The 57,671-nt window shown below is 57.5% G+C and carries 50 protein-coding genes (2 of these 50 running past the window's edge); 14 read left to right on the top strand and 36 right to left on the bottom strand.

What is annotated here, in order from left to right:
* From eno to rlmD, 5 genes are all read right to left on the bottom strand, one after another.
* On the bottom strand, nucleotides 1-226 hold the 5' portion of the coding sequence (gene eno / locus JK621_RS02655) for a phosphopyruvate hydratase (RefSeq protein WP_006317669.1). It extends 1,070 nt beyond the left edge of the window; 226 of the gene's 1,296 nt are visible here — the first part of the coding sequence; the start codon lies at nucleotides 224-226; the stop codon falls past the left edge of the window.
* Nucleotides 227-307: 81 nt separating this feature from the next.
* Nucleotides 308-1,945 (bottom strand): glutamine hydrolyzing CTP synthase, encoded by a 1,638-nt coding sequence (gene pyrG / locus JK621_RS02650; protein WP_212558536.1) that lies wholly within the window; start codon nucleotides 1,943-1,945, stop codon nucleotides 308-310.
* Between the two features lie 378 nt (nucleotides 1,946-2,323).
* Nucleotides 2,324-3,118, bottom strand: a complete 795-nt coding sequence (gene mazG, locus JK621_RS02645; protein ID WP_212558535.1) for a nucleoside triphosphate pyrophosphohydrolase — start codon at nucleotides 3,116-3,118, stop codon at nucleotides 2,324-2,326.
* A gap of 127 nt (nucleotides 3,119-3,245) precedes the next feature.
* Nucleotides 3,246-5,477 (bottom strand): GTP diphosphokinase, encoded by a 2,232-nt coding sequence (gene relA / locus JK621_RS02640; protein ID WP_212558534.1) that lies wholly within the window; start codon nucleotides 5,475-5,477, stop codon nucleotides 3,246-3,248.
* A gap of 9 nt (nucleotides 5,478-5,486) precedes the next feature.
* Entirely contained in the window at nucleotides 5,487-6,836 is a 1,350-nt protein-coding gene (rlmD, locus tag JK621_RS02635; protein ID WP_212558533.1) for a 23S rRNA (uracil(1939)-C(5))-methyltransferase RlmD, read from the bottom strand.
* Between the two features lie 67 nt (nucleotides 6,837-6,903).
* Between rlmD and barA the strand changes: the two genes are divergently transcribed.
* Nucleotides 6,904-9,630, top strand: coding sequence for a two-component sensor histidine kinase BarA (barA, locus tag JK621_RS02630; protein WP_212558532.1), 2,727 nt, complete (start codon nucleotides 6,904-6,906; stop codon nucleotides 9,628-9,630).
* Between the two features lie 29 nt (nucleotides 9,631-9,659).
* Here barA and JK621_RS02625 read toward each other — a convergent pair whose 3' ends face one another.
* The 3 genes from JK621_RS02625 to dgt form a co-directional block, all read right to left on the bottom strand.
* Entirely contained in the window at nucleotides 9,660-10,799 is a 1,140-nt protein-coding gene (locus JK621_RS02625; protein ID WP_212558531.1) for a glycerate kinase, read from the bottom strand.
* A gap of 208 nt (nucleotides 10,800-11,007) precedes the next feature.
* Nucleotides 11,008-12,438 (bottom strand): serine endoprotease DegP, encoded by a 1,431-nt coding sequence (degP, locus tag JK621_RS02620; protein ID WP_212558530.1) that lies wholly within the window; start codon nucleotides 12,436-12,438, stop codon nucleotides 11,008-11,010.
* Nucleotides 12,439-12,753: 315 nt separating this feature from the next.
* Nucleotides 12,754-14,271 carry a dGTPase gene (gene dgt, locus JK621_RS02615; protein WP_212558529.1) on the bottom strand — a complete coding sequence of 506 codons (1,518 nt, stop codon included), beginning with the start codon at nucleotides 14,269-14,271 and terminating at the stop codon, nucleotides 12,754-12,756.
* Between the two features lie 129 nt (nucleotides 14,272-14,400).
* Here dgt and mtnN point away from each other — a divergent pair, with 129 nt between their 5' ends.
* The 3 genes from mtnN to JK621_RS02600 are packed head-to-tail and all read left to right on the top strand — an operon-like array spanning nucleotide 14,401 to nucleotide 16,524.
* A complete protein-coding gene (gene mtnN, locus JK621_RS02610) occupies nucleotides 14,401-15,102 on the top strand; it encodes a 5'-methylthioadenosine/S-adenosylhomocysteine nucleosidase (RefSeq protein ID WP_212558528.1) in 702 nt (233 codons plus the stop codon).
* A gap of 1 nt (nucleotide 15,103) precedes the next feature.
* The gene (gene btuF / locus JK621_RS02605; RefSeq protein WP_212558527.1) at nucleotides 15,104-15,910 is read left to right on the top strand and encodes a vitamin B12 ABC transporter substrate-binding protein BtuF; all 807 of its coding nucleotides are present in this window, start codon (nucleotides 15,104-15,106) and stop codon (nucleotides 15,908-15,910) included.
* Nucleotides 15,910-16,524 carry a TRIC cation channel family protein gene (locus tag JK621_RS02600; protein WP_212558526.1) on the top strand — a complete coding sequence of 205 codons (615 nt, stop codon included), beginning with the start codon at nucleotides 15,910-15,912 and terminating at the stop codon, nucleotides 16,522-16,524. Before btuF ends, JK621_RS02600 begins: the two co-directional genes overlap by 1 nt.
* Nucleotides 16,525-16,630: 106 nt before the next feature.
* Here JK621_RS02600 and erpA read toward each other — a convergent pair whose 3' ends face one another.
* Nucleotides 16,631-16,975 carry an iron-sulfur cluster insertion protein ErpA gene (gene erpA, locus JK621_RS02595; protein WP_004950184.1) on the bottom strand — a complete coding sequence of 115 codons (345 nt, stop codon included), beginning with the start codon at nucleotides 16,973-16,975 and terminating at the stop codon, nucleotides 16,631-16,633.
* A gap of 89 nt (nucleotides 16,976-17,064) precedes the next feature.
* Nucleotides 17,065-18,504: a H(+)/Cl(-) exchange transporter ClcA gene (gene clcA, locus JK621_RS02590; RefSeq protein WP_212558525.1), complete on the bottom strand. Its 1,440-nt coding sequence runs from the start codon at nucleotides 18,502-18,504 to the stop codon at nucleotides 17,065-17,067.
* Nucleotides 18,505-18,683: 179 nt separating this feature from the next.
* Here clcA and hemL point away from each other — a divergent pair, with 179 nt between their 5' ends.
* On the top strand, nucleotides 18,684-19,973 hold the full coding sequence (gene hemL / locus JK621_RS02585) for a glutamate-1-semialdehyde 2,1-aminomutase (protein ID WP_212558524.1): 1,290 nt from the start codon (nucleotides 18,684-18,686) through the stop codon (nucleotides 19,971-19,973).
* A 63-nt stretch (nucleotides 19,974-20,036) separates the two neighbouring features.
* Here hemL and ampE read toward each other — a convergent pair whose 3' ends face one another.
* Entirely contained in the window at nucleotides 20,037-20,891 is an 855-nt protein-coding gene (gene ampE / locus JK621_RS02580; protein ID WP_212558523.1) for a beta-lactamase regulator AmpE, read from the bottom strand.
* Nucleotides 20,891-21,487, bottom strand: a complete 597-nt coding sequence (ampD, locus tag JK621_RS02575) for a 1,6-anhydro-N-acetylmuramyl-L-alanine amidase AmpD (RefSeq protein WP_212558522.1) — start codon at nucleotides 21,485-21,487, stop codon at nucleotides 20,891-20,893. Before ampD ends, ampE begins: the two co-directional genes overlap by 1 nt.
* A gap of 85 nt (nucleotides 21,488-21,572) precedes the next feature.
* On the opposite strand from ampD, the gene nadC reads away from it, so the two are divergent.
* The 4 genes from nadC (at nucleotide 21,573) to hofC (ending at nucleotide 25,752) form a co-directional block, all read left to right on the top strand.
* Nucleotides 21,573-22,463 (top strand): carboxylating nicotinate-nucleotide diphosphorylase, encoded by an 891-nt coding sequence (gene nadC / locus JK621_RS02570; protein WP_212558521.1) that lies wholly within the window; start codon nucleotides 21,573-21,575, stop codon nucleotides 22,461-22,463.
* A 198-nt stretch (nucleotides 22,464-22,661) separates the two neighbouring features.
* Nucleotides 22,662-23,105, top strand: coding sequence for a prepilin peptidase-dependent pilin (ppdD, locus tag JK621_RS02565; RefSeq protein WP_212558520.1), 444 nt, complete (start codon nucleotides 22,662-22,664; stop codon nucleotides 23,103-23,105).
* A gap of 2 nt (nucleotides 23,106-23,107) precedes the next feature.
* Nucleotides 23,108-24,556: a type II secretion system protein GspE gene (gene gspE, locus JK621_RS02560; RefSeq protein ID WP_212558519.1), complete on the top strand. Its 1,449-nt coding sequence runs from the start codon at nucleotides 23,108-23,110 to the stop codon at nucleotides 24,554-24,556.
* The gene (hofC, locus tag JK621_RS02555; protein WP_212558518.1) at nucleotides 24,553-25,752 is read left to right on the top strand and encodes a protein transport protein HofC; all 1,200 of its coding nucleotides are present in this window, start codon (nucleotides 24,553-24,555) and stop codon (nucleotides 25,750-25,752) included. Before gspE ends, hofC begins: the two co-directional genes overlap by 4 nt.
* Before the next feature lie 62 nt (nucleotides 25,753-25,814).
* Here hofC and JK621_RS02550 read toward each other — a convergent pair whose 3' ends face one another.
* Nucleotides 25,815-26,858, bottom strand: coding sequence for a GMP reductase (locus JK621_RS02550; protein ID WP_126480257.1), 1,044 nt, complete (start codon nucleotides 26,856-26,858; stop codon nucleotides 25,815-25,817).
* Between the two features lie 564 nt (nucleotides 26,859-27,422).
* Here JK621_RS02550 and coaE point away from each other — a divergent pair.
* The 3 genes from coaE to yacG are packed head-to-tail and all read left to right on the top strand — an operon-like array spanning nucleotide 27,423 to nucleotide 29,040.
* Nucleotides 27,423-28,037 (top strand): dephospho-CoA kinase, encoded by a 615-nt coding sequence (coaE, locus tag JK621_RS02545; RefSeq protein ID WP_212558517.1) that lies wholly within the window; start codon nucleotides 27,423-27,425, stop codon nucleotides 28,035-28,037.
* A gap of 5 nt (nucleotides 28,038-28,042) precedes the next feature.
* Entirely contained in the window at nucleotides 28,043-28,795 is a 753-nt protein-coding gene (gene zapD, locus JK621_RS02540) for a cell division protein ZapD (protein ID WP_212558516.1), read from the top strand.
* Between the two features lie 50 nt (nucleotides 28,796-28,845).
* Nucleotides 28,846-29,040, top strand: a complete 195-nt coding sequence (gene yacG / locus JK621_RS02535) for a DNA gyrase inhibitor YacG (protein WP_212558515.1) — start codon at nucleotides 28,846-28,848, stop codon at nucleotides 29,038-29,040.
* 39 nt (nucleotides 29,041-29,079) lie between these two features.
* Here the strand turns inward: yacG and mutT are convergent, their stop codons facing one another.
* The 3 genes from mutT to secM form a co-directional block, all read right to left on the bottom strand.
* Complete coding sequence (mutT, locus tag JK621_RS02530; protein ID WP_212558514.1) at nucleotides 29,080-29,484, bottom strand: 8-oxo-dGTP diphosphatase MutT; 405 nt, start codon at nucleotides 29,482-29,484, stop codon at nucleotides 29,080-29,082.
* A 102-nt stretch (nucleotides 29,485-29,586) separates the two neighbouring features.
* Nucleotides 29,587-32,298, bottom strand: a complete 2,712-nt coding sequence (gene secA, locus JK621_RS02525) for a preprotein translocase subunit SecA (protein WP_212558513.1) — start codon at nucleotides 32,296-32,298, stop codon at nucleotides 29,587-29,589.
* Nucleotides 32,299-32,384: 86 nt separating this feature from the next.
* Nucleotides 32,385-32,918 (bottom strand): secA translation cis-regulator SecM, encoded by a 534-nt coding sequence (gene secM / locus JK621_RS02520; protein ID WP_212558512.1) that lies wholly within the window; start codon nucleotides 32,916-32,918, stop codon nucleotides 32,385-32,387.
* A 26-nt stretch (nucleotides 32,919-32,944) separates the two neighbouring features.
* Between secM and JK621_RS02515 the strand changes: the two genes are divergently transcribed.
* Nucleotides 32,945-33,469, top strand: a complete 525-nt coding sequence (locus JK621_RS02515; protein WP_212558511.1) for a DUF721 domain-containing protein — start codon at nucleotides 32,945-32,947, stop codon at nucleotides 33,467-33,469.
* A gap of 14 nt (nucleotides 33,470-33,483) precedes the next feature.
* On the opposite strand, the gene lpxC is transcribed toward JK621_RS02515, so the two are convergent.
* The 16 genes from lpxC to mraZ form a co-directional block, all read right to left on the bottom strand.
* Entirely contained in the window at nucleotides 33,484-34,401 is a 918-nt protein-coding gene (gene lpxC, locus JK621_RS02510) for a UDP-3-O-acyl-N-acetylglucosamine deacetylase (protein ID WP_006317618.1), read from the bottom strand.
* A 103-nt stretch (nucleotides 34,402-34,504) separates the two neighbouring features.
* Nucleotides 34,505-35,659: a cell division protein FtsZ gene (ftsZ, locus tag JK621_RS02505; protein ID WP_006317617.1), complete on the bottom strand. Its 1,155-nt coding sequence runs from the start codon at nucleotides 35,657-35,659 to the stop codon at nucleotides 34,505-34,507.
* A 74-nt stretch (nucleotides 35,660-35,733) separates the two neighbouring features.
* The gene (gene ftsA / locus JK621_RS02500) at nucleotides 35,734-36,990 is read right to left on the bottom strand and encodes a cell division protein FtsA (protein ID WP_004950148.1); all 1,257 of its coding nucleotides are present in this window, start codon (nucleotides 36,988-36,990) and stop codon (nucleotides 35,734-35,736) included.
* Nucleotides 36,987-37,838, bottom strand: a complete 852-nt coding sequence (gene ftsQ / locus JK621_RS02495) for a cell division protein FtsQ (protein ID WP_212558510.1) — start codon at nucleotides 37,836-37,838, stop codon at nucleotides 36,987-36,989. Before ftsQ ends, ftsA begins: the two co-directional genes overlap by 4 nt.
* A gap of 1 nt (nucleotide 37,839) precedes the next feature.
* Entirely contained in the window at nucleotides 37,840-38,760 is a 921-nt protein-coding gene (locus JK621_RS02490; RefSeq protein ID WP_212558509.1) for a D-alanine--D-alanine ligase, read from the bottom strand.
* The gene (murC, locus tag JK621_RS02485; protein ID WP_212558508.1) at nucleotides 38,753-40,228 is read right to left on the bottom strand and encodes a UDP-N-acetylmuramate--L-alanine ligase; all 1,476 of its coding nucleotides are present in this window, start codon (nucleotides 40,226-40,228) and stop codon (nucleotides 38,753-38,755) included. The genes JK621_RS02490 and murC overlap by 8 nt, the downstream gene beginning before the upstream one ends.
* Before the next feature lie 85 nt (nucleotides 40,229-40,313).
* Entirely contained in the window at nucleotides 40,314-41,378 is a 1,065-nt protein-coding gene (murG, locus tag JK621_RS02480) for an undecaprenyldiphospho-muramoylpentapeptide beta-N-acetylglucosaminyltransferase (protein WP_212558507.1), read from the bottom strand.
* Between the two features lie 3 nt (nucleotides 41,379-41,381).
* Nucleotides 41,382-42,584: a cell division protein FtsW gene (gene ftsW, locus JK621_RS02475; RefSeq protein ID WP_212558506.1), complete on the bottom strand. Its 1,203-nt coding sequence runs from the start codon at nucleotides 42,582-42,584 to the stop codon at nucleotides 41,382-41,384.
* Complete coding sequence (murD, locus tag JK621_RS02470; protein ID WP_212558505.1) at nucleotides 42,581-43,900, bottom strand: UDP-N-acetylmuramoyl-L-alanine--D-glutamate ligase; 1,320 nt, start codon at nucleotides 43,898-43,900, stop codon at nucleotides 42,581-42,583. The genes ftsW and murD overlap by 4 nt, the downstream gene beginning before the upstream one ends.
* Before the next feature lie 2 nt (nucleotides 43,901-43,902).
* Nucleotides 43,903-44,985 (bottom strand): phospho-N-acetylmuramoyl-pentapeptide-transferase, encoded by a 1,083-nt coding sequence (gene mraY, locus JK621_RS02465; RefSeq protein ID WP_212558504.1) that lies wholly within the window; start codon nucleotides 44,983-44,985, stop codon nucleotides 43,903-43,905.
* The gene (gene murF / locus JK621_RS02460; RefSeq protein ID WP_212558503.1) at nucleotides 44,979-46,340 is read right to left on the bottom strand and encodes a UDP-N-acetylmuramoyl-tripeptide--D-alanyl-D-alanine ligase; all 1,362 of its coding nucleotides are present in this window, start codon (nucleotides 46,338-46,340) and stop codon (nucleotides 44,979-44,981) included. The genes mraY and murF overlap by 7 nt, the downstream gene beginning before the upstream one ends.
* Nucleotides 46,337-47,824, bottom strand: coding sequence for a UDP-N-acetylmuramoyl-L-alanyl-D-glutamate--2,6-diaminopimelate ligase (gene murE / locus JK621_RS02455; RefSeq protein WP_212558502.1), 1,488 nt, complete (start codon nucleotides 47,822-47,824; stop codon nucleotides 46,337-46,339). Before murE ends, murF begins: the two co-directional genes overlap by 4 nt.
* Entirely contained in the window at nucleotides 47,811-49,574 is a 1,764-nt protein-coding gene (locus tag JK621_RS02450; RefSeq protein ID WP_004950134.1) for a peptidoglycan glycosyltransferase FtsI, read from the bottom strand. The genes murE and JK621_RS02450 overlap by 14 nt, the downstream gene beginning before the upstream one ends.
* 42 nt (nucleotides 49,575-49,616) lie before the next feature.
* Nucleotides 49,617-49,937: a cell division protein FtsL gene (gene ftsL, locus JK621_RS02445; protein ID WP_212558501.1), complete on the bottom strand. Its 321-nt coding sequence runs from the start codon at nucleotides 49,935-49,937 to the stop codon at nucleotides 49,617-49,619.
* Nucleotides 49,934-50,875: a 16S rRNA (cytosine(1402)-N(4))-methyltransferase RsmH gene (gene rsmH / locus JK621_RS02440; protein ID WP_212558500.1), complete on the bottom strand. Its 942-nt coding sequence runs from the start codon at nucleotides 50,873-50,875 to the stop codon at nucleotides 49,934-49,936. The genes ftsL and rsmH overlap by 4 nt, the downstream gene beginning before the upstream one ends.
* A 2-nt stretch (nucleotides 50,876-50,877) precedes the next feature.
* The gene (gene mraZ / locus JK621_RS02435) at nucleotides 50,878-51,336 is read right to left on the bottom strand and encodes a division/cell wall cluster transcriptional repressor MraZ (RefSeq protein WP_126480227.1); all 459 of its coding nucleotides are present in this window, start codon (nucleotides 51,334-51,336) and stop codon (nucleotides 50,878-50,880) included.
* 871 nt (nucleotides 51,337-52,207) lie between these two features.
* Here mraZ and JK621_RS02430 point away from each other — a divergent pair.
* Nucleotides 52,208-52,648 (top strand): L-alanine exporter AlaE, encoded by a 441-nt coding sequence (locus tag JK621_RS02430; RefSeq protein WP_212558499.1) that lies wholly within the window; start codon nucleotides 52,208-52,210, stop codon nucleotides 52,646-52,648.
* A gap of 47 nt (nucleotides 52,649-52,695) precedes the next feature.
* On the opposite strand, the gene cra is transcribed toward JK621_RS02430, so the two are convergent.
* The 4 genes from cra to JK621_RS02410 all read right to left on the bottom strand — a co-directional run.
* Nucleotides 52,696-53,700 carry a catabolite repressor/activator gene (gene cra / locus JK621_RS02425; RefSeq protein WP_004950124.1) on the bottom strand — a complete coding sequence of 335 codons (1,005 nt, stop codon included), beginning with the start codon at nucleotides 53,698-53,700 and terminating at the stop codon, nucleotides 52,696-52,698.
* Between the two features lie 342 nt (nucleotides 53,701-54,042).
* Nucleotides 54,043-54,534 carry an acetolactate synthase small subunit gene (ilvN, locus tag JK621_RS02420; RefSeq protein ID WP_004950121.1) on the bottom strand — a complete coding sequence of 164 codons (492 nt, stop codon included), beginning with the start codon at nucleotides 54,532-54,534 and terminating at the stop codon, nucleotides 54,043-54,045.
* Between the two features lie 2 nt (nucleotides 54,535-54,536).
* Nucleotides 54,537-56,255: an acetolactate synthase 3 large subunit gene (gene ilvI / locus JK621_RS02415; protein ID WP_212558498.1), complete on the bottom strand. Its 1,719-nt coding sequence runs from the start codon at nucleotides 56,253-56,255 to the stop codon at nucleotides 54,537-54,539.
* A 517-nt stretch (nucleotides 56,256-56,772) separates the two neighbouring features.
* Nucleotides 56,773-57,671, bottom strand: partial view of an AMP-dependent synthetase/ligase gene (locus JK621_RS02410; protein WP_212558497.1) — the final stretch only. The gene runs 910 nt beyond the window's last position; 899 of the gene's 1,809 nt are visible here — the last part of the coding sequence; the start codon falls outside the window, past its right edge — the gene reads right to left on this strand; its stop codon occupies nucleotides 56,773-56,775.

Below are 57,671 nucleotides of genomic sequence, written 5' to 3'. Positions count from 1 at the left end.
CAATCGGGCCGTTTACTGCAGCAACGGCTTTCAGTACGCCTTTACCCAGGAAACGAGACTTGTCACCGTCACGCAGTTCCAATGCTTCACGGGAACCGGTAGAAGCACCTGACGGCGCAGCAGCCAGACCTACGAAACCGCCTTCCAGATGCACTTCGGCTTCAACAGTCGGGTTACCGCGGGAGTCGATGATTTCACGACCGATGACTTTAACGATTTTGGACATTAGGTTTTCCTCAGTACAAGTTAAACTAAAACTCCAGACAAACAGCGCGCGGTTCTCACCGCGCGCCGCTTACCAAATATTTTATTTCACCTGGCGCTTCTGGTGCTCACCAGCGGCCTTCACAAAACCGGCGAACAACGGATGACCATCACGCGGCGTTGAAGTAAATTCCGGGTGGAACTGACAAGCTACAAACCACGGGTGATTCGGCAGTTCAATAATCTCAACCAGCTTGTTGTCTGCAGAACGGCCGGCAACACGCAGCCCGGCGGCTTCGATCTGCTTCAACAGCATGTTGTTGACTTCATAACGGTGACGATGACGTTCAACAATGGTCGGTTCGCCGTACATCTGGCGCACCAGGCTATTGTCGGTCAGGTGGCATTGCTGGCCACCGACACGCATCGTGCCGCCCAAATCGCTTTCTTCAGTGCGCACTTCGACGTTGCCGTCTTCGTCACGCCATTCGGTGATCAACGCCACCACCGGATACTTGCAGTCTGGCACAAACTCGGTTGAGTTGGCGTTCTCCATACCCGCTACGTTGCGGGCGAACTCCATCAGCGCCACCTGCATGCCCAGGCAGATGCCCAGATAAGGGATGTTGTTTTCACGCGCATAACGCGCGGTCATCACCTTGCCTTCTACGCCACGGTAGCCAAAGCCGCCTGGGATCAGAATCGCGTCCAGACCTTTCAGCACTTCCACACCGCGGGTTTCGACATCCTGCGAGTCGATCAGCTTGATGTTCACGGTCAGACGATTTTTCAGGCCGCCGTGTTTCAAGGCTTCAATCACCGACTTATACGCATCCGGCAGTTCGACATATTTGCCGACCATGCCGATGGTCACTTCGCCGCCCGGATTGGCTTCTTCGGAGATCACCTGTTCCCATTCGATCAGGTTCGCTTCCGGTGCGTTGAGGCTGAATCGTTTACAAATATAATCGTCCAGGCCCTGAGATTTCAAGAGGCCTGGGATTTTATAAATAGAATCAACGTCTTTCAGGGAGATAACCGCTTTTTCCGGCACGTTGCAGAAAAGTGCGATTTTCGCGCGTTCGTTAGCAGGAACGGTGCGATCGGAACGGCAAATCAGCACATCAGGCTGAATACCGATGGAAAGCAGCTCTTTAACGGAATGCTGAGTAGGTTTGGTTTTCACTTCACCGGCGGCGGCCAGGTACGGCACCAGCGTCAGGTGCATGTACAGGGTGTGCTCACGGCCCACTTCTACCGCCATCTGGCGGATGGCTTCCAGGAACGGCAGCGATTCGATATCGCCGACGGTACCGCCCACTTCCACCAACACCACGTCGTGGCCTTCGCCGCCTTCGAGGATGCGCTCTTTGATCGCGTTGGTGATGTGCGGGATAACCTGTACGGTGGCGCCCAGGTAGTCGCCACGGCGTTCTTTACGCAGAACGTCGGAGTAAATGCGACCCGTGGTGAAGTTGTTGCGGCGCGACATTTTGGTGCGGATGAAGCGCTCGTAGTGGCCCAAATCCAGATCGGTTTCTGCCCCGTCTTCGGTGACGAAAACTTCCCCATGCTGAATCGGGCTCATGGTGCCCGGATCCACGTTGATGTACGGGTCCAGTTTCATGATGGTAACGTTGAGGCCACGGGCTTCGAGAATAGCCGCCAGAGAGGCTGCGGCAATGCCTTTACCCAGAGAGGATACGACCCCGCCGGTCACAAAAATATAATTAGTTGTCATGCTGAACCTGAGAGTTTAGGTTTAAAGACGATGGAAGTACCAAGACGGGAAAGTAGTATACCCGAACCTCTCCAGACCTACAAACGATCGTTTTGCTGTCCATCATCTCTGTCACCACCGGGAGTTCATCAGGGTTTAATCCGTGGGCACCTTGCTTACTGTCTTTTTAAAACAATGAGTTAGCATGGAAAATTTTCTTTTACCGCCGTTTCATGGCACCAAAACGCCTTAAATTTCAGTTTGTTGGCATTTTCTTGCCGTTCTCTCGTCGTTCAGCAAACCAGGACTCCGAGCTTAACCGTTTCAGCTTGAGCGAATCTTGTCGCCGATCAACATTACGGCCCGCATCGAACAACTTTAGGACAACGCCGCCCGGGATTAGTTTTCCTGACGTTTAACCTGTTGCCACGCCTCTTCCATCTGCTCCAGCGTAGCCTCTTCCATCTGCATCCCGCGCTGTTTGACAATCTCTTCCACCTGCCGGAAACGGCGCTCGAACTTGCGGTTGGCCGCCTGCAGCGCGTTTTCCGCCTTGTGCCCGAGATGGCGCGATAAATTCACCGTCGCGAACAGCAGATCGCCGATTTCCTCTTCCAGCTTCTGCTCGTCGACCACCGCTTGCCTGGCTTCATGCATCACTTCGTCGATCTCTTCGTACACCTTGTCCAGTACCGGCCCCAGGGTATGCCAGTCGAAACCGACCGAGGCGCAACGCTTCTGGATTTTGTGCGCCTTCATCAGTGCCGGCAATGCCTGCGGGATATCGTCCAGCGCAGAATGCAGCGCCTTCTCGGCGCGTTCGCCGGCCTTCAACTGCTCCCAGCGGGCCGATACCGCTTCGCTATCCGCCGCATCGGCATCGCCGAAGATATGCGGGTGGCGGCGCTCCAGCTTGTCGCTGATGGCGTTGCACACCTCATCGAAGTCGAACAGCCCCTGCTCCTGGCCCATCTGGGCGTAAAACACCACCTGGAACAGCAGATCGCCCAACTCATCGCGCAGATCGGCGTAATCCTGACGCTCAATGGCGTCCAGCACTTCGTAGGTTTCTTCCAGCGTGTAAGGCGCGATGGTGGCGAAGGTTTGCTTGCGGTCCCATGGGCAACCGTTCTGCGGGTCGCGCAGCGTTTTCATGATGTTCAGCAGGCGCTGCAGCGGGGAGGATTGGGTCATAAAAAGATCTCTGAGAAAGAATGGGTACGCATTTGCGCGTCCGCCGGATGAGTCGCCAACGGATTTCAGGACCGCATCGGTGTTCGCTTGCAGCCAACGCCGATGCGGTTTGAAAGACGCCGGGTACTTAGCTGCCGTGCAGGCGCTTGGCGTCAATCACGTCCGGCAGTTGATTAAGTTTGGCCAACACCCGGCCCAGCACCTGCTGGTTGTAGATTTCAATGTCCATGTCGATGGTCGCCAGCTGCTTTTTGGTGTCGCTCCGGCTGGCCACGCCCAGCACGTTGACCTTTTCATTGGCCAGAATGGTGGTGATGTCGCGCAGCAGGCCGCTGCGATCGTTGGCCATTACCCGCACCACCAACGAATAACCGCTGGAATAGCTTTCGCCCCACACCGCGTCAACGATGCGTTCCGGCGCGTGCGACTGCAAATCCACCAACTGATCGCAGTCCGCACGGTGGATGGAGATACCGCGCCCCTGGGTGATAAAGCCGACAATATCGTCGCCCGGGATCGGCTGGCAGCAGCGGGCGATGTGATGCATCAGGTTGCCTACCCCTTCCACCACTACCCGGCCGTTGTCCTTGCTGCGGCTCACCGGCGGCGCTTTATGCTGCACCAGTTGGCGCAACGCTTCGCGATCCTGTTCCTCGGCGCTCGGCTTGTTGAACTTGCCTTGCAGGAAGTTCACCATCTGATTCAGACGGATATCGCCGCCGCCAATCGCCGCCAGTATTTCATCCAGCGAATTCATGTTGTAACGCGGGATCAGCAGCTTCTCGGCTTCTTTCAGGCTGATGCCAAGGTGCTCCAGCTCGCTGTCCAGCATCTGGCGGCCGGCGAGGATGTTCTTGTCGCGATCCTGCTTGCGGAACCAGTTATGGATCTTGGAGCGGCCACGGCTGGTGGTGACATAGCCCAGGTTCGGGTTCAGCCAGTCGCGGCTCGGGTTCGGTTGCTTCTGGGTGATGATTTCAATCTGATCGCCCATCCGCAGCTGATAGGTAAACGGCACGATACGCCCGCCAATCTTGGCGCCGATGCAGCGGTGGCCGACGTCGCTGTGGATATGATAGGCAAAGTCGAGCGGCGTGGAGCCGGCCGGCAGATCCACCACATCGCCTTTCGGGGTAAACACGTACACCCGATCGTCGAATACCTGGCTGCGTACCTCGTCGAGCATCTCGCCGGAGTCCGCCATCTCCTCCTGCCAGGCGATCAGCTTGCGCAGCCAGGCGATACGTTCTTCGTAGCCGGAGCGTACCGTCGCTACCGCACCTTCTTTGTATTTCCAGTGCGCGGCCACGCCCAGTTCCGCGTCTTCATGCATCTGGCGGGTACGGATCTGGATTTCGAGCGTTTTGCCGCGCGGGCCCAGCACCACGGTGTGGATCGACTGATAGCCGTTGGGTTTCGGGTTGGCGACGTAGTCGTCGAACTCATCAGGCAGATGGCGGAAGTGGGTGTGCACAATCCCCAGCGCCGCATAGCAATCTTGCAAGCGTTCGACCACCACACGCACCGCGCGCACGTCAAACAGCTCGTCAAAGGCCAACGCCTTCTTCTGCATTTTGCGCCAGATGCTGTAAATATGTTTCGGGCGGCCGTAGATATCCGCTTTGATGCCCTCGTCGCCCATCGCATTACGCAGCGAGGCGACGAAGTCGTCGATAAACTGTTCGCGATCGATGCGGCGTTCGTGCAGCAGCTTGGCGATACGCTTGTATTCATCCGGGTGCAGGTAACGGAAGCAGAAATCCTCCAGTTCCCATTTCAGTTGCCCGATGCCGAGGCGGTTGGCCAGCGGCGCATAGATATTCGAACACTCTTTTGCCGCCAGCACGCGCTCGTCTTCCGGCGCATCCTTCACTTCACGCAGGTGGGCGATACGCTCCGCCAGCTTGATCACCACGCAGCGGAAATCCTCCACCATCGCCAACAGCATGCGGCGCACGTTGTCGACCTGTTCGGAGGCCATGGAGTCGTTCTGGGTGGCTTTCAGTTGGCGGATGGCGTCCATATCGCGCACGCCGTGCACCAGATAGGTGATGCCCTTGCCAAACTCTTCGGTCAGGGTTTCCTCCGGCACGATGCCGGCGTCCACCAACGGGAACAGCAGCGCGGCGCGCATACTGTCGTTGTCCATGCTTAGCGTAGAGAGGATTTCCACCATTTCCAGCCCGCGCCACAACAGCAGCGGCGCGTCGGGGTGGTTCTGGGTCTGTTGCTCACAGTAGCGCCAGGTTGCGGCTAATCGCTCACATGACTGCGGGTTAGGTAGCCCCAAGCTGGCAATCCACTCGTCGAGAGCAAATTCGCCAGCCGTGTTCAGATGTGCACTTCTTACCGCAACCATACCCTCTCCCTACTTTGCAGCGACCCCAGGCGTGTTGTCGTTAATAAACAGCGCCATTGACTCAAGATGCCCCGTATGCGGAAACATATCCAACATTCGCACACGTGCAAGACGATAACCGGCGTCCAGCAATATTTTGCTGTCGCGTGCCAGCGTGGTGGGATTACAAGAAACGTAAACCACCCGCTCTGGCGCCAGTTTTACAATATGTGACATCACGCCGGCCGCACCCGCACGGGCAGGGTCCAGCATCACTTTATCAAATCCTTGTGCTGCCCAAGGTTGCCGCTCAACGTCGTCTTCCAGATTTTCATGGAAGAAGGCGGCATTATTCAGTTTATTCTTATGTGCATTATATTGCCCATTCGCTACCAGCGTGGCAACACCTTCTATCCCCACCACCGCAGCGGCGCGTCGCGCCAGCGGCAGGGTAAAATTGCCCATGCCGCAGAACAGATCCAATACCCGATCATTGGGCTGAATGTCGAGCCATTCAAGGGCCTGGGCCACCATTTGCTGATTTACTGTGTCATTGACCTGAATAAAGTCGCGCGGGCTGAAGTCTAAGCGTAGCCCGTCGACCTGATAATACGGCGTTTCGCCGCACAGTTTTTCGACCCTGTCGCTGTCCGGCGCCAAATAAATAGTTACGTTTTTTTGCTGCGCGAAGGCCTGCAATGCCTGGAGATCGTCATCTTTCAACGCGTCCAGATGCCGCAAAACCAACACCGGGCCATTGTCTGCCTGCACCAACTCCGCATGCCCCAGACGCCGGGCGGCGTGCAGCCCATTCAGGCAGGCGCGCAGCGGCGTCAGCAAATGTTCCAGCTCGGGATGAAGGACCGGGCACTGCGTCACCGGCACCAGATCGCTGGAAGCCGCCTGGCGAAACCCCATCACCAATTGTTGCTGTTTGGGTTGCCACATCAACCCCAAACGGGCGCGGCGACGGTACCCGTATTGCGGGCCGGCGATCACCGGCTCCTGCTGCGGCGTAACGCCGGTTTCGCGGGCGATCATGCGCACCAGTGCGGCAGATTTGCTCTGCTGTTGCAGGCTTTCGTCCGCGTGCTGCTGTTGGCAACCGCCGCACACGCCAAAGTGCGGGCAACGCGGTTCCACACGTTGCGGGCTGCGGCTCAACAGGCGTTTCAACCGGCCTTTGGCAAACTTGCTTTTTTCTTCCGTCAGCTGGATTTCCGCCTGCTCGCCCGGCAACACTCCCGGCACAAACACCGCTTTGCCGTTGTGGCGCGCCACGCCCTGGCCAAAGGGATCGAGGTCGCTCACCGTTACGGTTAATATTTGTAGGCTTTGCCGGGTCGTCACGCGGCGTTTGGGAGAGTAGAATTGCGCCATATTTGTCGATTGAGTGCTGGTTCATTAAAGTAGTGAGTGTCCGGCAATTCTCCCACATTGGAATCCCATGACCAAATACAGCTTGCGTGCGCGCATGATGATCCTGATTCTGGCCCCAACGCTGTTGATTGGTCTGCTGCTCAGCACCTTCTTCGTGGTACACCGTTACAATGAGCTGCAAGAACAGTTGGTTGACGCCGGCGCCAGTATTATCGAACCCCTGGCGGTGGCCAGCGAGTACGGCATGACATTCCGCAGCCGCGAGTCGGTCAGGCAGTTGGTCAGCCTGTTGCACCGCCGTCATTCAGATATTGTGCGTTCAATTACGGTGTTCGATGCGCAGAATAATCTGTTTGTCACCTCCAATTATCATCACAATTTTGCCCAATTGCAGCTGCCGAAAGGTGTGCCAATCCCCACAGACCTGATGCTGACGCGGCGCGGCAACTCATTGATCCTGCGTACGCCGATCCTGTCGGAAAGCCAATACCCGGATCAAAATGCCACCGACCCGGTCCCGCAGGACAATAATCTGGGTTATGTGGCGATCGAACTGGATCTGCAATCGGTGCGGTTGCAACAGTATAAGGAGGTGTTCATCTCCACCCTGCTGCTGTTGCTGTGCATGTGCATCGCCATTCTGTTCGCCTACCGTCTGATGCGCGACGTTACCGGCCCGATCCGCAATATGGTGAACACCGTTGACCGCATCCGCCGCGGCCAGCTCGACAGCCGCGTCGAAGGCTTTATGCTCGGCGAACTGCACATGTTGAAGAACGGCATCAACTCGATGGCGATGTCGTTGACCGCCTATCACGAAGAGATGCAACAGAATATCGATCAGGCCACCTCAGACCTGCGTGAAACGCTGGAGCAGATGGAGATCCAGAACGTCGAGCTGGATCTGGCGAAAAAACGCGCTCAGGAAGCGGCGCGCATCAAATCCGAGTTTCTGGCGAACATGTCGCATGAGCTGCGCACCCCGCTCAACGGCGTGATTGGCTTTACGCGGCAGATGCTGAAAACCGAGATGAGCGTCACCCAAACCGATTATCTGCAAACCATCGAACGCTCGGCCAACAACCTGTTGACCATCATCAACGACGTGCTGGACTTCTCCAAGCTGGAAGCCGGCAAGCTGGTGCTGGAACACATTCCGTTCTCGCTGCGTGAAACGCTGGACGAAGTGATTGTGTTGCTGGCGCCCAGCGCCCACGAGAAAGGGCTGGAACTGACGCTGGACGTGCATAACGACGTGCCGGAGCAAGTGATCGGCGACTCGTTGCGGCTGCAACAGATCATCACCAATCTGCTGGGCAACGCGATCAAATTTACCGAAACCGGCAACATCGATATCCGCGTCGAGTTGCGTGGCCTGCAAGATCACCAGGTCGAGCTTGAAGTGCAAATCCACGACACAGGCATCGGCATCTCCGAACGGCAGCAGTCGCAGCTGTTCCAGGCGTTCCGTCAGGCGGACGCCAGCATTTCACGCCGCCACGGCGGCACCGGCCTGGGGCTGGTGATCACCCAAAAACTGGTGAAAGAGATGGGCGGCGATATCTGCTTCCACAGCCAGTTGAACCGCGGTTCGACCTTCTGGTTCCATATCACGCTTGAGTTGCACGAAGGCATGCTGTCGCTGCCGCCAAGCCTGCCGGACCTGCGCGGCAAGACGCTGGGGTATATCGAAGCCAACCCGATGGCGGCGGAAGCCACGCTCAATATGCTGAGCGTGACCTCGCTGGTGATCACCCATTCGCCTACGCTGGCGCAGTTACCGAAAAAGGATTACGACTTCCTGCTGGTGGGAGTGCCGATCCCGTTCCGCGATAACCTGGCACAGCACGAAAGCAAGCTGAAAACGGCGCTGAATATCGCCGGTCGGGTGATTCTGGCGCTGCCCTGCCAGTCGCAGATCAACGCCGAACAGCTTAAACAACAGGGCGCTATCGGCTGCCTGATCAAACCGATCACCAGCAACCGCCTGTTCCCGTTGCTGCGCATGGAAACTCCACTGCGCCTGCTCGCCGCGCCGGAACGCAAACGCCTGCCGCTGACGGTGATGGCTGTCGACGACAACCCGGCCAACCTGAAGCTGATAGGCACCTTGTTGGCCGAGCAGGTGGAAAAAACCCTGCTGTGCGAAAGTGGGGAAGAAGCGCTGGCGCTGGCGCGCGATAACGTTCTGGATCTGATCCTGATGGATATCCAAATGCCGAATATCGACGGTATCCGCACCAGCGAACTGATCCGCCAACTGCCGCACCACAACTCTACGCCGATCGTCGCGGTTACCGCGCATGCGGTGAGCGGCGAGCGTGAGCATTTGTTGCAAGCGGGAATGGATGATTATCTGGCCAAGCCGATTGATGAAGCCATGCTGACCCGCGTGTTGGCCCGTTATTACAGCGGCGAACCGGCCGTCGAGCCCTTGCTGTCGTTAGACTGGCCGCTGGCGTTGCGCCAGGCAGCGAACAAACAGGATTTGGCGCACGACCTGCTGCATATGTTGCTCGACTTCCTGCCGCAAGTCAGCGAACGGGTGCAGGCGGTGCTGGACGGCACCCCAGACGACAGCATTCTCGATTTGATCCATAAATTGCACGGCAGTTGCAGCTACAGTGGCGTGCCGCGCCTGAAGCAGTTGTGCTTCTATCTTGAACAGCAGTTGCGCAAGGGCGTCGGCAACGAGGAGCTGGAACCGGAATGGCTGGAACTGCTCGATGAGATCGAACTGGTGAGCCAGGCAGCCCGCAGCCATCTGGAGAGCGATCGCCCGGCGACAAGCTGAGGGTTGCCCCTCAGCAGGCTTAGCGGAGCCTATATCTGCTGCGACAGCCTGATGGTCGCCGCAATATTGCGTGCGGTCATGCGCACGTTGTCGGCGGCATTTTCCAGCGCTTCCTCGAGCGTGCAGATGCTGTACAGCACGCTGAACACCGCATCCAGCCCGTGCTGATGCACCACGCCAACGTCGGCCGTCAGGCTGCCGGCGATGCCGATCACCGGCTTGTTGTAGCGCTTGGCGACGCGCGCCACGCCGATAGGCACCTTGCCGTTGATACTCTGGCTGTCGATGCGCCCTTCGCCGGTGATCACCAGCGTCGCGTCGCGCACCAATGCGTCCAGCCCCAACGCTTCGGTGACGATCTCAATCCCCTGACGCAGATCGGCATGGCAGAACGCCAACAGCGCCGCTCCCATGCCACCGGCCGCGCCCGCACCGGGCACCCCGCCCACCTCAATCGCCATATCCTGCGCAATCACCTGCGCATAGTGCAGCAGGCAGCGATCAAGCTGCGCCACCATCTGCGGCGTAGCCCCTTTCTGCGGGCCGAAAATCGCCGAAGCGCCCTCTTTGCCGGTTAACGGGTTAGTGACGTCGCAAGCGACCTCAAACTTGCACTGGGCAATGCGCGCATCCAGTCCGCTGAGATCGATGGCGGCAAGGTGTTCCAACTGCGCACCGCCAAAGCCAATGTCATCGCCGTTCTTATCCAGCAGCCTCGCCCCCAGCGCCTGCACCATGCCGGCGCCGCCGTCGTTGGTGGCGCTGCCGCCGATGCCGATGATGCAATGTTTTACGCCGTGATCCAGCGCCGAACGGATCAGTTCGCCGGTGCCATAAGAGGTGGTGTTCAGCGGGTTGCGTTGCCGCCCCGGCACCAGTTCCAACCCGCTGGCGGCGGCCATCTCGATAAAGGCGCTCTGCTCATCGCCGGACAGGCCGAAAAAGGCCCGCACCTTGGCGCCCAGCGGCCCGGTGACGTCGACATCCACTTTACGCCCGCCGGTGGCGGCAACCATCGCCTCCACCGTACCTTCCCCACCGTCGGCTACCGGCAGTTTGATGTACTCGGCATCAGGAAATATCTCGCGAAAACCCGCTTCAATCTGGGTCGCCACTTCCAGTGCCGACAGACTTTCTTTGTATGAGTCCGGCGCGATCACTATTTTCATATACGGTCCGTTTCCTCGACTGCACAGGCCTATTGTCGGCTTCACTTTCGCCGGGGCTGATATCTGATAATAGCAGGCCCGTACGCTGAGAACCGTCGCAACCAGCCCACTGCCCTGCACGGCGGTTGGCGTTGTCGCAAAACGCCCCCTTTACCTGCGTAAAAAAGGCACGCCGTGGCGTGCCTTGAGAGCGGAGAGCGGGTAGAAATTACTGCATCAACAGATACAACTGGGTATCGCCGCGCTGGATGTTCAACGCCAGCACCGACGGCTTGCTGTCGAGAATTTTGCGCAGTTCGCCCAGATTCTGGATAGGCTGCTGGTTAACGCCAAGGATAATATCGCCTTTTTTCAGGCCGATGCGCGCAGCGGCGCTGCCGGCCTTGACGTTATCCACCTTCACGCCTTTCTGGCTGCCGATCTGGGCATTGCTCAGCTCGGCCCCTTCAATGCCGGTGTAGATATTGCCGGACTCAACCTGAGTCTGGGCGCTTTGCTCCAGCGTGACGTCCACGGTCACCGGTTTGCCGTCGCGGATGATGCCCAGCGACATCTTGCTGCCGACCGGCAGCGTGCCGATTTCCGCACGGAACGAGGCAAAGCTGGAGATGGCTTTACCGTTCATGGTGACGATAACGTCACCGGCCTTGATGCCCGCCTTGGCGGCGGAGGATTTCGGCATCACCTGGCTGACAAAGGCGCCGCGCTGGGCGTCCACCTTCATCGCTTTCGCCAGTTCGGAGTTCAACTCGGTGCCCATAATGCCCAGCTCGCCGCGTTTCACCTGGCCGAACTCAACCATCTGCGCCGTCAGGTTTTTCACCATGTTGCTCGGGATGGCGAAACCAATGCCGATGTTGCCGCCGTCCGGTGCCAGGATCGCGGTGTTAATGCCGATCAATTCGCCGTTCAGGTTAACCAGCGCGCCACCGGAGTTACCGCGGTTAATCGCCGCATCGGTCTGGATAAAGTTCTCGTAGTTCTCGATATTCAACCCACTGCGGCCCAACGCGGAAACGATGCCGGAAGTCGCGGTTTCGCCTAATCCATACGGGTTGCCGATCGCCACGGTGTAATCGCCGACGCGCAATTGCTCGGAATCCGCCATCTTGATTGCCGTCAGGTTTTTAAAGTCTTTCAGTTGGATCAGCGCGATATCGGAACGCGGATCCTTGCCTATCACCTTGGCGTCAAACTTGCGGCCGTCGCTCAGCTGCACCTGAATTTTATTGGCGTTATCTACCACGTGGTTATTGGTCACCACATAGCCTTTGGCTGCGTCAATCACCACACCGGCGCCCAGAGCCTGGAATTTTTCCTGGGTGCCCTGGCCAGGCGCCCCCGGCCCACCGCCCTGACACATCGGCGAAGCCTGGAACGGCGAACCGTCCTGGCAGAAAGGCGAATCTTCGCCAAAGAACTGCTGGAACTGCGGCGGCATCTTCTGCGCGTTGACGGTGGTGCTGCCTTCAACGTTAATGCTCACCACGGAAGGCATCACTTTTTCCAGCATCGGCGCCAGGCTAGGCAGCTGTTGAGAGCTTGAAGAGGCGGTTTCTGCGGCACCGGCCGTCATCGGGCCCATTGCCATACCAATACTGAAAGCCAGGGCGCTAAGAACTAATGCGGTTTTTTTCATCTGTGTGTCTCTTATAAAGTCGTTCAGAAAGTATTGCGTTCTTTGTGCATAGTCAGAGCTTATTAATAACCCGAAGTTCCGACTCAGGTTATTGGTAATAGTAAACAAATATTGTCCGTCTTTACAAAACTCGAAATATTCACTGCATCGTCAAGTCAAATACTTAAATTAATAATTATTATACCCTAAATAATTGGAGCGGCCTCAAGGCGGCAGACCGTAAATCCCCAGGAGCTCAGTAAACTAAGTGACTGGGGTGCGCGGACGCAGCCAACGCGGAGGCAGATTCAAGTATGACGGCTATAGCTGAATGAATTATTCTGCTGCCATTAATTTTCTATATTCGTCGTAGGCATAAAGATCGGTCATACCGCTGATATAATCTTGCAGCAAACGTGCGCGGAAATAGTATTCCCGGATCGCCAGTTGCTCCGGCGACAGGTGCTGCAACCCTTCAACCGCTTCGACATACGCCAACCGATGTTTGGTGGAAAGTTTGTGGAACAGCCGCGTTTCGATCGGGTAAGCGCGATGGCTGTCTTCCCGCACCAGCCGGGTAAAATCCGCCAGCTGCATCGCCAGCAAGGGGCTGTAGATGTCCAGCAAGCCGCTGATCACCCGGTAGCCCTGCAGTTCAAGCTGCTCCACTTCCGGATGGTTGAACACGTGCTTGAAGGCCACATTCTTGAAGATCTTCAGCAGTTGGTACGCGGGGCTGGAGTCTTCCAGCAATGCCTGATTAAAGTTGCCCTGATAAACCGCATCCAGATTATCAATAAAACGCTGCGCCGCATGCGGCACCAGCCTCGCCACGGTGAACACCCGCAAATACATGAAGAACTGATCTTCGCTGCTGCGCCGCGCGCCGCCGCGGTCAATCTTGCGAAACGCGCTGGCCACGGTTTTATCAAACAAATCGCCCGGCGATACCTCGCCCCATTCCTGGGTTAAATGCTGATAAAGTTGTTCAACGGTGAAAATGTTTTTTTCCACCGCGTCTTCCAGATCGGCGACGCAGTAAGAAATATCGTCCGCCGCCTCCATGATATAAGTCAGCGGGAAGCGATCGAACTCGCCCATATTCAACTCGCGCCGCAAGCGATCGACAAACGCCTCTTCCGCCAGATAAAAGCCCGGTTTTTTCATCAGGTAGCTGTGGCTGGCGGGGATCTCGCTCGCCCAGTACGCCGGACGGGTATATTTCAGAATGCAGCCCACCTGCGCATAGGTCAGGTTGAGCTTCAGTAACGTATGCACCAGCCTAATCGCCTGGGCATTGCCCTCGAAATGGCTGAGATCGTGGCGGATGCGGCTGCGCAGGCGGTTGAGATCGCCTTCGCCTTCGTGCAGGCGCAGCACGCCGATCTGGCAACGATCGTTGCTGGCGGGCTCGCTCCCGCAACTGGCGGGATCGAGCCTCTGGGAAAACCAGTCGTTAATCGCCGACTCGCCGAAATGCCCGAACGGCGGGTTGCCGATGTCATGCATCAGGCAGGCCATTTCAACTATGCTTTCAAAAGGATCGAGCAGTTTGCTCAGGCCGAGCGCGTCGATCCGCCGTTCCTGTTTGAAACGGTTGAGGATCTCCTTGGCAATGTGCCGCCCGACCTGCTGCACCTCCATCGAGTGCGTCAGACGGCTGCGCACCGCGGCGTTGCGCTCCAGAGGGAATACCTGGGTTTTTTGCTGCAGGCGGCGAATGGCGGCCGAATTGACGATACGCCCGCGATCGCTCTCAAACTGCCGCACGATGTCATATTCTTCCTCGGCCTCAATAGGCTTACTGAAAGGCCGCTGGAAGCTGATTTTTTGCTTAAAGTCGATCCCGGACATCTGTTTCTCCTCCGTTGCGCCCAGCCCCCGTGATAACAATTCCCGCGGGCATATGCAACGGATTATCTCTCTATGAGAGCCATGATAGACTATGGCGCAATTCCCACACCCAATCAGCGAGTGTTATTTATGAAAGTAGGCATCATCGGCGCCATGGAGCAGGAAGTTACTCTGCTGCGCGAACAAATTGAAAACCGTCAGACCATTCAACGCGCGGGTTGTGAAATCTATACCGGCCAGATCGGCGGCGTTGACGTGGCGCTGCTGAAATCCGGTATCGGTAAAGTTTCTGCGGCAATGGGCACCACCCTGCTGCTGGAACACTGCAAGCCGGACCTGGTGATCAATACCGGTTCCGCCGGTGGCCTGGCCGCCACGCTGAAAGTGGGCGATATCGTGGTTTCCGAAGAAGTGCGCTATCACGACGCCGACGTCACCGCCTTTGGTTACGAGCCAGGCCAGATGGCAGGCTGCCCGGCGGCGTTTGTGGCGGACGAAGCGCTGATCGCGCTGGCGGAAAGCTGCATCAAGCAATTGGATCTGAACGCGGTGCGCGGCCTGATCTGCAGCGGCGACGCCTTCATTAACGGCGCAGAACCGCTGGAACGCATCCGCACCACCTTCCCAAGCGTTGCCGCGGTTGAAATGGAAGCCGCCGCCGTCGGCCACGTTTGCCACCTGTTCGGCACGCCCTTTGTGGTGGTTCGCGCCATCTCTGACGTTGCCGACAGTGAATCGCACATGAGCTTTGACGAGTTCCTGGTCGTGGCCGCCAAGCAATCAACGCTGATGGTCAACGCGATGCTGCAAACCCTGGCCAAGCGCGGTTGATGTGAAGCCCTGCTTTTCAGCCCTGCTGTGGCTGCTCGCGCTCTGGGTGGCGCTGCCTGCCGGTGCCGCTCAACGCGTGATCAGTCTGGCGCCCAATACCACCGAACTTGCCTATGCCGCCGGCATGGGCGATACCCTGCTGGCAGTCAGTGCCTTTTCCGATTACCCGCCGGCGGCCAAGAAGCTGGAACAGGTGGCTTCCTGGCAGGGGATCAACATCGAGCGGGTGCTGGCGCTGAAGCCGGATCTGATCCTCGCCTGGCGCGGCGGCAATCCGCAGCGGGTGCTGGACCAGCTCGCCGCCTTCGGCATCCCGATTTTTTATGCGGATGCCACCACGCTCGATGACATCGCCCAGTCGCTGGATGACCTGGCCAAATACAGCCCGCATCCGGAGCAGGCGCACCAGGCTGCGGGCACCCTACGCCGACAGATTGCCGCGCTGAAAGCAAAATACCCGCACAACCGGCCGCGCCGGGTATTGTTGCAGTTTGGCACCCAGCCGCTGTTCACCAGCTCCGGCGCCACCCTGCAAAGCCAGGTACTGTCGCTGTGTGGAGCGGAGAATATCTTTGCCGACAGCCGCATGCCATGGCCGCAAATCAGCCGTGAGCAGGTGCTGGCCCGCCAACCACAGGCCGTAGTGATTACCGGCGACGCAAAAGAGATTGCCAGCGTGAAGGCCTTTTGGGCACCGCAACTGCAAGTACCGGTGATTGCGCTGAACGGCGACTGGTTCAACCGCGCCGGCCCGCGCATCATGCTGGCCGCGCAGCAACTGTGCAGCCAACTGGCGGAGCTTCCCTGATGCTGGTGTTTTGGCTGGATATTCTCGGTACTGCGGTGTTTGCTATTTCCGGCGTATTGCTGGCCGGCAAACTGCGCATGGATCCGTTCGGCGTGTTGGTGCTCGGCGTGGTCACGGCGGTCGGCGGCGGTACCATTCGCGATATGGCGCTGGCCAATGGCCCGGTATTTTGGGTGAAAGATCCGACCGATCTGGTGGTGGCGATGATAACCTGCGTGCTGACGCTGTTGCTGGTACGCCAGCCGCGACGCCTGCCGAAGTGGATCCTGCCGGTGCTGGATGCCGTCGGGCTGGCGGTGTTCGTCGGCATCGGCGTCAATAAAGCCTTCGCCGCCGATACCGGCCCGCTGGTGGCGGTCTGCATGGGCGTCATTACCGGGGTTGGCGGCGGCATTATCCGTGACGTGCTGGCACGGGAAATTCCGATGATCCTGCGAACCGAGATCTATGCCACCGCCTGTATTGTCGGCGGCATCGTGCACGCGACCGCCTTCGCCACCTTCGGTATGCCGCTGCAGCAGGCGATGATGCTTGGCATGGGCATCACGCTGGCGATCCGGCTGGCGGCCATTCGCTGGCACCTGAAACTACCGGCGTTTATCCTCGAACAATAGCGGCTGCCGGCCGAAGCAAACCCGGCTCGGGCCAGAGCGAAATGGCAGCCATAAAAAAACCCGCAAACCGGTGAGGTTGGCGGGTTTTATGCTGCTGCCGGCGGGATCAGACGCTGAACGAAGAACCGCAGCCGCAGGTGGTTTTGGCGTTAGGGTTGGTTACCACGAAACGTGAACCTTCCAGCCCTTCGGTATAATCGACCGAACCGCCCACCAGATATTGCAGGCTCATTGGGTCAACCACCAGCGCAACGCCCTGCTTCTCGATGGTCATATCGCCGTCATTGACCTTGTCGTCAAAAGTGAAGCCGTACTGGAATCCGCTGCAGCCGCCACCGGTAATATAAACCCGCAACTTCAGATTCGGATTTTCTTCGTCAGCAATCAAGACTTTAACCTTGCTTGCTGCTGCCTCGGTAAATTGCAGGGGCAGTGCTGTTTCATCACTCATACTCTTTACTCCCAACATTGTTCTGCATCAGGCCGCTACAATGGCAGTCTGATTAATGTTTTTGATTATCCAATACCTGAGTGTTGCGTTCAAGTATTCACCGCATTTGTTGTATTTTCTTTACCTGTTTTATCTGCCGCCTCACGCGCCTGCAGCTCTTCCTGCCGCCGCAACGTACGGATCAAGATCGACGAATACAACGGCTTGCCCCCGAGGAACTGCGCCACCAGCGTAGCACCAAGGCAGGTAATGATCATTGGCAGTATGAGCTGGTAATTATCGGTCATCTCCAGCACCAGCACGATCCCGGTCAAGGGTGCGCGCACCGTGGCGGCAAACAACGCGCCCATTCCGGCAATGGCGAAAGTACCGGCCTCAATGCCGTACTGTGGAAACAGGTGTGCACCGGCCAGGCCAAAAGCGGTGCCAAACAGCGTGCCCAGCGCTAACATTGGCGCAAAGATCCCACCCGGCGCGCCGGAACCGAAGCACAGCAGCGTGGTGATCACCCGGGTGATGAAAATAAACAGCAGCATACCGACGCTGTAATTGCCGGCGGCAGCAATGGGGATCAAACCAAAACCGCCCCCCGCCGCTTGCGGCTGGATCAGCCCCAGAATGCCGCACGTACCGCCGAGCAGCCCGCCAATCATCAGGATATTACGCATCTTCCCGCCGTGGAGACGGGCGAAAAGATCTTGAGTGCGAAAAATCAGGGCGTTAAACATCACCCCCACGGCACCGAACACGGCACCCAGCACCAGATACAGCCAGAGTGTGTTGATCGGCGCAGAGGAAAGCTTGCCGACTTCAATCACCGAGTGTTCGCCATTGAACAGCTGAAACACGACGCTCGACATGATCACGCCGATAAACACCGCTTTAATCGAGAGCAGGTTGTAGCGGAACTGTGGGCGCATTTCCTCAATGATAAACAGAATGCCCGCCAGCGGCGCATTGAAGGCGGCGGAAAGGCCGGCAGCCGCGCCGGTGGCCAGCAACGAATGACGCGCTTCAGCGCCGCGCATGCGGAAGATATCCAATACCATACGCCCGACGTTGCCCCCCATCTGCACCGTAGGCCCTTCACGGCCGAGCACCATGCCCGCCCCCAGCGTGCCCATGCCGCCGATAAACTTCACCGGGATCACTCGCCACCAGCGCACCGGGCGCAGTTCTTCCAACGCCCCTTCGATCTCCGGTATGCCTGAACCGCCCGCCTCCGGCGCAAAGCGCCGCACCAGGTAATACCCCAGCACCGCCAGCGCAGCAGAAAGAATGAAGGCCAGCGGCCAAACCAGGATCCAGGAATCGGCGACCTGCGCCAGCGCGGAGAAACGCCGCTGCTGCACCCAGTCCACCGCCTTATCAAAGGCTACGCCGAGCAATCCCGCCAGGGTACCCACCACCGCAGCCATAAACAGGATCGCCACCGGCGTTTTATCTTGGCGGATAAACCGACGTACCGCATCGCTGCGTTTCAAGCGTGGAGCCCGCGCCACAGGCGGCTGTTGTTGCAATTCAGTCATAATGGGTTATTCATTAGCGGAATCAAATGTAATACAAATAGGGAAGCCGATTATTCTAACGCACCCGCTGACCAACTACTCCCCCAAATAGGTATCTGACTGTGATCGTTTCATATCGACGAACACTTCTCTAGAATAGCGCGATCAAATCATTCAAAAGAGAATCCAGGAGCCGATTTATGAGCTTACACAGCAAGTCCGAAAGTCTGTATGCCCAGGCACAACAAGTTATCCCAGGCGGGGTTAACTCTCCGGTGCGCGCATTCACCGGCGTTGGCGGAGTGCCGCTGTTTATCGAACGGGCGGACGGGGCTTACCTGTTCGACGTCGACGGCAAAGCCTATATCGACTACGTCGGTTCCTGGGGCCCGATGCTGCTGGGGCACAATCACCCGGCTATCCGCAACGCGGTCATCGAAGCGGCGCAGCGCGGCCTGAGTTTTGGCGCCCCCACCGAGATGGAAGTCAAAATGGCGGAGTTGGTGACCGAATTGGTGCCGACCATGGATATGGTGCGAATGGTCAACTCGGGTACCGAGGCCACCATGAGCGCTATCCGTTTGGCGCGTGGCTACACCAACCGCGATAAAATCATCAAATTCGAGGGCTGCTACCACGGCCACGCCGACTGCCTGCTGGTGAAAGCCGGTTCCGGTGCGCTGACCCTGGGCCAACCGAACTCGCCGGGCGTGCCGGCCGATTTCGCCAAGCACACGCTGACCTGCACCTACAACGATCTGGAGTCAGTCCGCACCGCTTTCGAGCAGTATCCTTCCGAGATCGCCTGCATCATCGTCGAGCCGGTCGCCGGCAACATGAACTGCGTGCCGCCGCTGCCGGAATTCCTGCCGGGTCTGCGTGCGTTGTGCGACAAATACGGCGCACTGTTGATTATCGATGAGGTGATGACCGGCTTTCGCGTCGCGCTGGCCGGGGCGCAGGCCTATTACGATGTGAGACCCGACCTCACCTGTCTGGGCAAAATCATCGGCGGCGGCATGCCTGTCGGCGCGTTCGGCGGCCGTCGCGACGTGATGGCGGCATTGGCGCCAACCGGCCCGGTCTATCAGGCGGGGACGCTGTCCGGTAACCCGATTGCGATGGCGGCCGGTTATGCCTGCCTGACCGAGGTTTCGCAGGTCGGTATCCACCAGACGCTGACCGAATTGACCGATATGCTGGCAGAAGGCCTGCTGGGTGCCGCCAAAGAAGAAAACGTCCCGTTGGTCGTCAACCACGTCGGCGGCATGTTCGGCCTGTTCTTTACCGATGCCCCGGCGGTGACCTGCTACCAGGACGTGATGCAGTGCGATGTGGAACGCTTCAAGCGCTTCTTCCACCTGATGCTGGATGAAGGGGTTTATCTGGCGCCTTCAGCCTTTGAAGCCGGATTTATGTCCGTTGCGCACAGCAAGGAAGACATTCAGCGCACCATAGATGCCGCACGCCGCTGCTTCGCCAAACTGTAATATCTCGCTGCCAAACAAAAACGGGCGCCAGTGTGAACTGAGCGCCCGTTTTTATTTTCATCATTAGAGCAAGGTGCCGTAAATCGTCAACAGCGCCACTACCACCACGATAATCATCGTCACCTTGCGCGCCAGAGTAACCGCCGCACGCGGAGTTTGCACCGGGTCCCTGTGAGGCTCACGCGCCAGAGAGAACTGCGCCAGGCGAGTCAGTACCTGATATTGCGAGGTATGGCGGTCGCCCAACGACGCAAACCATGCCGGCAAGGCTTTTTCACCGTGCCCCAGCAGCGCGTAGGCCACGCCGGCCAGGCGCACCGGGATCCAGTCCAGCCAGTGCAGCAGATGATCGATGCCGGATTGCGAACGCTCCAGAGGGGTATTGTGGCGCGCCAGCCAGGTTTGATAAGCACGCAGGAAAGCATAACCCGCCAGTGCGATTGGCCCGTATGGCCCACAGACCACAAACCAAAACAGCGGCGCCAGATAATAACGGAAGTTGGTCCACAGCAGCGCATTTTGCAGCTCGCGCAGGCGCAGCTCTTCGCTGCAATCTACCGGCAAACCGTGGATCAGCGCCAACTCCTCCGCCATCTGGTCGCTGGCATGAGCATCTCCCTGCCGCGCCGCCTTAAGATAGGCGCGATAGTGTTTGCGCTTGATGCCGGCGCCCACACACAGCAAATCAATAATAATCCACAGCAGCAGCGTCACCACGCCGAAAAACAGCCCGTGGGCCAACCACAGAATGCCCCACACCACCACCATCCAGGCGGCGGTCAGCAGCAGCGTCTGCGCCAGCGAAAACCTATGCAGCCGATGGAACACCACTTCCAGGCGATGATCCAGCTGCCAGTGCTCCCCCAGCTTGAACAAACGTTCCCACGCCAGAACCAGTAACAGCGTAAACAGCGTCATTAGCGACTCCTCTCCCTTTCCATTTTCCCAAGCATAGCGCCATCGGGCTCACCGGGTTGTTCCAGAGATGCCAGATAAAAACCCCAGTCAAACGCCGGGCCTGGATCGGTTTTGCGGCCAGGGGCAATGTCACTGTGCCCGGTAATGCTCGCCGCCGACATCGGATAATACCTGATTAGCAGCGCGGTCACCGCTTTCAGGCTCTGGTATTGCTGTGGCGTGAACGGCAGTTGGTCGGTACCTTCCAGTTCAATGCCAATCGAAAAATCGTTGCAGCGTTCGCGCCCCTGATACTCGGAAACGCCGGCGTGCCAGGCGCGCTTGTCGAACGGCACATACTGAATGATTTCACCCTCGCGACGGATCAGACAATGCGCCGAAACCCGAAGCTGATGGATACCGGAAAAATAAGGGTGTTCTGCGGGATCGAGCGTGCCGGTAAACAACCGATCGATATAGGGGCCGCCAAACTCGCCGGGCGGCAGGCTGATATTGTGGATCACCAACAGCGAAGGGGCTTCATCATTCGGGCGAAGATCGCAATGCGGCGAAACAATCCGTTTCACCCCCACAATCCAGCCATGCTCTAACTGCATCAGACACCTCTCTGCGGTGGTACTTATCACGGCAACAGAGTAGCATGTTCCCCCTACGATCTTACCGTCCATTTCGGAGTTTTCTATGCCGACACGCCGCTACGATGCCGACAGTCGCCGCACCGAGCTTCTTGAACGAATTGAAAGCGATATCCCCTATGCCGTTGCCCAGGCGCTGCGCGAAGACCTGGGAGGCGAAGTCGATGCCGACCGCGATATTACCGCGCAATTGTTACCGGCCGACAAGCAGGCGGAAGCCACCATTATCACCCGTGAACCCGGCGTATTTTGCGGCCGGCGCTGGCTGAACGAGGTCTTCATCCAACTGGGCAACCAGGTGAAGGTGGAATGGCTGGTGGCGGATGGCGATAGCCTGGTCCCTGACCAACCGCTGTGCAAGCTGAGCGGTCCGGCGCGGGTGCTGCTGACCGGCGAGCGTACCGCACTGAACTTTGTGCAGACGCTTTCTGGCGTAGCGACCGAGGTCAGCCATTATGTGGCGCTGCTGCAGGGGACGAAAACCCGCCTGCTGGATACGCGCAAGACGCTGCCAGGGCTGCGCACCGCGCTGAAATATGCAGTGTTGTGCGGCGGCGGCAGCAACCACCGTTTGGGATTGTCCGATGCCTTCCTGATCAAGGAAAACCACATCATCGCCTCCGGCTCGATCAAAAATGCGGTCGAAAAAGCGTTTTGGCTGCATGCCGAGGTGCCGGTCGAGGTGGAAGTCGAATCCCTCGACGAGTTGCAGCAGGCGTTGGACGCCGGCGCCGATATCGTCATGCTGGATAACTTCAGCGTCGAGATGATGCGTGCCGCCGTGGCGCAAAACCAAGGCCGCGCACAGTTGGAAGTCTCCGGCAACGTGACCAGCGAAACCCTGCGCACCTTCGCCGAAACCGGCGTGGACTACATCTCCGTCGGCGCGCTGACCAAACATGTGACGGCACTCGATCTGTCAATGCGCTTCAAATAATCTCCGCCATTCACACCGCCCTGGCAAACTGGGGCGGTGCTTTTGCATCAACATTGCGACCCCCGCCGCAACTATTTTCACGCCGCTGCAAACTGAACAACTTGCCGTGGAAACGCGCCGCAGAACACTCACTCCCCGCTAGAAGCCCGCAGCCTGAGCCGTTACCGTCACCTCCACATTCACAAGGAGGCAATAACAATGGAAACACAGCGCGGTTTTACTCTGATCGAACTGATGGTGGTGATCGCCATAATCGCGATATTGAGCGCCATCGGCATACCCGCCTACCAACGCTATATCCAGAAGGCGGCAATGACTGACATGCTGCAAGTCATGACGCCTTACAAGCTGGCCGTGGAGCTGTGTGTGCTTGATGGCGGCGCGCCGACGGGTTGCAATGCCGGCAGTAAAGGCATTCCTGCCGGCGGCACCTCACGTTACGTCAGCGCCGTGAAGGTCAGCCAGGGCGTGATCACGCTGACCGGAACACAGACGCTGCAAGGGCTGACAGTAGCGCTGACGCCCACCCAAAACGCCAGTGGCCTGACGCGCTGGACACGTCTGTGCACCAGCGACAACGCCAATCTGCAGGAAACCTGCCAGGAAGTCTTCCGCTTTGACGATGCAGCGAAGGGGGCCTAGCAATGAGTTTCGCGATCAGCGATGAAATTCACGCTCTGTGCCAGCGCTACCAGGCGCTGGCCCTCAGCGAAAACGACGACAGCCTGACCGTTGCCCTGAACGCTGACGTGCCGCAGGGGCTGCTGCCGGCCCTGCGTTTCGCCACCGGCAAACGCATTCATCTGGAACAGTGGCCTGCGGCCCGGCTGGAGCTGGAACTGAATCGCCGGCAGATGCAGGGCGACCGGCTTGGGCAAAACACGCAGGAGGCCAAACCGGACGCACCCTCGTTGAACGACGACAGCGACGCCCCTGTGGTGCAGTTTATCAATCAGACGCTGCGCATCGCCCTGCAACGACGCGCCTCGGACATTCATTTCGAACCTTATCAGCAGACACTGCGTATCCGGCTACGTATCGACGGCGTGTTGCAAGCCGTAGCTTCACCGCCTTTCCCGCTCGCCGCCCCCCTTATCGCCCGGCTGAAGATCATGGGGCAGTTGGATATCGCCGAGCGCCGCCTGCCGCAGGATGGGCAGCTCAGCGTGCAACTGGATAACGCCAGTTACTCGATGCGTATCGCCACCCTGCCGACGCTGCACGGTGAGAAAGTGGTGTTGAGGATCCTGCAAACCGAACGCCAGGAGCTGCCGTTGGATCAATTGGGCATGAGCCAAACGGCGCTGGCGCAGTATGCTGAGGCTCTGTCTTGCCCCCAGGGCATGATTCTGGTCACTGGCCCGACCGGCAGCGGTAAAACCGTCACGCTGTACAGCGGCCTGCGGCAATTGAATGACGCGCAAAGCAATTTATGCAGCGTCGAGGACCCGATTGAAATTCCGCTGTTCGGCGTTAACCAGACCCAGATAAACCCCAAAACCGAGCTGGATTTTTCTCGCGTATTGCGCGCCTTGCTGCGCCAGGATCCTGACGTCATCATGATCGGTGAGATCCGCGACCGGGAAACGGCGGAAATCGCAGTCAAAGCCGCTCAAACCGGCCATCTGGTCCTCTCGACGCTGCACACCAACTCCACCAGCGAAACCCTGACGCGCCTGACCCATATGGGCATTCCGGGTTATCTGATCGCCGCCTGCCTGAAGCTGGTCATCGCTCAGCGGCTGGTGCGCAAACTGTGCAGCCACTGCCGCTATCAACAGAACCTGCCCGCGCACTTTCCCGCCGCCATTTGGGCCAAGCCCCTGTTGCCCTGGCAGGCTGACGGATGCGAACACTGCTTTAGCGGTTACTATGGCCGTACAGGGGTTTATGAACTGCTGATGGTCACGCCGGAAGTGCAAGCCGGTCTGCTGCAGGGCGCAACTCCCGGTCAACTGGCCGATATAGCCCGACAACAAGGGCAGATAACGCTACTGCAAGCTGGATTAACGCTGGTTTCTCAAGGTCTCACTTCGCTGGAAGAGGTATATCGCATTGTCGGCCTCACCGCCGAAAGCGGAGCTACGCCGTGAAAGCACAACGCCTTTTCCTTTGGCAAGCCGTCGATCCTCACGGCCAGTTGCGCCTGGGTGAACGAATGAGCGACGAAAAACAGCAAGTCAGCCAGTGGCTTATTGAGCAGGGGTTGCAACCCTGCCATATCAATAGCGGGAAACGCATTGCCCCCGCCCAATGGCGCGGCGAACCCATGATCCAATTCACCCGCCAACTCGCCACCCTGCTGCAAGCCGGGTTACCGCTGGTCAACGGATTGCAACTGCTGGCGGAAGAACATCCGTCTGCCGCCTGGCGCTGCCTGCTGCGCGAGATAACCGAACAGGTACGGCAGGGACAGCCCTTCTCCGACGTTATCGCCGGGCAACGCGCCATCTTTCCGCTCATCTACCGCCAGTTGATCGCCATCGGGGAACTGACCGGCAATCTTGACGCTTGTTGTCTGCAGCTGGCCCAACAGCAGGAGGCGCAACAAAAACTGCAAAAAAAAGTGATTAAGGCGCTGCGTTACCCGCTGTTTATCTGTGCAGTAGCGCTGTTGGTGAGTATTCTGATGCTGGTGATGGTGCTCCCGGAGTTTGCCGGCGTTTACCAGTCGTTCGATGCGCCATTGCCCTGGTTTACCCAGGGGCTATTGAACCTGTCCGCGATGTTGATCCGCAGCGGACCATGGTTGGTGTTGATGTTGGCCGGCGCGGTATTTTCCTATTTCCGCTGGCTGCACCCACAGCCACAGTGGCGCAGGCGCGAACAGGCGACGCTGTTGCGCTTGCCGCTGATCGCGCAGTTGATCAAAGGCGGCTGCCTGAGCCAAACATTCCGTATTCTGGCCATGACGCAGCAGGCGGGGCTAACGCTGGTTGAGGGGCTAAACGCCGCAGCGCTGTCTGTAGACAGCCTGTTTTACCGCCAGGCGATTGAGAGGGTTCGGCAACAGATTGCGCAGGGCCATACCTTCTACAGCGCCCTGGGCCAACAGGCGCTCTTTCCCCCATTATGCCAACAGTTGGTGCGGGTGGGCGAAGAGTCCGGCTCGCTTGACACCTTGCTGGGCAAGCTGGCGCTGTGGCATGAGCAGCAAACCTTTGAACTGGCCGATACGCTGGCGCAAACGCTGGAGCCGATATTGATGCTGGTGGTGGGAGCAATAGTCGGGACGCTGGTGATCGCCATGTATCTGCCGATATTTCAGCTGGGGAATGTTTTGGGGTAAGCAAAACGATCCGGGGCACGGCAAAATGTGAGCCGTTCCCCGGAGAGTGGCTTTATTACCGGTTACTTAGCACCGAATACGCGGTTTTCCTGCTCCGCAACGCGGATAAAGGTGGTGCGCTTGGTCAGCTCTTTCAGACGTTCTGCTCCGACATAGGTGCAGGCGGAGCGCAAACCACCGAGGATATCACGCACGGTAAACTCGACCTCACCGCGCAGAGGCAGCTTAACGGTTTTTCCCTCAGCGGCTCGGTATTCGGCAACGCCGCCCACGTGGCGCTTCATCGCCGACTCGGAGCTCATGCCGTAGAACAGCATGAATTTTTCGCCGTTCTCTTCCACTACGGTGCCTTCGCACTCGTCATGTCCGGCCAACATACCGCCCAGCATGACAAAATCAGCGCCGCCGCCAAAGGCTTTGGCTACGTCGCCCGGCACAGAACAGCCGCCGTCGCTGACGATTTGACCGCCGAGGCCGTGTGCCGCATCGGCGCACTCAATCACAGCGGACAACTGCGGATAACCTACGCCGGTTTTTACCCGAGTGGTGCAAACCGATCCCGGGCCAATGCCGACTTTTACGATATCGGCGCCGGACAGGATCAGCTCTTCCACCATTTCGCCAGTAACCACGTTACCGGCGCAGATCACATGGTTCGGGCAAGCTTCGCGCGCTTTCTGCAAGAAGGCGACAAAATGCTCCGAGTAACCGTTGGCCACGTCGATGCAGATAAACTTCAGAGCCGGTGACAGTGCCAGAATCTGCTTCATCTTCACAAAATCGGCCTCTGAGGTGCCGGTTGAAACCATAACGTGGCGCAGTAACGATGTCGGTACGCGCTGCACGAATGCGGCCCATTGTTCAACGGTGTAGTGTTTGTGTACGGCGGTGAGAACATCGAAGGAAGCCAGGGCCTCTGCCATGCTGAAGGTGCCGACCGTGTCCATGTTGGCGGCAATAATCGGCACACCGGACCAGTTCCAGCCAGAATGTTTGAAGGTAAACTGACGCTCCAGTTCAACCTCAGAACGGCTTTTCAACGTGGAACGCTTTGGGCGAATCAGCACATCTTTAAAGCCTAACTTCAAATCTTCTTCAATACGCATGACTTATGATTTCCTGGTTTTTGGCGACGGATCGCAGGGGGATATTCGAACCTATACCCTATGAATTTCGAGTTGCAGCCAGGCGACCAGATCGCTCATCCCCAGGAGCTTACATCAGGGGTGGGCGAACGCAGTCAACAACGCTGCGGCTTGAAAGGCGACGGGGTATACCCTAAATAATTCGAGTTGCAGGAAGGCGACAAGCAAGAACGAGAGTCCCGACGAGCTTACTCACGCAAGTGATTCGAGTGAGCGCTCGCAGTCAACACACCTGCAGCTTGAAGAATGGCGGGTATAGAGTAATGCCAGTTCCAGTGACGTTATCATACGCGCTAATAATCACCGGACAAGACTGCGAATTCACCTTTATTTACGTTACAATCCGACAAATTTACCTAAGAACCTGCGGTGTGATTCATCGCTCATTTTCCTGTCCCTGTCGCGTTTTTTATCACCGTACAGCGCAACCTGCCAGGCTGGCTCTCCCTACCGACTTGCACTTCTGCACGATCGCTTTATGATTCGTCTATTATTTTTTTATGAATATCGGATGCATTTTATACCATGGCCTACATTGTAGCGTTGACAGGGGGTATCGGCAGCGGCAAGTCCACCGTAGCAGACGCCTTTGCCCGCCACGGCGTGGAGATTGTCGACGCAGACGTCATTGCACGGCAGGTTGTCGAACCCGGCACCCCGGCTTTAGCCGCTATCGCCGAACGTTTTGGTAATGAAATGTTGCTGGCCGACGGCACGCTTAACCGTTCCGCACTGCGCCAACGTATATTCAGCAACCCGGATGAGAAACGCTGGCTGAATCAATTGCTGCACCCGCTGATTCATCAGGAAACCCAACGCCGGTTGGCGCAGGTCGCCAGCCCCTACGCACTGTGGGTAGTGCCACTGCTGGTGGAAAATAACCTGCAAGCGCGCGCAGATCGCGTGCTGGTGGTCGACGTCGACAGCGAAACGCAATTGGCAAGAACAGTCACCCGCGACGGAATCAATCGCCAACAGGCGCAAAACATCATGTCTGCACAGGCCACGCGCGAGCAGCGCCTGGCCGTTGCAGACGACATAATCGATAATAGCGGTGCCGCTCAGGGGATAGAGCCATTTGTTGCCGCACTGCATCGCCGCTACCTTGAACTGGCGGCATCAGCGACCCGACAGGATTAAACTGAATGAATGATGTGTCCCCAAGCGTTCTTTTTGAACATCCGTTGAATGAAAAAATGCGCACCTGGCTGCGTATCGAGTTTTTACTGCAACAATTGCATGGCCAGCGGGCATTGAGCGAAACCGCCATTGCGCTGACCTTCTTCCGCACCATTTCGGACCTGCTGGACGTATTGGAGCGCGGCGAAGTGCGCACCGAACTGCTGAAAGAGCTGGAGCGTCAGCAGCAGAAGCTGTTGGCATGGGCCGATGTGCCAGGCGTCGATATGTCTGTGATGGATCAGTTGCGCGGCCAGCTGAAGGAACGTGCTGCGGCGCTGATGTCCGCTCCACGTCTCGGGCAGGCGCTGCGTGAAGATCGGCTGATTAGCCTGGTGCGCCAACGTCTGAGCATCCCCGGCGGTTGCTGCAGCTTTGACTTGCCCACGTTGCACATGTGGATGCATGCGCCGCAACAAGAGCGAGATGCTGACGTCACTGATTGGCTGCTGACCCTGGAGCCGTTGAATCTGGCGTTGACGATGGTGCTGGATCTTATCCGTCAGGCCGGGCCATTCCGCAACCAAATCAGTTTGAACGGCTTCTTCCAGGATAACGCGGAAGGCGCCGATCTGTTGCGTTTGCGCATTAACCTGGCGCACCAGCTTTATCCGCAGATTTCCGGCCATAAAACACGTTACGCGATCCGCTTCCTGCCTTTGGACAGTGAGCTTGGCGTGGTGCCGGAACGGTTAACCTTTGAGTTGGCCTGTTGCTGACCCAATGACATAGAAACCTTTCACGTGTGGAAAGGAGTAAGGAACAGAAGATGACTACCGTAGTGAAATGCCCAACCTGTGGCAAAGGCGTGGTGTGGGGTGAAGTGAGCCCGTTCCGCCCCTTTTGCAGCAAACGCTGCCAGCTGATCGATCTCGGCGAGTGGGCTGATGAAGAGAAGCGCATTCCGAGCAACAACGAACTGTCGGAAAGCGAAGACTGGAGCGAAGCGGACGACGACCGCTAATCGCCGAATGACGGCCCGGCGCCCGCCGGGCCTTTGGTTTTATTGCGCAGCGTTGGCCTGCTGCACCAGCAGTTTGATAATGCTGATATTGGCTTCGGGGAACTCTTCCTCACGCAAGTCCGCCTGCTTCACCCAGCGCATTGGCTGGCCTTCGCGGCCAAACGGCTCGCCCTGCCAACCTTCCACCAGATAGAAGTTCAGCGTGACGATGCGATCGCTAAAGCGGTGCTCCAGCACCTCCAGCAGCGTTGCGCGTTCGGTTTCAATGCCGGTCTCTTCGCGTAATTCGCGGTTCAGCGCCTGCTCCGGGGTTTCCCCTTGCTCAATTTTGCCGCCGGGAAACTCCCAGAAACCGGCCATATGTGAATCTGCGGCGCGACGAGTGATAAAAATTTCCTGCCGGGCATTGCGAATGATACCGACGGCGATGTTCAGATGCTTCATCGCATCCTCCTGATTAATTCATGAGAGCGCGGACTTTGGCCCTAAAAAACTGGGGTTCAGCATGCTGAACCCCAGGGTTTGACTCGTTAAACGCTGCCGGGCTTACTTCTGCAGGCGGCCGTGGCACTGTTTGTATTTTTTACCTGAACCGCACGGGCAAAGATCGTTACGACCTACCTTGCGCTCAGCGCTTGCAGGAGCATTAGAATCCTCGGTGACCAACGAATTTTCTTCGTAGTGGCTCAACTGTTGCTGTGCCGCCAGGCGCTCCGCTTCTTCACGACGCTGCAACTCCATCGCTTCAACCTCTTCCGGCATCCGCACCTGCACTTTGCTCAGTACGCTGATCACTTCGTATTTCAGCGATTCCAGCATGGTCGCAAACATGTTGAAGGATTCACGCTTGTACTCTTGCTTAGGATCTTTCTGCGCGTAACCACGCAGGTGGATGCCCTGACGCAGATAGTCCATTGCCGCCAGATGTTCCTTCCACAGAGAATCCAGCGTCTGCAGCATCACACCCTTCTCGAAGTTGCGCATCATATCCGCGCCAACCACTTCTTCTTTGCGCAGATAGTCTTCCCTGGCCTTCTCCAGAATACGCTCACGCAGCGTTTCTTCGTGCAGATCCGGCTCTTTATCCAACCACTCGGCGATAGGCATATCCAAATCGAAATCGCTTTTCAGGCGCTCTTCCAGACCCTGAATATCCCACTCTTCTTCCAGCGACTGCGGCGTAATGTAGCTGTCGATAGTAGTCTTGAAGACGTCTTCGCGGATGCTGGCAATGGTTTCGCTCACGTCGGACACGTCCAGCAGCTCATTACGCTGGCTGTAGATAGCGCGACGCTGATCGCTGGCCACGTCATCGTATTCCAGCAGTTGCTTACGAATATCGAAGTTACGGCTTTCCACTTTACGCTGCGCGTTGGCAATCGCCTTGGTGACCCATGGGTGCTCAATGGCCTCACCCTCTTTCATACCCAGTTTACGCATCATGCCGGAAACGCGATCCGAGGCGAAAATACGCATCAGAGCATCTTCCATCGACAGGTAGAAGCGAGATGAACCGGCATCACCCTGACGACCGGAACGGCCGCGCAGCTGGTTATCGATACGGCGCGATTCATGGCGCTCGGTACCAATGATGTGCAAACCACCCGCCTTCAATACCGCTTCATGGCGGATTTTCCAGGCCTCTTTAATCGCCGCGATCTGCTCTTCGGTTGGGTCTTCCAACTGGGCAATCTCTGCCTGCCAGCTGCCGCCCAACACGATATCGGTACCTCGGCCCGCCATGTTGGTGGCGATAGTCACCGCACCGGTCTGGCCAGCCTGCGCCACGATATCCGCTTCCATGGCATGGAATTTGGCGTTCAGCACCTTGTGGTCGATGCCGGCCTTCGCCAGTTCACGGGAAACGACTTCGGATTTTTCGATCGAGATAGTCCCCACCAGCACCGGCTGGCCGTTGGCGGTACGCTCGCGAATATCTTCAATGATGGCGCCAATCTTCTCCAGCTCGGTCATATAGACCAGATCCGGCATGTCTTTACGCAGCATTGGGCGGTTGGTCGGCACCACGATGGTATCCAGCTTGTAGATGGAGCTGAATTCGAACGCTTCGGTGTCGGCAGTACCGGTCATGCCGGCCAGCTTCTCGTACAGGCGGAAGTAGTTCTGGAAGGTGATGGACGCCAGCGTCTGGTTCTCGTTCTGGATTTCCACGCCTTCTTTGGCTTCCACCGCCTGATGCAGACCATCGGACCAACGACGGCCCTGCATGGTACGGCCGGTATGTTCGTCAACGATGATCACTTCACCGTCTTTCACGATGTAGTCAACGTCACGGGTGAACAGCACGTGTGCGCGCAAAGCGGCGGTCACATGGTGCATCAACATGATGTTGGTCGGTGAATACAGCGACTCCCCTTCTTCCATAATGCCGGCTTCCACCAGCATTTCTTCGATCAGGATCAGGCCGCGTTCGGTCAGGTGCACCTGGCGCGCTTTCTCGTCTACCGAGAAGTGGCCTTCGCCCTGGAAGGAGTCTGAATCCTCTTTTTCCTGACGGATAAGCTTTGGAATCAGCTTGTTAACCTTAATGTACATTTCTGAGCTGTCTTCGGCCGGGCCGGAGATGATCAGCGGAGTACGGGCTTCATCGATCAGGATGGAGTCAACCTCATCCACCAGCGCATAGTGCAGCTTGCGCTGGACGCGCTCTTCCGGGCTGAACGCCATGTTGTCGCGCAGATAGTCGAAACCGTATTCGTTGTTGGTGCCGTAGGTAATATCGGCGGCATAGGCTTCACGCTTGGCCGGCGCAGGCATACCCGGCAGGTTGATGCCGATGCTCAGGCCAAGGAACTCGAACAGCGGGCGGTTGTTTTCGGCGTCGCGCTGCGCCAAATAGTCATTGACGGTCACTACGTGCACACCGCGCCCGCTTAAGGCGTTCAGGTAGGCGGGCAGGGTTGCGGTCAGCGTTTTACCTTCACCGGTACGCATTTCTGCGATGCAGCGATCGTTCAGTACCATGCCGCCCAGCAGCTGCACGTCGAAATGGCGCATACCGAATACGCGCTTGCTCGCCTCGCGTACCACGGCGAAAGCTTCCGGCAGCAGGTTTTCCAGCACTTCGCCCTTTTCCAGGCGCGCGCGGAACTCGTTGGTCTTGGCTTTCAGCTCGTCATCGGACAGCTTTTCCATGTCCGGTTCCATGCGGTTGATCAGTTCAACCGACTTACGCATGCGGCGCAGTGTACGATCGTTACGGCTACCAAAAACTTTGGTCAATAATTTCACTAACATGATGTTTAATATCTCTGTCATGACAGCCAACACAGGCAGTCAACTTGCTGTTATTTTTAGGTTTTTGTCGCCCAAAGGGCAATGAATCAGCTTAACGCTACTGGCCCGGCGCGAATGCCCTGCACCTGCGCGAGCCACAAGCCGGTCTGGTGCTGCGCAAAGGCAGGCAGCACGGCATGATGGGTATGACGAATGATGGTCGGCGGCTTTGGCTCATGCGTCAGCAGCGCGTTGAGTGTGGAAAGCAGCGCAAGTTGCGCCACCTGCAACGGGGGTTCGGCGACTTCCGCCTCGCTTTCCTGCACCCGCGCGTAGACTGCCTGCGGTGCAAGCGCAAAAGAGAGGTGACGAATGACGGTACGAAGCGCATGCTGGTGCCAGTAGTCGACGCTGAAGGTCGGGCGGCGGTGCGCTTCCTGCAGCAACGCCAGGCTATTAAAGGCGCCGCTGGCGGAATTTTGCCGGTTCAGGCTGGACGAGGTGCTCGGCAGAGCGGCTTGATCGGAGCTGCCTGACAGATTTGAAGGTACGCCAAGCGTGGCCGCGACCATCCCTAACAGGAGATGGGGCCAGAAATAACGTCTGCCAAATTGTCGCCAACGATTTAGAATACCGATCACGAGTTTATAATCCGCCGGAGCCCATTATGCGCGATAGCCGTCCACAATTATTAGATGTCCTGTTCGACGACGCGTCTGCAGAAGACAAAGGGCCGCTGCATAACGTCCAGCAACGCGCTGTGGCGCTGCTTAAGCTTAACCGTGCAGTGAAAGGCGTATTGCCCGTTCAACTGCATCCCTGGTGCCGCGTCGCGAATTTCCGACAGGGTATTTTAGTGCTAGAAACGGCCAATGCCAGCTGGCTGATGCGCCTGCGCTACGAACAACCGGCTCTATTATCTGCACTACGAGCGCAAATTCTACCATCATTGTCGTCGATCGACATCAGGATTAATCCGGCCTTGATGGCAAAAGGGAGCAACATTGTGCAGGACGCCGCAAAAACCTTGGGAAATACGCAGACAAACGTGCCCATGCGGCATCTGAGTCAGGAAAGTGCTGAAGAATTAAGGGGATTGGCGAGCCGGAGCCCGGAAAAACTGCGCAAGGTATTGGAACGACTGGCGTCGCTGGCCGGAGAGAGTGCCAACGCTACCAGTCGTAAGAAGTAATCAGCGGTATCGGCTTATGCCAATACGGTGGACGGGGCTTTGAATGCCAACGGCATTTCGGCTTCGTCCTGGAAGGTGACGTATTCCCACGCTTCCTGTTTCGCCAGAACGGCTTGCAGCAGTTTGTTGTTCAGCGCATGGCCTGACTTGTACGCGGTAAACGCGCCAATGATGTTGTGGCCGCACATGAACAGGTCGCCGATGGCGTCCAGCATCTTGTGGCGTACGAATTCGTCTTCAAAGCGCAGGCCGTCTTCGTTCAGAACGCGGTAGTCATCTACCACGATGGCGCAGTCAAAGCTGCCGCCCAGAGCCAAACCACGTGACTGTAAATACTCGATGTCACGCATAAAACCGAAGGTACGCGCACGGCTGATTTGACGCACGAACGAGTCGGCGGAAAAATCCAGGCGGTAGCGTTGCGTGCTGGCGTCGATCGCCGGGTGGTTGAAGTCGATGGTAAAGTCCAGACGGAACCCGTTATGCGGGGACAGCTCTGCCCATTTGTCGCCATCTTCAACACGCACGGTGTCTTTCAGACGCAGGAATTTCTTCGCTGAGTTCAACTCTTCGATGCCGGCGTCCAGCAACAGATAGACGAACGGACTGGCGCTACCGTCCATGATTGGGATTTCGGCGGCGTCAACTTCAATAATGATGTTGTCGATACCCAGCCCAGCCAGCGCAGCATTCAAATGCTCAACGGTAGAAATACGCACGTCATGCTCATTGACCAGGCAAGTACAGAGCATGGTATCACGCACGGATTTTGCATCAGCCGGAAAATCAACCGGTGGATTCAAGTCAGTGCGACGATAGATGACCCCGGTATTAGCCGACGCTGGGCGCATTGTCAGCGTGACCTTTTTGCCGGTATGCAAACCGACACCAGTCGCCTGAACAATACGTTTTAATGTCCTTTGTTTGATCATCGTTTTATCTCGCAATGTTATCCATCCTACCGACCAAGCATACAGCATGGCCGGCGGGACAGTTTAGCACAAAGAGCGGAGATTCCAAATTCTCAGGATATTCTTAGTCTGCCTGCTTGCGCAGGAAAGCAGGAATATCAAGATAGTCGGGCTCTTTATTAGGCTGCGCAGTCGGATCGTTGACCACCTTGGCGGCTGGTTTCACTTCCTGCGGCAGCGGCGACATGCCGTGCTGCTGGTAGCGATGATCCATCACTGGCTGGCTAACCTGTTTATTGGTCACCAGAGTGATTTCAGGACGCTTGTCCATGCCGATACCGGTCGCAACCACGGTCACGCGCAGTTCGTCGTTCATTTCCGGATCCAGAGAAGTACCGATAACCACGGTAGCGTTGTCGGAAGCGAAAGCGCGAATGGTGTTACCCACGGTTTCGAACTCATCCAGACGCAGGTCGAAGCCGGCGGTGATGTTGACCAGAACGCCGCGAGCGCCGGACAGGTCGATGTCTTCCAGCAGTGGGCTGGAGATCGCCATTTCCGCCGCTTCTTCAGCGCGGTCTTCACCACAGGCAACGCCGGAACCCATCATCGCGTAGCCCATTTCGGACATCACGGTGCGCACGTCGGCGAAGTCGACGTTCATCAGGCCCGGACGGGTGATCAGCTCGGCGATCCCCTGCACCGCGCCTTTCAGCACGTCGTTGGCCGCGCCGAACGCGTCCAGCAGAGAAATGCCACGACCCAGAACTTTCAACAGCTTGTCATTCGGGATAGTGATCAGTGAGTCCACATGTTTGGACAGCTCTGCAATACCTTGCTCAGCGAACGCCATGCGTTTCTTGCCTTCAAAATTGAAAGGCTTGGTAACCACGGCCACTGTCAAAATACCCAGATCTTTAGCAACTTCAGCCACGACAGGTGCTGCACCGGTACCGGTACCGCCGCCCATGCCGGCTGCAATGAAGACCATGTCTGCGCCATCGAGTGCGGCGCGCAGAGCTTCACGATCTTCTTCCGCTGAATTGCGACCCACTTCAGGGTTCGCGCCAGCACCCAGACCTTTGGTAATACCGCTACCGATCTGGATGGTTTGGCCAACTGCCGTTTTACGAAGCGCCTGAGCGTCTGTATTAACGGCGAAGAATTCAACACCTTCGATGCGCTCGCGCACCATGTGTTCAACGGCGTTGCCACCGCCACCGCCGACGCCGATGACTTTAATCACCGCGTCATTGGTTAGTTCCATTGGTTCAAACATAGTTTCTCTCCGTTTTGTGCCTGTCGCTGCGAGATCATAAAAAGATTACTCAGCATGATCTCTTTGTTGAAACATTAAAACTCTTTTCTCAGCCAGCTATTGATACGTTTAAACCAATTGCCCACCGAGGCGCGTTTTTCTACTTCTGCCTCACCGCTCAGGTGAGACTCTTTTCCATAGTGCAGCAGACCTACCGCCGTAGAGTAGTAAGGCTCCTGCGCATAATCCGTCAGACCCGTGATGTTCAAGGGTTGGCCAATGCGTACCTGAGTGTGGAACACCCGTTGCGCACAAGCTGCCAGGCCATCAATTTGGGCGGCGCCACCGGTCAGCACAATACCCGCTGCCAGATGATGCTTCACCCCTTGCTGACGCAGTTGCTCCTGCAATTGCAAAATTTCATCGTTAACCAGATTCAACAGTTCGGTGTAGCGTGGCTCAATCACTTCAGCCAGTGTCTGTCTTTGCAGACTACGAGGAGGACGTCCCCCAACGCTTGGCACCTCTACACTTTCATCCTTGCTAACAATCGACCCAAGCGCACAGCCGTGTCGAACTTTTATCGCTTCCGCGTCTGTCGGCGGCGTGCCGAAGGCGTAGGCGATATCGCTGGTGACCACGTTCCCGGCGTAAGGGATCACTTTGGTGTGGCGCAGAGCACCGCCGGTGTACACCGCCATATCCATGGTGCCGCCGCCGATATCCACCACACAAACGCCAAGTTCGCGCTCATCCTCGGTCAGTACCGCATAACTGGCGGCCAGACCGGCGAAAATAAGTTGGTCAACTTTCAGACCACAACGTTCTACCGCTTTGACAATGTTCTTTGCCATATCGTTATGGCAGGTAATCAGGTGCACCTTGGCCTGCATGCGCACGCCGGACAACCCAACCGGGTTCTTGATGCCTTCCTGATAGTCGATGGCGTATTCCTGAGGGATAACGTGCAGGATGCGGTGTTCGTCACGTACGCGTACCGATTTAGCGGTATGCACCACGTTCTCTACATCTTCCTGCGTCACTTCCTCTTCGGAAATAGGAACCATCCCTATCTCGTTCTGACAGCTGATGTGTTTGCCCGATAATGCCAGGTAAACCGAAGAAATCTGGCAATCCGCCATCAGCTCGGCCTGATCGATAGCACGCTGTACGCATTTGACTACCGACTCCAGGTCGTTAACGCCACCCTTATCCATACCGCGAGACGGGCAACTGCCCACCCCGATAATGTTGACCATGCCATCGGGCAGAACTTCCCCTACCAATGCGGAGACTTTTGCAGTACCGATCTCCAGTCCAACTACCAGTTTTCTGTCCGTCGACTTGATCATTGTTGTTTTGCCTGTGCCTGATTCTGTTGCTGATTACTGTTCTGCTGACCGCCTGCCGCCTGCGGGTCGGTCAATACCGGGGTCCAACCTACCGAGGCGCCGGACTCGTAGCGCAAATCGACATAGTTGACGCGTTTGCTTTCCGCCTGCCCCTGCTGCAGCAATACCGGATAAAGCTCGATAAACCGCTGCAGGCGTCCGGTACGATCGTCGCGTCCCAGCTCCAGCCGAACATCATTATCCAAAGCCAGCTGCCAGGAATGGCGGGCGCTCATGGCCGCCATTTTCAGCGTAAATTTGCTAGCCGCTAACATGTTGCTCATGGCCTGATAGCCTTCCAGAACATCCTGTTCGCTCCCTTCCGGGCCATAGAGCAACGGCAATTTTTGTTTGCCGATTCGTTCTGCCGGCACGCTGAAGGATTTGCCTTCGGCGTCCACCATATGTAAATCATTCCAGCGCGCCACCGGGACATACTCGACCAGGTGGATCTTCAGCTCATCCGGCCACTGCTTGCGCACGCTGGCCTGCTTGATCCACGGCAGGCGTTCAATCTGCTGCTGGATGACATCAACATCCTGCGTCATGAAGGTGCCCGGCGCTCCCAGCGCCAGAATCGCCTGGCGAATATCATCGTTAGTGGTGTAATGGCGCTCGCCGGTGACCACCAACCGTGAGAGCGGCAACCGGCTGGCGTCTTTCATCCAACCGATGACCATCCAGCCACTCCACAGGACCGTTCCCAGCACCATCAGCAGGAAAACCATTCCCGCCAATTGGGTTCCATTGCTGCGGCGCGGGTTGTTATCCACCTCGCGTTCACGCGCATTCAGGGCAGCTTGCGACATATCAGTCGGCCAATTCCAAAATTCTCGCTACCAGCTGCGAGAAGCTTAAACCAGACTGGCGCGCTGCCATCGGCACCAGGCTATGACTGGTCATGCCCGGCGAGGTATTCACCTCAAGCAGATAGAAGCGGCCATCGCTATCCTGCATCACATCCACGCGGCCCCAGCCGCTGCAGTCCAGCCCACGGTAGGCGCGTAACGCCAACTCGGCCATTTCGGCCTCTTGTTCAGCGCCCAGGCCACTTGGACAGAAATACTGGGTATCGTCCGAAATGTACTTGGCCTGGTAGTCGTAAAATACGCCGGCCGGCTGAATGCGGATCGAAGGCAACACCTGATCGCCCAGCATGGCGACGGTGTATTCAGGGCCGCTCAGCCACTTCTCCACCAGCACGTCGTCGTCATGGCGAAAGCCTTCTTCCAGCGCGGCCTCAAGGGCATCGCGTTCGGTTACCTTGCTCATGCCGACGCTGGAACCTTCGCGGCTCGGCTTGACGATCAGCGGCAGGCCCAAGGCCTCCACGCGAGCAATCAGGTTCTGTTTCTCCGTACCGGCATACTGCTGGCGGTTCAGCGCCACATAAGGCGCGACCGGCAGCCCCATCGACTGCCACACCATCTTGGTGCGCCACTTGTCCATGGTCAGCGCCGACGCCATCACGCCGCTGCCGGTATAAGGCAGCTCAAGGAATTCCAGCATCCCCTGCAGGGTGCCATCCTCGCCGCCGCGCCCGTGCAGCGCGATAAACACTTTGGTAAACCCATGCTCTTTAAGCTGGGTTACCGGGAAATCGCGGATATCGACGCCATGGGCGTCGATGCCGGCTTCCCGCAGCCCCGCCAACACGGCAGCACCGGATTGCAATGACACTTCACGTTCAGCGGAGGTGCCACCCAGCAGTACGGCAACTTTATCAGCCATGATGTTCCTCCTCTTTTTTCTGTGGTTGCAGCTTCAGCTCAGCCAGTTTGCGGGCGATTTTACCCACGTTGCCGGCGCCTTGCACCAGCACCAGATCGTCGGCCTGCAGCAATTGCGCCAGGGTTTCCGGTACGATGTCCACATCGGATACCAGGATCGGATCCAGCTTGCCGCGGCTGCGGATGGTGCGACACAGCGAGCGGCTGTCCGCCCCCGGGATCGCCGTCTCACCCGCGGCGTACACATCGAGCATCAGCAACACATCAACCTGTGACAGCACGTTGGCGAAGTCGTCGTAGAGATCGCGGGTACGTGTGTAACGGTGCGGCTGGAAAATCATCACCAGGCGCTTATCCGGCCAGCCGGCGCGTGCCGCTTTCAGCGTGACGTCGACTTCGGTCGGGTGGTGGCCATAGTCATCGACCAGCATCGCGGTGCCGCTTTTGCCGTTCACCGGCTGCAGCGGGAACTCGCCCAGGAAATCAAAGCGGCGGCCTGTGCCCTGGAAGCCCGCCAGCGCGCGCAGGATATCCTCGTCGTCAATGCCTTCTTCCGTCGCCACCGCCACTGCCGCCGCCGCGTTCAACGCGTTGTGGCGGCCCGGGGCGTTCAGGGTCACCGTCATCAAGGGTTTATCCTGGCGGCTCAGGGTAAAGTGGCCCTGCGGCCCAACCTGGCGATAACTCTCAATGCGCACATCGGCATCTTCGCTAAAACCGTAGGTAGTGATATGGCGGCCCACGCGTGGCAGCAGTTCGCGCACCACCGGGTCATCAACACACATCACCGCACGGCCGTAGAACGGCAGGTTGTGCAAAAAGTTGATAAACGTCTGCTTCAGGTTCTCGAAGTCGCCCTGGTAGGTATCCATGTGGTCGGCTTCAATATTGGTGACAATCGCCACCATCGGTTGCAAATGCAGGAACGACGCATCGCTCTCATCCGCTTCCGCGATCAGGTAACGGCTGGACCCCAGACGCGCATGAGTACCCGCCGCTTTCACCAACCCGCCATTGACAAAGGTCGGGTCCAGACCGGCTTCGGCGTAAATGCTCGACACCATCGCCGTGGTCGTGGTCTTGCCGTGCGTACCGGCGACGGCAATGCCGTGACGGAAACGCATCAGCTCGGCCAGCATCTCCGCGCGGCGAATAACCGGGATACGCGCTTCACGTGCGGCGACAATCTCCGGGTTGTCGGCGGAGATGGCGGTAGACACCACCACGACGCTCGCATCCTGCACGTTTTCCGGGCGGTGATGGAAATAAATCGTCGCCCCGAGCGCGCTCAACTGTTGGGTTACCGGGTTAGGCGCCAGGTCGGAGCCGCTGATCTGATAACCTTCGTTAGCCAACACTTCGGCGATACCACCCATGCCGGCGCCACCGATGCCGACAAAGTGAATGTGCCGGACGCGTCGCATCTCGGGCACGATAGTACGTAGTTTCGCCAGTTGTTGTGTATTCATCACTCTCTCTAATCCGGGTCCGGCATGCCGGGCCCCTGTATGACATTCTTTGATTCAGGTTCGGCGTACCGAACCCCTGCATTATTTATTTGGCAACCCGCACCAGCTCAGCCGCCACACGCTCGGTGGCGTCCGGAATAGCCACTGCACGCGCTTTTTCGGCCATCGCCAGCAACTGTGGGCGATCCCAACCCGCCAGTAACTCAGCCACCGCATCGGCATTGAACTGCGGCTGTTCGATGATCTTCGCCGCGCCGGCTTCTTCCAGCGGACGAGCATTCCAGTACTGCTGCCGGTCTTTATGCTGGAACGGCACAAATATCGCCGGCAGGCCCGCGGCGGCGATCTCGCTGACGGTCAGCGCACCGGAGCGGCAAACCACTACGTCCGCCCAGGCGTAAGCCGCAGCCATGTCATCGATAAACTCGGTCACCTTGTGTTCCGTCTGCCCTACCCTCTCGTAGTCGCGCAGCACGTTTTCCAGCGCACCTTTGCCTACCTGATGCCAGAGCGTAATTCTATCGCCCAATCTCGCCGCGACTTCAGGAACTGTCTGATTCAGCACCCGGGCCCCCTGACTTCCGCCAATCACCAGCACGCGGATCGGGCCTTCACGCCCGGTCAGCCGTTCTGCCGGCAGCGGCAGCGCCAGTACGTCGGTGCGAACCGGGTTGCCCACGACGTCCGCATGCGGGAACGCGCCGGGGAATGCCTGCAATACTTTTTTGGCGATGCGCGCCAGCCAACGGTTGGTCAGCCCGGCAATGCCGTTTTGTTCATGCAGTACCACCGGGATACCGCACAACCACGCCGCCAAACCGCCAGGACCGGAAACGTAGCCGCCCATGCCGAGCACCACGTCCGGCTGGTAGCTGCGCATTATCGCCTTCGCCTGGCGTACCGCATGCCAGATACGCAACGGTGCGCTCAACTGGGCCTTCAGCCCTTTGCCGCGCAGGCCGGAAATACGGATGAAATCAATCTCGATCCCGTGCTTTGGCACCAGATCGGCTTCCATTCGGTCTGCGGTTCCGAGCCAGCGCACCTGCCAGCCCTGCGCCATCAGATGATGCGCGACCGCCAGCCCCGGGAACACGTGTCCGCCGGTACCGCCTGCCATCACCATTAAACGCTTAGGTTTCCCGCTCATCCCTTACCTCTTCACAAACGCCTGGGCTTTGGCCAGACGCGTTTCATAATCAATACGCAGTAACAGCACAATCGCCGTCGACATAATCAACAGGCTCGAACCGCCGTAACTTATCAGCGGCAGCGTCAGCCCTTTGGTTGGCAGCATGCCGGCTGCGGCGCCGACGTTGACCAGTGCCTGGAAGCTGAACCAGACGCCGATCGAGCAGGCCAGAAAGCCGGAAAAGCGCTGATCGATCTCCAGCGCGCGGCGGCCAATCGACATAGCGCGAAAAGCGACGAAGAATACCATTAACAATGCTAAAACCACACCGATATAGCCCAGTTCTTCGCCCAAAATCGAGAAGATAAAGTCGGTGTGCGCTTCAGGCAAATACTCGAGTTTCTGTACCGAGTTACCCAGCCCCTGCCCCCAAAATTCACCGCGGCCAAACGCCATCAGCGACTGGGTCAACTGGTAACCGCTGCCGAACGGATCGGCCCACGGGTTCCAGAACGACGTCACGCGGCGCATACGGTAAGGTTCGGCAATGATCAACAGCACTACTGCAAAGGCGCCGGAGCCGATAATCGCCAGGAACTGCCACATCTTGGCGCCGGCCAGGAACAGCATCGCCAGAGTCGTAATGAACAGCACCACCACGGTACCGAGGTCCGGTTGCGCCAGCAGCAGTACCGCCAGCACGACCATTACGCCCATCGGCTTGCAGAAGCCCCAGAAGTTGCTGCGCACCTCTTCCACCTTGCGCACCAGATAGCTCGCCAGATAGCAAAACAGCGACAGCTTGGACAGCTCCGCCGGCTGAATACGCAACGGGCCCAGCGCGATCCAGCGCGATGCGCCGTTTACCGAGCTGCCGACCACCAGTACGATCAGCAGCATCACAATCGACAACAGCAGCATCACATTGCTGTAGCGCTGCCAGACTTCCATCGGGACGCGCAGCGTCACCATCGACAGGCCGAAGGCCAGCCCCAGATACAGCGCATCACGCTTGGCAAACAGGAAAGGATCGTCCGCCAGGCGCTGACCAATCGGCATTGACGCCGAAGTCACCATAACAAAACCGATAATGGCCAACCCGAAGGTCAGCCACAGCAGGGTACGGTCGTACAGCACCATATTCACGGAATCGTTCTCACGCGATCCCATCACCCAGTCTTTCAGTCTTTCGGTTAACCCGAACGTCGGCACCCGTAGTTTCATCCGCCAAGCTCCTGTGCCAGGCGGGCAAACTCGTCGCCACGCTCTTCAAAGTTACGGAACTGATCCAGGCTGGCGCATGCCGGCGACAGCAGCACCATATCGCCAGGCTGCACCCGGCCGGCGATCGTTTGCATCGCCTGTTCCATCGTGTCGGTCAGCGTGGCGACTTCCGGCCGCAGCTCCGCCAGCTGTTCGCCATCGCGGCCGAAGCAATACAGGCGGACGTTATCGCCCTGCAGATAGCGCCCCAACGGGGAGAAATCGGCAGACTTGCCGTCGCCGCCCAACAGCAGGTGCAAAGTGCCGTCCACCTGCAGGCCATTCAACGCCGCTTCGGTGCTGCCGACGTTGGTGGCTTTCGAATCGTTAATCCAGCGTACGCCGTTATGTTCCCAGGCCAGTTGGAAACGGTGCGCCAACCCGGTAAAGGTGGTGAGCGCTTTCAGGCTGGAGGCGCGCGGGATATTCACCGCATCGGCCAGCGCCAACGCCGCCAACGCATTGGTATAGTTGTGACGGCCAGTCAGCTTCATCTCGCGGGTATTGAGGATTTTCTCACCGCGCACGCGCAGCCAGGTTTCGCCCTGCTGGCGGTTGAGGTGGTAGTCGCCCACGTCGGCCCCGAAGCTGATGCAGCGCTGGTCTGCGCCGCGTACCGGCATGGTCAGCGCGTCGTCCGCGTTAACCACGCACAGGGCGGCATTTTCATAGACGCGCAGTTTGGCGGCACGATACTGCTGCAGGCCAAACGGGTAACGGTCCATATGATCTTCCGTCACGTTCAGGATGGTCGCCGCCGCCGCTTTCAGGCTGAAAGTGGTTTCCAGTTGGAAACTTGACAGCTCCAGCACGTACAGCTGGCATTCCTGGCGCAGCAGGCTCAGCGCAGGCAGGCCAATGTTACCGCCCACACCCACCGCCCAACCGGCGGCTTTCGCCATCTCGCCCACCAGCGTGGTGACGGTGCTTTTACCGTTAGAGCCGGTGATCGCTACGATCGGCGCCTGGGCTTCGCGGCAGAACAGCTCGACGTCGCCGACGATCTCCACACCCGCATCCGCCGCCGCGCTCAACGCCGGGTGAGCCAGCGCCATGCCCGGGCTGGCGACGATCAAATCCGCCGCCAGTAACCAGTCCAGATTCAAATCGCCCAAATGCCGTTCAACGCTTTCAGGCAGCTTGTCCAGCCCCGGCGGCGAAATGCGGGTATCCATAACGCGCGGCGTTACGCCACGCGCCATAAAGAAATCAACGCAGGACAGGCCGGTGAGGCCTAACCCGATGATGACCACTTTTTTACCCTGATAATCCGCCATAATTACCGTACCTTCAGCGTCGCCAGGCCAATCAGCACCAGCATCAGCGAAATAATCCAGAAGCGCACGATCACGCGCGGTTCCGGCCAGCCCTTCAATTCATAATGGTGGTGAATCGGCGCCATGCGGAAAATACGTTGCCCGCGCAGCTTGAACGATCCCACCTGCAGGATCACCGACAGCGTCTCAACCACGAACACGCCACCCATAATCAATAACAGGAACTCTTGGCGCAGCAGCACCGCGATGGTGCCCAGCGCGCCGCCCAGCGCCAGTGAACCGACATCACCCATAAAGACCTGTGCCGGGTAGGTGTTGAACCATAAAAAGCCCAGGCCGGCGCCGACGATGGCGGTACAAACGATCACCAGCTCACCCGCATGACGCAGATAAGGAATGTGCAGGTAGTTGGCGAAATTCATGTTGCCGGTCGCCCAGGCCACCAGCGCAAAGCCCGCCGCCACGAACACCGTTGGCATGATCGCCAGGCCGTCCAGCCCGTCGGTCAGGTTGACCGCGTTGCTGGTGCCGACCACCACAAAGTACGCCAACAGCACGTACAACAGGCCGAGCTGCGGCATGATGTCCTTAAAGAACGGCACAACCAGCTCGGTGGCTGGCGTGTCTTTTCCTACGGCATACATGGCGAAGGCGAAAACCAGCGCAATCACCGACTGCCAGAAGTATTTCCAGCGGGCAATCAGCCCCTTGGTGTCTTTACGCACCACTTTGCGGTAGTCATCGACAAAGCCGACGATGCCGTAGCCCACCAGCACGAACAACACGCCCCACACATAAGGGTTGGACGGATAAGCCCACATCAGCACCGAAATGGTGATGGAGGTCAGGATCATGATGCCGCCCATGGTCGGCGTGCCGCGTTTGCTGAAATGCGACTCCGGGCCATCGTTGCGCACGACCTGGCCGAAGGACATCTCCTGCAGGCGTTTAATCACCCGCGGCCCCATCCATAAGGAGAGAAACAGCGCGGTCAGCAGGCTGACAATGGCCCTGAACGTCAGATAGGAGAAGACGTTGAAGCCGGAATAATATTTGACCAAATGCTCGGCCAGCCAAACTAACATGGTGCTTTCTCCTGTAACGCGCGTACTACCTGCTCCATTGCGGCACTACGTGAACCCTTGATTAACACGGTAATTACCGCATGTTCCGACAGTAATTCCGCCACGCGCGCGATCACTGCTGCCTTGTCCTGAAAATGTTCGCCGTTACCGGAAGCCACGCACAGCGCCTGGCTTAACGGACCGATACCTATCACTTTATCGACGCCGGCCAACCTGGCGGCTTCGCCCACCTGACGGTGACACTCTTCGGCATCCGCCCCTAGCTCGGCCATATCGCCAACCACCATTACGCGGTAGCCCGGCATCTCTGCCAGCACCTGCGCCGCAGCGGTCATCGAGCCGACGTTGGCGTTATAGCTGTCATCGAGCAGCAGTTTGTTTTCGGTAAGCGCAATCGGGAACAAACGCCCCGGCACTCCCTGCAACTGTTTCAAACCCTGACGCACGGCTTCGAGCGATGCGCCAACCGACATAGCGAGCGCCGCAGCGGCCAGCGCATTGGCCACGTTATGGCGGCCCGGCAAGGGTAGCGTTACTGCCGTAGTGCCGAACGGGCTGTGCAGCGTAAATTGCGTGCCTTTAGCGTTCACCCGCACGTCGCTGGCGAAGAAATCCACGCCTTCCGCTGCCTGCGGCGAGAAACGCCAAACGGTTTTATCGTTCAGCATGCTCTGCCAGCGCGGCCAGTCATTATTGTCGGCGTTGATGATCGCCACGCCGTCGGCCGGCAAGCCGGCAAAAATTTCACCTTTCGCCTGGGCGACGCCGGCCAAAGAGCCAAAACCTTCCAGGTGGGCAGCCGCCAGGTTATTCACCAACGCAGTCTGGGGCCGCGTCAATGCCGTGGTATAGGCAATCTCGCCAATATGGTTGGCACCCAGCTCAATCACGGCAAAATCATGTTGCGGCTGCAAACGCAACAGCGTCAGCGGCACGCCGATGTCGTTATTGAAGTTGCCTGCGGTATACAGCACTTCGCCGCATTCGCGCAAAATGGCAGCGGCCATTTCTTTCACCGAGGTCTTGCCCGATGAGCCGGTCAAGGCCACAACACGGGCCGGCACTTGCTGGCGTACCCAGGCAGCCAGTTGCCCCAGCGCCAGGCGTGTGTCTTTCACCACCAGTTGCGGTACATCCACCAATAAGCGCTTACTCACCAGCAGCGCCCCGGCGCCTGCGGCTACAGCATCGGCAGCGAAGGTGTGAGCATCAAAACGCTCGCCCTTCAACGCCACAAACAGGCAACCTGCGGTTACCTTGCGGGTATCTGTCGTCACCTCAATGATTTGGCAATCGGCGCCGATCAACTCAGCGCTCAATACATCGGCCAGTGTCTGAAGGGAGACAGGAATCATGCTATTACCCCCAGCAGACGTGCGACGGTGGTGCGATCGGAGTAATCCAGACGGCGGTTACCCACCAGTTGGTAGTCCTCGTGGCCTTTACCGGCCACCAGCACCACATCTTGTTCTTTAGCCTGCATAATCGCGCTGGTTACCGCTTCGGCACGGCCGTGGATCACCAGAGCACGCCCGGCATCCAGCAGCCCGGCCAGGATATCGGCGATGATCGCCTGCGGCTCTTCGGTGCGCGGATTATCGTCGGTGACCACTACGCGATCGGCGAACTGTTCGGCGATACCGCCCATCAGCGGGCGCTTGCCTTTGTCACGATCGCCGCCGCAACCGAACACGCACCACAGCTGCCCCTGGCAGTGCAGGCGCGCAGCTTCCAGCGCCTTCTCCAGCGCATCCGGGGTGTGGGCATAATCCACCACCACCGTCGGTTTGCCTGGCGCGTTGAACACTTCCATACGGCCGCATACCGGCTGCAGCTGATTGCCGGTTTCCACCAGTTTGTCCAGCGGATAGCCCAGCGACAACAGCGTCGCCAGCGCCAGCAACAGATTGCTGACGTTGAAGGCGCCCATCAGGCGGCTCTCAATTTCGCCGTCGCCCCAGCTTGAGCTGAAGCGGACGGTGGCGCCATTATCGTGATAGCTGACCGCAGTGGTTTTCAACCAGCGGCCATGGCAACCCAGCTGCAGGTTATCCTGCATGGTGACCGCCACCGCATCCGGCAATTTGCTCAGCCAACGCTGGCCCACTTCGTCATCGGCGTTGATGATCGCCTGCCCCACTTCGTGGCCGGCAAACAACGACCATTTGGCCGCTTCGTAATTGGCCATATCACCGTGGTAATCCAGGTGATCGCGGCTCAGGTTGGTGAACACCGCAGCGGCAAACGGCAGCGCCGCCACGCGGTTTTGCACCAACCCGTGAGAAGAGACTTCCATCGCGGCGAAGGTTGCGCCCCGATCGACCAGCTCGTTTAATACGTGTTGAACATCTACCGCAGAACCGGTGGTATTCTCAGTCGGGCACACCTGGCCCAGCAGACCGTTACCGACGGTGCCCATCACTGCGCCGGTTTCACCCAACAGTTGGCTCCACTGCGCCAGCAGTTGCGTGGTGGTGGTTTTGCCGTTGGTGCCGGTCACGCCAACCAGACGCAGGCGCTCTGCCGGTTGATGGTAAAAACGCCCGGCCAGTGCGGAAAGTCGCTGGTTAAGCTGGCTCAGATAAATCACCGGCACGCCGTGCATTTCCGTGATTGCGCCGTCTTCGGCCTGACCTTCAGCTTCGGCAATCACGGCTGCAACACCCTGCGCAATGGCCTGCGGAATATAGCGGCGTCCATCTGTCTGATGGCCAACAACGGCGACAAACAGATCCCCGGCAGCCGCAATACGGCTGTCTAATGTCATTTCCCGCAGCGCGCGCCCGGGCGCCGTCGGCACCCATGGAGCGAGTAAATCGCGCAAATTACGATCTGCCACCTGAACCCTCTTTTTTATTAATCACTAATTCGCTTTTATCAGCGGTGGGCAACGCGTCCGGTTCGACGTTCATGGTGCGCAATACGCCGCCCATGATGGCGCCGAACACCGGTGCGGAAATTGCACCGCCATAGTACTTCCCACCCTGTGGATCGTTAATCACCACCACCAGAGCAAAACGGGGATTACTGGCCGGCGCGACGCCGGCGGTATAAGCGAGATATCGGTTGACGTATTTGCCATCCGGGCCGACCTTTTTGGCGGTACCGGTTTTGATAGCGATGCGGTAACCCTTGATGGCGGCTTTCACGCCGCCGCCGCCCGGCAGGGCCACGCTTTCCATCATGTGCACCACGGTGCGCACCAGAGGTTCAGGGAAAATGCGTTCGCCGGCAACCGGAGGGTCAACCTTGGTGATCGACAATGGGCGATATACGCCCAGGCTGCCGATCGTTGCGTAGACTCGCGCCAACTGTAACGGAGTTACCATTAGCCCGTAGCCGAAAGAGAAGGTGGCCCTCTCTATGTCAGACCACCGTTGTTTTTTTGGGTATATGCCACTGCTTTCTCCGACCAGCCCCAAATTGGTCGCTTTTCCCAGTCCAAAACGAGAGTAAGTATCTACTAACGCCGAGGACGGCATCGCTAACGCCAGCTTGGTAACGCCAACGTTACTCGACTTCTGCAAGATCCCGGTAACCGACAGCTCCGCATAACGCGCCACGTCTTTAATTTCATGGCCCTGAATGCGGAAAGGAATGGTGTTCAGCACGCTGTTTTCTTTCACCACGCCGTTATGCAACGCTGTCATCACCACCATCGGTTTCACGGTGGAGCCAGGCTCAAAAATATCGGTAATAGCGCGGTTACGCATGGTGTCTTTCGGCGTACCGGCCATATTATTCGGGTTGTAGGACGGGCTGTTGGCCATCGCCAGCACTTCGCCGGTGTTCACGTCGATCAGCACCGCCGTGCCGGATTCAGCCTTGTTGAACGCCACCGCGTTGTTCAGCTCGCGATACACCAGTGCCTGCAGGCGTTCATCGACGCTCAATACCAGGTTATGCGCCGCCTGGCTGTCGACCGAGGAGATATCCTCGATCACCCGGCCATAGCGGTCTTTACGCACGGTTCGTTCACCCGGTTGCCCGGTCAACCAGCGGTCGAAGCTCTTCTCGACGCCTTCGATGCCCTGGCCGTCAATGTTGGTTACGCCGATAATGTGCGAGGTGACCTGGCCGGCCGGATAGTAACGGCGCGATTCCTGGCGCAGGTAAATCCCCGGCAGCTTCAGCTTGCGGATGTAATCGCCCACAGCCGGGTTCACCTGGCGCGCCAGATAAACAAAGCGCCCTTTCGGGTTGGCGTTAACACGGGTAGAAAGCTGATCCAGAGGGATATTCAGCGCGTCGGACAGCGCCTTCCAACGGCTGTCCAGCGTAATGCCGCCACGCTCGTTCAGCTCTTTAGGATCCGCCCAAATGGCGTTGACCGGTACGCTCACCGCCAATGGCCGGCCGGCGCGATCGCTGATCATGCCGCGCGAGGTGGGAACCTCTTGAACACGCAGCGAACGCATGTCACCTTCTTTCACCAGGCGGTCCGGATTGATGACCTGCAGATAGGCCACGCGCAGCATCAATCCTACCAGCGCCAGCAAAATACAGCCGCACAGCAACGCAAAACGCCAGCTTACAAAGCTGGCCTGATTTTCCGGGCGTTTCAACTTACCGGGGCGTGCTGCTTTCATGCGTTCCCTTTCTTCTCCGTGTCATGATTTCAGTTAAACCATTCATTGTTTAACGATGATATTTTCCTGCGATGGATCAACATGTTGCATCTGCAGCTTTTCGGTGGCGATACGCTCGACCCGGCTGTGGTCGCCGAGGGCGTTCTCCTCCAAAATCAGGTTGCGCCATTCAATATCCAGAGCATCCCGCTCAAGCACCAACTGCTCGCGTTCAGCGGTCAGCAGGCGAGTACGGTGTGCGGTCGTCACCACAAAAATCGCAGAAACCAGTGAAGCGACCAGTAAAATCAATGGGATCTTGGCGTTACGCAGCAGATCGCCGCCAATCACCCCAACCAAACCGTGGCGTTCATTACCAATCACGCGAGCATCCTCTCGGCAATGCGCAGCACTGAACTGCGCGCGCGTGGGTTTTCCGCCACTTCATCTTGCGAAGGCATCATCTTGCCCAACGCTTTCAGCGTGCGCCCGCCCATACTGCGCAGTTGCTCTTCCGTCAGCGGCAAACCTGCCGGCACCTGAGCACCACGACTGTGGTGACGCATAAAGCGTTTAACGATGCGATCTTCCAACGAGTGGAAGCTGATGATCGACAGACGGCCCTGCGGGGCCAGCACTTCCAGCGCGCCGTCCAGCGCACGCTCAATCTCTTCCAGCTCACTGTTGATGTAGATGCGAATGGCCTGGAAACTGCGCGTTGCCGGGTGCTTGTGTTTTTCCCGGAACGGGCTGGCATTGGCGATCAAATCGGCCAGCTCTTTGGTGCGAGTCATCGGCTCGACGCGGTTTCTTTCCACGATGGCGCGGGCAATGCGCTTGGCGAAACGCTCCTCGCCGAAGGTTTTCAGCACCCAGGCAATGTCTTCCGCTTCCGCTTTCAGCAGCCATTCAGAGGCTGACTGGCCGCTTGACGGGTCCATGCGCATGTCCAGTGGGCCGTCACGCATGAAGGAAAAACCGCGTTCTGCGTCATCCAACTGCGGCGATGAAACGCCCAGATCGAGTAAAACGCCATCAATCTGCCCCACCAATTCGCGTTCCCGCACATAGTGTGACAAATCGGAAAATGGGCCGTGTACGATGGTAAAACGAGGATCTTCAATAGACTTGGCGGCTGCAATCGCCTGCGGATCGCGGTCAATTGCCAACAAACGTCCTTCCGGCCCCAGTTGGGACAGAATCAGACGAGAATGGCCACCGCGACCAAAAGTACCGTCGATATATATGCCGTTACTGCGAATATTGAGGCCATTGACCGCCTCATCCAACAGTACGGTGGTGTGTTTATAGTTTTCCAACATGCTTATAGCGACAAGTCCTGTAGCCGCTCAGACAACGGTTCCTGAGTCGACTGTTCTGCGTCAATATCATCCTTGACTTGTTGATACCAGGTCTGTTCATCCCACAGTTCAAACTTGTTGAACTGCCCGACCAGCATCACTTCTTTTGTAAGCCCGGCGTGTTGACGTAGCGTAGTAGCTAGCAACAACCGACCGGCGCTATCCATCTGACACTCACTGGCATGCCCCAACAATAAGCGCTGAACGCGGCGCTCTGCGGGATTCATACTCGACAGACGGGATAATTTTTGTTCAATAATTTCCCATTCGGGCAATGGGTAAAGCAGCAGGCAGGACTGATGGAGGTCAATGGTACAGACCATTTGGCCTTGCGATTGCTCGTTCAGCAACTCCCGATAACGGGTAGGTACGGCAAGCCGCCCTTTGCTGTCGAGATTGACCATCGTTGCCCCACGGAACATTCCTGAGCTACCCCTTCATGACCGTTTTCACCACTTTACACCACAAATTCCCACATAAGGGAGTTTACGGAGGGTATGAAAACCTTGTCAAGCCAGAGCACTGGAGCTTTGGCAATATTTCTCCCGTCATTTTGGGAGCTGACTCGCGAAAGGAACGTTCTTTATTCAATGAATGAAAATTAACATCCTGATAAACGGGGAGAATTTTCTTAGCGGAAAGAGGGTGATTAAAAACCTGACAAATTGGCGATTAATTAACTCATTACTTCCTTCTGCAATCGATGTCTCATTTTTTAGCTCGGCAATCACAATCCTGTAACCCGCCACGACCCGCACCGGCCAAGGCCCGGCGTTAACTCCCGCCGTTGGCGAAATACGGCATAAGCCATTGAGTTAATAACGCTCAACGGTTATTACACTTCAGATCGAGCGCTATTTTACTTCAATTAAAGCACCCGTGATAAGCCTGATGAAAAAATAAATTACTCGGATATTACGAGGCGAGCTAATTTCGATTTAAATCAGTTTGGTAAGATTATTCTCAAAATACATGTTTACAATTATGGTTTCATTTCCTTACATCATTTATTCCCACAATTTTTGCTGTGAAAATGCACCTTATAATGAAAACAAACGTAACTATATGTTTTAAATCAAAAAAGTAAAAACCCTCCCGTTTTAATCCCTTCACGCCAGATTCTACCGCTCTTCCTCAGGATAAAAATCAGCCAACGACAATAAATAAAAATATTCAGCTACCCAAGAAAACCAAAGCAGAGGAGTAAACTATAAAATACGCACAAAACAAGAATCAACAACCAAAATCATAAAAATTAACAGAACATTAACCAAACAAAAAGGAGATTACACCATGCTTTCGCCTGTCGCTTATTGGCGCAGCGCCGCCGCCGATACTTTTGCGTTGGTGGTGTACTGTTTCATCGCTGGTATGGCGATAGAAATCCTGGTTTCGGGCATGAGTTTTCACCAATCACTGTCCTCCCGCCTGGTGTCGATCCCGGTGAATGTCCTGATCGCCTGGCCCTACGGGCGCTACCGCGACCTGTTTATTCGTCTCGTGAAACGCTTTCAGCGCGGGCAATGGTTACTGCGCAACCTCGCCGATTTGCTGGCCTACGTCAGTTTTCAATCGCCAGTGTATGCCGCCATATTGTGGAGCGTAGGTGCAGACGGGCAGCAGATCATGACTGCGGTAGCCGGGAATGCCGTGGTATCGATGGCGATGGGCGTAGCCTATGGCTACTTTCTTGAATACTGCAGAAAACTGTTTCGGGTAGGCGGCTATGTGTAAAGCGAAGAAGCTGGCAGGACGCAAGATAGCCATCCTGCCTGTCGCATTTATTTACGGCTCAAACTACCGCGGCGGAACAGATTGCGGCGGATGCGCGTCAGGCCCGGTTTAGGCTTGCGTGGCTCATCCAGGCTGGCCAGCACCAGTTCCAGCACCCGTTCAGCGACATCGCGGTGGCGCTGCGCTACCGCCAGCACCGGGCACTCAAGAAAGTCCAGCAGTTCGTGATCGCCGAAGGTGGCGATCGCCAGATCGGTCGGCAAGCGGCCGCGCTGTTTCAACGTCACATCCATGACTCCCTGCAACAGAGAGAATGAGGTGGTGAAAAGCGCCTGCGGCATCGGATGCGTTTTCAACCATTCGGCAAAGAGTACGCCGGCAGCCTCGCGCTCATAACTGTTGGCGTACAGGTAATCGACAGGCCGTTCATCGCCCTCCCACGCCTGGCGGAATCCTTGCTCACGCAGGAAACTGACGGAAAGCTCCGGCAACGCCCCCAGATACAGCACCGACTCCGCCGGAAAAGTGCGAAGTTCCTGCGCCAGCGCGAAGGAATCCTCTTGATCGGCCCCCACCACGCTGATGAAATGCTCGCGATCCAGCGCCCGGTCCAGAGCGATAATCGGCAAAGGATCCTTGGCCCAGCGTTGATAGAACGGATGTTCCGGCGGCAAAGCCGTGGAAACGATAATGGCGTCGACCTGGCGTTGCAACAGGTGTTCGATACAGCGCATTTCGTTATCCGGCTGATCTTCCGAACAGGCAATCAATAGCTGGTAACCGCGCTGACGTGCCTGACGTTCCAGGTAGTTGGCGATGCGGGTGTAGCTGGTGTTTTCCAGATCCGGTATCACCAGGCCGATAGAACGCGTTCGTCCGGCACGTAACCCTGCCGCGACGGCATTCGGGTGATAGTTATGCTCCCTGACCACGGCCATCACTTTTTCGACGGTTTTATCGCTGACACGATACTGCTTCGCTTTGCCGTTGATGACATAACTGGCCGTGGTGCGCGAAACGCCCGCGAGACGCGCGATTTCATCCAGTTTCACGTTAACCCCTTTTGACGCTAAAAATAGAAGTGAAAGCGATACCCGTCATACTTGAAACTGCCCCTGCGTTGGCTACGCTCACTTACCCGAATCACTTACCACAGTAAGCATCATCGGGATGCGTTCCCTTGCCGCCTTGATGCAGCTCCAATTATCTAGGGTATATACTTGGATTAACCATCGCATCCCGTGCGGTTATTCAATCCAGCCTCTGCGATCTAACAGCAGAAAACACTGCCTAGCAACCGCTTTTGCCGAAAGGTGCCAGCAAACAGACAAAAAAACACCGAAAAACAAAAGGCGCAGCCATGCCGCGCCCTCAGATTATGCCAATATCACGTTTCAGCGCATGATTTTATCGCCGCGCGACACGCCAACGACGCCGGAACGCGCCACTTCGACAATTTCAGCCACTTCGCGCACCGCATTGAGAAACGCATCCAGCTTGTCGCTGGTGCCGGCCAGCTGAACGGTGTAAAGCGTCGCCGTGACATCGACAATCTGCCCACGGAAAATATCGGCGCAGCGTTTTACCTCTTCACGACCATAACCGCTGGCCTGCAGCTTCACCAGCATGATTTCGCGTTCAACATGCGCCCCCTGCACCAGTTCGCTGACGCGCAGCACGTCCACCAGCTTATGCAGTTGCTTTTCGATCTGCTCCAGCACTTTCTCGTCGCCGACGGTTTGGATGGTCATGCGTGACAGCGTGGGATCATCGGTCGGCGCCACCGTCAGGCTTTCAATGTTGTAACCACGCTGGGAGAACAACCCCACCACACGCGACAACGCACCGGATTCGTTTTCCAGTAATACAGATAAAATACGTCGCATGATCAGGTCCTCTCCGTTTTGCTTAACCACATTTCGTCCATGCTTCCGCCGCGGATCTGCATTGGGTAAACATGTTCGGTCTCATCGACGGTGACATCGACAAACACCAGTCGTTCTTTCTCGACCAATGCCTGAGCCAGTTTGCTTTCCAGTTCATCCGGCGTGCGAATGGCGATGCCAACGTGACCGTAAGCCTCCGCCAGTTTGACAAAATCAGGCAGGGAATCCATATAAGACTGCGAATGGCGGCCGGAGTAGATCATATCCTGCCACTGCTTCACCATGCCCAGATAGCGGTTGTTGAGATTCACCACCACCACCGGCAGGTTGTACTGCAACGCGGTGGAAAGCTCCTGAATGTTCATCTGGATGCTGCCGTCGCCGGTCACGCACACGACGGTCTCATCAGGCAACGCCAGCTTCACGCCCAACGCCGCCGGCAGACCGAAGCCCATGGTGCCCAAGCCGCCGGAGTTGATCCAGCGGCGCGGTTTGTCGAACGGGTAGTAGAGCGCAGCGAACATCTGGTGCTGGCCCACATCGGAAGTGACGTAAGCCTCGCCTTTGGTCAAACGATGCAGGGTTTCGATCACGGCTTGCGGCTTGATGGTTCCGCTGTTTTTGTCATAGCCCAGGCAATCGCGCGCGCGCCACTGCTCAATCGACTGCCACCAGTCGCGCAGCGCGTCGAAGTCCTGCGCCTTATCGTCCTGCGCCAACAGTTCGAGCATCTGAGTCAGCACCTGTTTGGCATCGCCCACGATCGGAATATCGGCGTCGACCGTCTTGGAGATCGAGGTGGGATCAATATCGATATGCAATACGGTGGCATCCGGGCAGTATTTTGCCAGGTTGTTGGTAGTGCGATCGTCAAAACGCACGCCGACGGCAAAGATCACGTCGGAATGGTGCATGGTTTTGTTAGCTTCGTAAGTGCCGTGCATACCGAGCATGCCGACGCTCTGGCGGTGCGTACCGGGGAACGCCCCTAACCCCATCAGGGTACAGGTCACCGGCAGATTCAGCTTCTCGGCCAGTTCCAGCAGTTCTGCGTCGCAGGCCGAGTTAATCGCCCCGCCGCCAACGTACATGACCGGCTTTTTGGCCGACAAAATGGTTTGCAGCGCGCGCTTTATTTGCCCACGGTGGCCCTGCACCGTTGGGTTGTATGAGCGCATGCTCACTTCCTGCGGGTAGGCGTAAGGCATTCTGACCGCCGGGCCAACGATATCTTTCGGCAGGTCGATCACGACCGGGCCCGGCCGACCGGTTGAAGCCAGATAAAAGGCTTTCTTCAGGATGCCGGGAATATCTTCGGTGCGCTTCACCAGGAAACTGTGCTTCACCACCGGGCGCGAAATCCCGACCATGTCGCACTCCTGAAAAGCGTCATAGCCAATCAGCGAGCTTGGAACCTGGCCGGAGAGCACCACCATCGGGATGGAGTCCATATAGGCGGTCGCAATGCCGGTAATCGCATTGGTCGCGCCGGGGCCGGAAGTCACCAGCACCACACCGACCTCACCGGTTGCGCGTGCATAGCCATCTGCCATATGCACGGCGCCCTGCTCATGACGCACCAATATGTGATCGATTCCTCCGACCGTATGCAGGGCGTCGTAGATATCGAGTACCGCCCCGCCCGGATATCCGAATACATGCTTAACGCCCTGATCGATCAACGATCGGACGACCATCTCGGCTCCTGACAACATCTCCATGGGTTTGCCTCCAGGCTTACTTATTTCTTGTCTGGCGCCGGAACGTAGCGCCTGTTGTGGGGTAATACCCCCAAATTTTTGTGGATTGAATATACCCTATGGATTTCAAGTTGCAGCCAGGCGGTCAGTCCGGGAGCCCCAGGCGCTAACGCAAGTCAAGTCACTGGGGCGAGCGACAAATCCGTCGGGAACAGATTTGAACGCTGTGCACAGCGGCCCCGAAGGGGTCAGGTCCACGGAGGGGCCTGGTAAAGCAGCCAACAACGCTGCAGCTTGAAATACGACTGGTATATAACTGGTTAACATAACGTCAGAGTATTGAGCAGGCAAACGACAAAAAGACCCAATGAAGCAGTGGTTATTGCTATGCGGCTGGGGATCGGGGGTTTACAAAAACAATGCACTAGCCGCTGGCGGTTCGGGCTAGGCATTGTTTCGAGCAGGTAGGGAATTACAGAACTATATTAGGCAAGAATTATGCTGTTTTTTTAGCCGAGCGCACTGCCCGGCGGCATCCTTAAGCCTGATCCTGGTACATCGAGTCAATTTCATGCTGGTAGCGCTGTAGAATCACCTTCCGGCGCAGTTTCAGCGTTGGAGTCAGTTCACCCAACTCCATCGAAAAGGCCGCCGGCAGCAGGGTAAACTTTTTCACCTGCTCAAAGCGCGCCAGCTCTTTTTGCATGTCGCGCAGACGGCTCTCGAACATCTCTATAATGTGGCTATTGCGCAGCAACTCCAGACGGTCCTGATATTTCAGGTTGATGGATTTCGCATATTCTTCCAGCGACTCAAAGCTGGGCACAATCAGGGCCGAAACGAATTTACGCGCATCGGCGATGATCGCCACCTGCTCGATAAAACGATCCTGAGCCAGCGTGCCTTCGAGCATCTGCGGGGCAATGTATTTGCCACCGGAGGTTTTCATCAAATCCTTCAGACGTTCGGTAATAAACAGGTTACCGACCTCGTCAATCGCGCCGGCGTCACCGGTTTTCAGCCAACCGTCCCCGGTGAAAGAAGCAGCAGTTTCCAGCGGCTTATTGAAATAGCCACGCATCACAATGGGGCCGCGTACCTGAATCTCATTCTCTTCGGCAATACGCACCTCAACCCCCGGCAAGGGTTTGCCGATGGATCCAAAGCGGAAATTGCCCTCTTCCCAGCAGGAAACGGTAGCGCAAGTCTCGGTCATGCCGTAACCATATTTGATGTTGACGCCCATCGCCTGGAAAAACAGAATGACGTTGTCGTCAAGTTTGGCGCCTGCCGCGGGCAAGAAACGCACCCTTCCGCCGAGGATGCCGCGCAGCTTGCTCAAGACCAGTTTATCGGCCCAACGGTGGGAAAGGTTGAACAACTTACCCAACGGCTTATCGGCGCGCTCCTGCAGGAACTTGCGTTCACCACAGACGA

The sequence above is a fragment of the Serratia plymuthica genome (genome assembly GCF_018336935.1).
GTDB lineage: Bacteria > Pseudomonadota > Gammaproteobacteria > Enterobacterales > Enterobacteriaceae > Serratia > Serratia plymuthica_B.
This window is presented reverse-complemented; position numbering and strand designations above follow the sequence as displayed.

Coding starts and splice junctions, on each gene's coding strand:
- ppdD (WP_212558520.1), top strand. CDS start 22,662: ATGGAAACACAGCGCGGTTTTACTCTGATCGAACTGATGGTGGTGATC.
- JK621_RS02625 (WP_212558531.1), bottom strand. CDS start 10,799: ATGAAAATAGTGATCGCGCCGGACTCATACAAAGAAAGTCTGTCGGCA.
- rlmD (WP_212558533.1), bottom strand. CDS start 6,836: ATGGCGCAATTCTACTCTCCCAAACGCCGCGTGACGACCCGGCAAAGC.
- ftsZ (WP_006317617.1), bottom strand. CDS start 35,659: ATGTTTGAACCAATGGAACTAACCAATGACGCGGTGATTAAAGTCATC.
- JK621_RS02490 (WP_212558509.1), bottom strand. CDS start 38,760: ATGGCTGATAAAGTTGCCGTACTGCTGGGTGGCACCTCCGCTGAACGT.
- murG (WP_212558507.1), bottom strand. CDS start 41,378: ATGAGCGGGAAACCTAAGCGTTTAATGGTGATGGCAGGCGGTACCGGC.
- barA (WP_212558532.1), top strand. CDS start 6,904: ATGACCAAATACAGCTTGCGTGCGCGCATGATGATCCTGATTCTGGCC.
- JK621_RS02430 (WP_212558499.1), top strand. CDS start 52,208: ATGCTTTCGCCTGTCGCTTATTGGCGCAGCGCCGCCGCCGATACTTTT.
- ftsW (WP_212558506.1), bottom strand. CDS start 42,584: ATGAAACTACGGGTGCCGACGTTCGGGTTAACCGAAAGACTGAAAGAC.
- degP (WP_212558530.1), bottom strand. CDS start 12,438: ATGAAAAAAACCGCATTAGTTCTTAGCGCCCTGGCTTTCAGTATTGGT.
- JK621_RS02450 (WP_004950134.1), bottom strand. CDS start 49,574: ATGAAAGCAGCACGCCCCGGTAAGTTGAAACGCCCGGAAAATCAGGCC.
- yacG (WP_212558515.1), top strand. CDS start 28,846: ATGACTACCGTAGTGAAATGCCCAACCTGTGGCAAAGGCGTGGTGTGG.
- ilvN (WP_004950121.1), bottom strand. CDS start 54,534: ATGCGACGTATTTTATCTGTATTACTGGAAAACGAATCCGGTGCGTTG.
- pyrG (WP_212558536.1), bottom strand. CDS start 1,945: ATGACAACTAATTATATTTTTGTGACCGGCGGGGTCGTATCCTCTCTG.
- ampE (WP_212558523.1), bottom strand. CDS start 20,891: ATGACGCTGTTTACGCTGTTACTGGTTCTGGCGTGGGAACGTTTGTTC.
- nadC (WP_212558521.1), top strand. CDS start 21,573: ATGCCGACACGCCGCTACGATGCCGACAGTCGCCGCACCGAGCTTCTT.
- ampD (WP_212558522.1), bottom strand. CDS start 21,487: ATGCAGTTAGAGCATGGCTGGATTGTGGGGGTGAAACGGATTGTTTCG.
- ftsA (WP_004950148.1), bottom strand. CDS start 36,990: ATGATCAAGTCGACGGACAGAAAACTGGTAGTTGGACTGGAGATCGGT.
- murC (WP_212558508.1), bottom strand. CDS start 40,228: ATGAATACACAACAACTGGCGAAACTACGTACTATCGTGCCCGAGATG.
- mraY (WP_212558504.1), bottom strand. CDS start 44,985: ATGTTAGTTTGGCTGGCCGAGCATTTGGTCAAATATTATTCCGGCTTC.
- mraZ (WP_126480227.1), bottom strand. CDS start 51,336: ATGTTCCGTGGGGCAACGATGGTCAATCTCGACAGCAAAGGGCGGCTT.
- ilvI (WP_212558498.1), bottom strand. CDS start 56,255: ATGGAGATGTTGTCAGGAGCCGAGATGGTCGTCCGATCGTTGATCGAT.
- hemL (WP_212558524.1), top strand. CDS start 18,684: ATGAGCTTACACAGCAAGTCCGAAAGTCTGTATGCCCAGGCACAACAA.
- relA (WP_212558534.1), bottom strand. CDS start 5,477: ATGGTTGCGGTAAGAAGTGCACATCTGAACACGGCTGGCGAATTTGCT.
- murF (WP_212558503.1), bottom strand. CDS start 46,340: ATGATTCCTGTCTCCCTTCAGACACTGGCCGATGTATTGAGCGCTGAG.
- dgt (WP_212558529.1), bottom strand. CDS start 14,271: ATGTCCGGGATCGACTTTAAGCAAAAAATCAGCTTCCAGCGGCCTTTC.
- rsmH (WP_212558500.1), bottom strand. CDS start 50,875: ATGTTGGAAAACTATAAACACACCACCGTACTGTTGGATGAGGCGGTC.
- mazG (WP_212558535.1), bottom strand. CDS start 3,118: ATGACCCAATCCTCCCCGCTGCAGCGCCTGCTGAACATCATGAAAACG.
- JK621_RS02600 (WP_212558526.1), top strand. CDS start 15,910: ATGCTGGTGTTTTGGCTGGATATTCTCGGTACTGCGGTGTTTGCTATT.
- murD (WP_212558505.1), bottom strand. CDS start 43,900: ATGGCGGATTATCAGGGTAAAAAAGTGGTCATCATCGGGTTAGGCCTC.
- zapD (WP_212558516.1), top strand. CDS start 28,043: ATGAATGATGTGTCCCCAAGCGTTCTTTTTGAACATCCGTTGAATGAA.
- mutT (WP_212558514.1), bottom strand. CDS start 29,484: ATGAAGCATCTGAACATCGCCGTCGGTATCATTCGCAATGCCCGGCAG.
- erpA (WP_004950184.1), bottom strand. CDS start 16,975: ATGAGTGATGAAACAGCACTGCCCCTGCAATTTACCGAGGCAGCAGCA.
- lpxC (WP_006317618.1), bottom strand. CDS start 34,401: ATGATCAAACAAAGGACATTAAAACGTATTGTTCAGGCGACTGGTGTC.
- clcA (WP_212558525.1), bottom strand. CDS start 18,504: ATGACTGAATTGCAACAACAGCCGCCTGTGGCGCGGGCTCCACGCTTG.
- secA (WP_212558513.1), bottom strand. CDS start 32,298: ATGTTAGTGAAATTATTGACCAAAGTTTTTGGTAGCCGTAACGATCGT.
- ftsQ (WP_212558510.1), bottom strand. CDS start 37,838: ATGTCGCAAGCTGCCCTGAATGCGCGTGAACGCGAGGTGGATAACAAC.
- JK621_RS02550 (WP_126480257.1), bottom strand. CDS start 26,858: ATGCGTATTGAAGAAGATTTGAAGTTAGGCTTTAAAGATGTGCTGATT.
- gspE (WP_212558519.1), top strand. CDS start 23,108: ATGAGTTTCGCGATCAGCGATGAAATTCACGCTCTGTGCCAGCGCTAC.
- coaE (WP_212558517.1), top strand. CDS start 27,423: ATGGCCTACATTGTAGCGTTGACAGGGGGTATCGGCAGCGGCAAGTCC.
- JK621_RS02515 (WP_212558511.1), top strand. CDS start 32,945: ATGCGCGATAGCCGTCCACAATTATTAGATGTCCTGTTCGACGACGCG.
- mtnN (WP_212558528.1), top strand. CDS start 14,401: ATGAAAGTAGGCATCATCGGCGCCATGGAGCAGGAAGTTACTCTGCTG.